Origin of the sequence: Intestinirhabdus alba (assembly GCF_009711095.1) — a bacterium.
GTDB classification, from domain to species: Bacteria; Pseudomonadota; Gammaproteobacteria; order Enterobacterales; family Enterobacteriaceae; genus Intestinirhabdus; species Intestinirhabdus alba.
In genome coordinates, this window is the sequence record NZ_WMJZ01000016.1 from 57,672 (window position 1) to 114,146 (window position 56,475).

Annotated in this window: 56 protein-coding genes, 1 tRNA gene and 2 pseudogenes (2 of these 59 running past the window's edge); 28 read left to right on the forward strand and 31 right to left on the reverse strand. The window is 55.5% G+C overall.

Going from position 1 to position 56,475, the window contains the following annotated elements; translation table 11 throughout:
• Positions 1–379, reverse strand: the 5' portion of a protein-coding gene (gene epmA, locus GJV78_RS12625; RefSeq protein WP_155108690.1) for an elongation factor P--(R)-beta-lysine ligase. 599 nt of this gene lie to the left of the window's left edge; the window shows 379 of its 978 coding nt (coding positions 1–379); it begins with the start codon at positions 377–379; its stop codon lies off the left edge, out of view.
• Between the two features lie 507 nt (positions 380–886).
• Here epmA and frdA point away from each other — a divergent pair.
• The 5 genes from frdA (at position 887) to GJV78_RS12650 (ending at position 4,815) form a co-directional block, all read left to right on the forward strand.
• Positions 887–2,677: a fumarate reductase (quinol) flavoprotein subunit gene (gene frdA / locus GJV78_RS12630; RefSeq protein ID WP_167519544.1), complete on the forward strand. Its 1,791-nt coding sequence runs from the start codon at positions 887–889 to the stop codon at positions 2,675–2,677.
• Positions 2,670–3,404 (forward strand): succinate dehydrogenase/fumarate reductase iron-sulfur subunit, encoded by a 735-nt coding sequence (locus GJV78_RS12635; protein WP_155108692.1) that lies wholly within the window; start codon positions 2,670–2,672, stop codon positions 3,402–3,404. The genes frdA and GJV78_RS12635 overlap by 8 nt, the downstream gene beginning before the upstream one ends.
• A 10-nt stretch (positions 3,405–3,414) precedes the next feature.
• Entirely contained in the window at positions 3,415–3,810 is a 396-nt protein-coding gene (gene frdC, locus GJV78_RS12640) for a fumarate reductase subunit FrdC (protein ID WP_155108693.1), read from the forward strand.
• Between the two features lie 10 nt (positions 3,811–3,820).
• On the forward strand, positions 3,821–4,180 hold the full coding sequence (frdD, locus tag GJV78_RS12645) for a fumarate reductase subunit FrdD (RefSeq protein WP_155108694.1): 360 nt from the start codon (positions 3,821–3,823) through the stop codon (positions 4,178–4,180).
• A 104-nt stretch (positions 4,181–4,284) separates the two neighbouring features.
• Positions 4,285–4,815, forward strand: a complete 531-nt coding sequence (locus GJV78_RS12650; RefSeq protein ID WP_155108695.1) for a lipocalin family protein — start codon at positions 4,285–4,287, stop codon at positions 4,813–4,815.
• On the opposite strand, the gene sugE is transcribed toward GJV78_RS12650, so the two are convergent.
• Positions 4,812–5,129: a quaternary ammonium compound efflux SMR transporter SugE gene (gene sugE, locus GJV78_RS12655; protein WP_155108696.1), complete on the reverse strand. Its 318-nt coding sequence runs from the start codon at positions 5,127–5,129 to the stop codon at positions 4,812–4,814. The genes GJV78_RS12650 and sugE overlap by 4 nt on opposite strands.
• A 257-nt stretch (positions 5,130–5,386) precedes the next feature.
• Between sugE and GJV78_RS12660 the strand changes: the two genes are divergently transcribed.
• The gene (locus tag GJV78_RS12660; RefSeq protein ID WP_155108697.1) at positions 5,387–5,974 is read left to right on the forward strand and encodes a response regulator transcription factor; all 588 of its coding nucleotides are present in this window, start codon (positions 5,387–5,389) and stop codon (positions 5,972–5,974) included.
• Between the two features lie 33 nt (positions 5,975–6,007).
• Here GJV78_RS12660 and ecnB read toward each other — a convergent pair whose 3' ends face one another.
• Together ecnB and efp are read right to left on the reverse strand one after the other, a co-directional pair.
• The gene (gene ecnB / locus GJV78_RS12665; protein ID WP_155108698.1) at positions 6,008–6,154 is read right to left on the reverse strand and encodes a lipoprotein toxin entericidin B; all 147 of its coding nucleotides are present in this window, start codon (positions 6,152–6,154) and stop codon (positions 6,008–6,010) included.
• A gap of 550 nt (positions 6,155–6,704) precedes the next feature.
• Positions 6,705–7,271, reverse strand: coding sequence for an elongation factor P (gene efp / locus GJV78_RS12670; RefSeq protein WP_155108699.1), 567 nt, complete (start codon positions 7,269–7,271; stop codon positions 6,705–6,707).
• Positions 7,272–7,312: 41 nt separating this feature from the next.
• Between efp and epmB the strand changes: the two genes are divergently transcribed.
• Both epmB and yjeJ read left to right on the forward strand, forming a co-directional pair.
• Positions 7,313–8,341, forward strand: coding sequence for an EF-P beta-lysylation protein EpmB (gene epmB, locus GJV78_RS12675; RefSeq protein ID WP_155108700.1), 1,029 nt, complete (start codon positions 7,313–7,315; stop codon positions 8,339–8,341).
• A gap of 456 nt (positions 8,342–8,797) precedes the next feature.
• Positions 8,798–9,655: a YjeJ family protein gene (gene yjeJ / locus GJV78_RS12680; protein ID WP_155108701.1), complete on the forward strand. Its 858-nt coding sequence runs from the start codon at positions 8,798–8,800 to the stop codon at positions 9,653–9,655.
• Positions 9,656–9,691: 36 nt separating this feature from the next.
• Here yjeJ and GJV78_RS12685 read toward each other — a convergent pair whose 3' ends face one another.
• The 3 genes from GJV78_RS12685 to GJV78_RS12695 all read right to left on the reverse strand — a co-directional run bounded on the left by GJV78_RS12685 (position 9,692) and on the right by GJV78_RS12695 (position 12,288).
• Positions 9,692–10,048 carry a DUF4156 domain-containing protein gene (locus GJV78_RS12685; RefSeq protein ID WP_155108702.1) on the reverse strand — a complete coding sequence of 119 codons (357 nt, stop codon included), beginning with the start codon at positions 10,046–10,048 and terminating at the stop codon, positions 9,692–9,694.
• A 255-nt stretch (positions 10,049–10,303) separates the two neighbouring features.
• Entirely contained in the window at positions 10,304–11,950 is a 1,647-nt protein-coding gene (gene groL / locus GJV78_RS12690) for a chaperonin GroEL (RefSeq protein WP_155108703.1), read from the reverse strand.
• A gap of 44 nt (positions 11,951–11,994) precedes the next feature.
• Positions 11,995–12,288, reverse strand: coding sequence for a co-chaperone GroES (locus tag GJV78_RS12695; RefSeq protein WP_155108704.1), 294 nt, complete (start codon positions 12,286–12,288; stop codon positions 11,995–11,997).
• A gap of 273 nt (positions 12,289–12,561) precedes the next feature.
• Between GJV78_RS12695 and yjeH the strand changes: the two genes are divergently transcribed.
• Positions 12,562–13,800: an L-methionine/branched-chain amino acid transporter gene (gene yjeH / locus GJV78_RS12700; RefSeq protein ID WP_155108705.1), complete on the forward strand. Its 1,239-nt coding sequence runs from the start codon at positions 12,562–12,564 to the stop codon at positions 13,798–13,800.
• A 31-nt stretch (positions 13,801–13,831) separates the two neighbouring features.
• Here the strand turns inward: yjeH and GJV78_RS12705 are convergent, their stop codons facing one another.
• Entirely contained in the window at positions 13,832–14,308 is a 477-nt protein-coding gene (locus GJV78_RS12705; protein ID WP_155108706.1) for an FxsA family protein, read from the reverse strand.
• Positions 14,309–14,644: 336 nt separating this feature from the next.
• Here GJV78_RS12705 and aspA point away from each other — a divergent pair, with 336 nt between their 5' ends.
• The 9 genes and pseudogenes from aspA to GJV78_RS23625 form a co-directional block, all read left to right on the forward strand.
• On the forward strand, positions 14,645–16,081 hold the full coding sequence (gene aspA, locus GJV78_RS12710; RefSeq protein WP_155108707.1) for an aspartate ammonia-lyase: 1,437 nt from the start codon (positions 14,645–14,647) through the stop codon (positions 16,079–16,081).
• Between the two features lie 113 nt (positions 16,082–16,194).
• Positions 16,195–17,496: an anaerobic C4-dicarboxylate transporter gene (locus GJV78_RS12715; protein ID WP_155108708.1), complete on the forward strand. Its 1,302-nt coding sequence runs from the start codon at positions 16,195–16,197 to the stop codon at positions 17,494–17,496.
• Between the two features lie 122 nt (positions 17,497–17,618).
• Positions 17,619–17,966: a divalent cation tolerance protein CutA gene (gene cutA / locus GJV78_RS12720; protein ID WP_155108709.1), complete on the forward strand. Its 348-nt coding sequence runs from the start codon at positions 17,619–17,621 to the stop codon at positions 17,964–17,966.
• A complete protein-coding gene (locus GJV78_RS12725) occupies positions 17,942–19,651 on the forward strand; it encodes a protein-disulfide reductase DsbD (RefSeq protein ID WP_155108710.1) in 1,710 nt (569 codons plus the stop codon). Before cutA ends, GJV78_RS12725 begins: the two co-directional genes overlap by 25 nt.
• Positions 19,652–19,687: 36 nt before the next feature.
• Entirely contained in the window at positions 19,688–20,263 is a 576-nt protein-coding gene (locus tag GJV78_RS12730; protein WP_167519545.1) for a transcriptional regulator, read from the forward strand.
• A gap of 67 nt (positions 20,264–20,330) precedes the next feature.
• Positions 20,331–22,379, forward strand: coding sequence for a DUF1176 domain-containing protein (locus GJV78_RS12735; RefSeq protein WP_155108712.1), 2,049 nt, complete (start codon positions 20,331–20,333; stop codon positions 22,377–22,379).
• Positions 22,380–22,482: 103 nt separating this feature from the next.
• Positions 22,483–22,558: transfer RNA gene (locus GJV78_RS12740), tRNA-Phe, on the forward strand.
• Positions 22,559–22,720: 162 nt separating this feature from the next.
• Positions 22,721–22,978 (forward strand): annotated as a pseudogene (locus GJV78_RS12745) (Arm DNA-binding domain-containing protein); the annotation flags it as partial.
• Position 22,979: 1 nt separating this feature from the next.
• Positions 22,980–23,330 (forward strand): annotated as a pseudogene (locus GJV78_RS23625) (nucleotidyl transferase AbiEii/AbiGii toxin family protein); the annotation flags it as partial.
• A 385-nt stretch (positions 23,331–23,715) separates the two neighbouring features.
• Here the strand turns inward: GJV78_RS23625 and GJV78_RS12750 are convergent.
• From GJV78_RS12750 to GJV78_RS12760, 3 genes are all read right to left on the reverse strand, one after another.
• Entirely contained in the window at positions 23,716–24,207 is a 492-nt protein-coding gene (locus tag GJV78_RS12750) for a GNAT family N-acetyltransferase (protein ID WP_167519546.1), read from the reverse strand.
• A complete protein-coding gene (locus GJV78_RS12755; RefSeq protein ID WP_079772475.1) occupies positions 24,204–24,497 on the reverse strand; it encodes a type II toxin-antitoxin system TacA family antitoxin in 294 nt (97 codons plus the stop codon). Before GJV78_RS12755 ends, GJV78_RS12750 begins: the two co-directional genes overlap by 4 nt.
• Positions 24,498–24,785: 288 nt before the next feature.
• Positions 24,786–24,932 (reverse strand): hypothetical protein, encoded by a 147-nt coding sequence (locus GJV78_RS12760; protein ID WP_155108713.1) that lies wholly within the window; start codon positions 24,930–24,932, stop codon positions 24,786–24,788.
• A gap of 926 nt (positions 24,933–25,858) precedes the next feature.
• Between GJV78_RS12760 and GJV78_RS12765 the strand changes: the two genes are divergently transcribed.
• The 4 genes from GJV78_RS12765 (at position 25,859) to GJV78_RS12780 (ending at position 30,430) form a co-directional block, all read left to right on the forward strand.
• Positions 25,859–26,563 (forward strand): fimbrial biogenesis chaperone, encoded by a 705-nt coding sequence (locus tag GJV78_RS12765; RefSeq protein WP_155108714.1) that lies wholly within the window; start codon positions 25,859–25,861, stop codon positions 26,561–26,563.
• Positions 26,564–26,609: 46 nt separating this feature from the next.
• Positions 26,610–27,140 (forward strand): fimbrial protein, encoded by a 531-nt coding sequence (locus GJV78_RS12770; RefSeq protein WP_230979133.1) that lies wholly within the window; start codon positions 26,610–26,612, stop codon positions 27,138–27,140.
• 90 nt (positions 27,141–27,230) lie between these two features.
• Positions 27,231–29,606: a fimbria/pilus outer membrane usher protein gene (locus GJV78_RS12775; protein WP_155108716.1), complete on the forward strand. Its 2,376-nt coding sequence runs from the start codon at positions 27,231–27,233 to the stop codon at positions 29,604–29,606.
• Between the two features lie 68 nt (positions 29,607–29,674).
• Positions 29,675–30,430, forward strand: a complete 756-nt coding sequence (locus GJV78_RS12780; RefSeq protein WP_167519548.1) for a fimbrial protein — start codon at positions 29,675–29,677, stop codon at positions 30,428–30,430.
• A gap of 32 nt (positions 30,431–30,462) precedes the next feature.
• On the opposite strand, the gene GJV78_RS12785 is transcribed toward GJV78_RS12780, so the two are convergent.
• A complete protein-coding gene (locus GJV78_RS12785) occupies positions 30,463–31,083 on the reverse strand; it encodes an NAD(P)H-dependent oxidoreductase (RefSeq protein WP_155108718.1) in 621 nt (206 codons plus the stop codon).
• Positions 31,084–31,200: 117 nt separating this feature from the next.
• Between GJV78_RS12785 and GJV78_RS12790 the strand changes: the two genes are divergently transcribed.
• Both GJV78_RS12790 and iraM read left to right on the forward strand, forming a co-directional pair.
• Positions 31,201–31,800 carry a TetR/AcrR family transcriptional regulator gene (locus tag GJV78_RS12790; protein WP_155108719.1) on the forward strand — a complete coding sequence of 200 codons (600 nt, stop codon included), beginning with the start codon at positions 31,201–31,203 and terminating at the stop codon, positions 31,798–31,800.
• A gap of 848 nt (positions 31,801–32,648) precedes the next feature.
• Positions 32,649–32,990, forward strand: coding sequence for an anti-adapter protein IraM (gene iraM / locus GJV78_RS12795; RefSeq protein WP_155108720.1), 342 nt, complete (start codon positions 32,649–32,651; stop codon positions 32,988–32,990).
• A 540-nt stretch (positions 32,991–33,530) separates the two neighbouring features.
• On the opposite strand, the gene GJV78_RS12800 is transcribed toward iraM, so the two are convergent.
• Positions 33,531–33,935 carry a FaeA/PapI family transcriptional regulator gene (locus tag GJV78_RS12800; RefSeq protein ID WP_155108721.1) on the reverse strand — a complete coding sequence of 135 codons (405 nt, stop codon included), beginning with the start codon at positions 33,933–33,935 and terminating at the stop codon, positions 33,531–33,533.
• 171 nt (positions 33,936–34,106) lie between these two features.
• Between GJV78_RS12800 and GJV78_RS12805 the strand changes: the two genes are divergently transcribed.
• Genes GJV78_RS12805 through GJV78_RS12815 form a run of 3 tightly spaced genes read left to right on the forward strand, consistent with a single transcriptional unit; the run spans position 34,107 to position 36,524 of the window.
• Positions 34,107–34,841: a winged helix-turn-helix domain-containing protein gene (locus GJV78_RS12805; protein WP_155108722.1), complete on the forward strand. Its 735-nt coding sequence runs from the start codon at positions 34,107–34,109 to the stop codon at positions 34,839–34,841.
• Entirely contained in the window at positions 34,834–35,301 is a 468-nt protein-coding gene (locus GJV78_RS12810) for a hypothetical protein (protein WP_155108723.1), read from the forward strand. The genes GJV78_RS12805 and GJV78_RS12810 overlap by 8 nt, the downstream gene beginning before the upstream one ends.
• A 50-nt stretch (positions 35,302–35,351) precedes the next feature.
• The gene (locus GJV78_RS12815; RefSeq protein WP_155108724.1) at positions 35,352–36,524 is read left to right on the forward strand and encodes an HD-GYP domain-containing protein; all 1,173 of its coding nucleotides are present in this window, start codon (positions 35,352–35,354) and stop codon (positions 36,522–36,524) included.
• Between the two features lie 31 nt (positions 36,525–36,555).
• Here the strand turns inward: GJV78_RS12815 and GJV78_RS12820 are convergent, their stop codons facing one another.
• From GJV78_RS12820 to GJV78_RS12905, 18 genes are all read right to left on the reverse strand, one after another.
• Positions 36,556–37,293 (reverse strand): SDR family NAD(P)-dependent oxidoreductase, encoded by a 738-nt coding sequence (locus GJV78_RS12820; RefSeq protein WP_155108725.1) that lies wholly within the window; start codon positions 37,291–37,293, stop codon positions 36,556–36,558.
• A 1-nt stretch (position 37,294) separates the two neighbouring features.
• Positions 37,295–37,546 (reverse strand): acyl carrier protein, encoded by a 252-nt coding sequence (locus tag GJV78_RS12825; RefSeq protein ID WP_167519549.1) that lies wholly within the window; start codon positions 37,544–37,546, stop codon positions 37,295–37,297.
• A gap of 18 nt (positions 37,547–37,564) precedes the next feature.
• The gene (locus tag GJV78_RS12830) at positions 37,565–38,344 is read right to left on the reverse strand and encodes a MaoC family dehydratase (RefSeq protein ID WP_155108726.1); all 780 of its coding nucleotides are present in this window, start codon (positions 38,342–38,344) and stop codon (positions 37,565–37,567) included.
• Positions 38,344–39,597 (reverse strand): beta-ketoacyl-[acyl-carrier-protein] synthase family protein, encoded by a 1,254-nt coding sequence (locus tag GJV78_RS12835; RefSeq protein ID WP_155108727.1) that lies wholly within the window; start codon positions 39,595–39,597, stop codon positions 38,344–38,346. The genes GJV78_RS12830 and GJV78_RS12835 overlap by 1 nt, the downstream gene beginning before the upstream one ends.
• Positions 39,581–40,978 carry a TolC family protein gene (locus GJV78_RS12840; RefSeq protein WP_155108728.1) on the reverse strand — a complete coding sequence of 466 codons (1,398 nt, stop codon included), beginning with the start codon at positions 40,976–40,978 and terminating at the stop codon, positions 39,581–39,583. The genes GJV78_RS12835 and GJV78_RS12840 overlap by 17 nt, the downstream gene beginning before the upstream one ends.
• Positions 40,975–42,912 carry an ABC transporter permease gene (locus GJV78_RS12845; RefSeq protein WP_155108729.1) on the reverse strand — a complete coding sequence of 646 codons (1,938 nt, stop codon included), beginning with the start codon at positions 42,910–42,912 and terminating at the stop codon, positions 40,975–40,977. The genes GJV78_RS12840 and GJV78_RS12845 overlap by 4 nt, the downstream gene beginning before the upstream one ends.
• 3 nt (positions 42,913–42,915) lie before the next feature.
• Positions 42,916–44,085, reverse strand: coding sequence for an efflux RND transporter periplasmic adaptor subunit (locus GJV78_RS12850; RefSeq protein WP_155108730.1), 1,170 nt, complete (start codon positions 44,083–44,085; stop codon positions 42,916–42,918).
• Entirely contained in the window at positions 44,082–46,214 is a 2,133-nt protein-coding gene (locus GJV78_RS12855; RefSeq protein WP_155108731.1) for a peptidase domain-containing ABC transporter, read from the reverse strand. Before GJV78_RS12855 ends, GJV78_RS12850 begins: the two co-directional genes overlap by 4 nt.
• Before the next feature lie 8 nt (positions 46,215–46,222).
• Positions 46,223–47,173, reverse strand: a complete 951-nt coding sequence (locus tag GJV78_RS12860; RefSeq protein WP_167519551.1) for a lysophospholipid acyltransferase family protein — start codon at positions 47,171–47,173, stop codon at positions 46,223–46,225.
• Positions 47,174–47,178: 5 nt separating this feature from the next.
• Positions 47,179–47,853, reverse strand: a complete 675-nt coding sequence (locus GJV78_RS12865; protein ID WP_155108732.1) for a DsbA family protein — start codon at positions 47,851–47,853, stop codon at positions 47,179–47,181.
• 512 nt (positions 47,854–48,365) lie between these two features.
• Entirely contained in the window at positions 48,366–48,563 is a 198-nt protein-coding gene (locus GJV78_RS12870; RefSeq protein ID WP_155108733.1) for a DUF4762 family protein, read from the reverse strand.
• A 321-nt stretch (positions 48,564–48,884) separates the two neighbouring features.
• Entirely contained in the window at positions 48,885–49,472 is a 588-nt protein-coding gene (locus GJV78_RS12875) for a DNA-binding response regulator (protein WP_230979129.1), read from the reverse strand.
• A gap of 93 nt (positions 49,473–49,565) precedes the next feature.
• On the reverse strand, positions 49,566–50,114 hold the full coding sequence (locus GJV78_RS12880; RefSeq protein ID WP_155108735.1) for a fimbrial protein: 549 nt from the start codon (positions 50,112–50,114) through the stop codon (positions 49,566–49,568).
• Between the two features lie 9 nt (positions 50,115–50,123).
• On the reverse strand, positions 50,124–51,176 hold the full coding sequence (locus tag GJV78_RS12885; RefSeq protein WP_155108736.1) for a fimbrial protein: 1,053 nt from the start codon (positions 51,174–51,176) through the stop codon (positions 50,124–50,126).
• A 107-nt stretch (positions 51,177–51,283) separates the two neighbouring features.
• Positions 51,284–52,027 (reverse strand): fimbrial biogenesis chaperone, encoded by a 744-nt coding sequence (locus tag GJV78_RS12890; protein ID WP_155108737.1) that lies wholly within the window; start codon positions 52,025–52,027, stop codon positions 51,284–51,286.
• A 46-nt stretch (positions 52,028–52,073) separates the two neighbouring features.
• Positions 52,074–54,548: a fimbria/pilus outer membrane usher protein gene (locus GJV78_RS12895; RefSeq protein ID WP_155108738.1), complete on the reverse strand. Its 2,475-nt coding sequence runs from the start codon at positions 54,546–54,548 to the stop codon at positions 52,074–52,076.
• A gap of 55 nt (positions 54,549–54,603) precedes the next feature.
• A complete protein-coding gene (locus GJV78_RS12900; protein WP_155108739.1) occupies positions 54,604–55,152 on the reverse strand; it encodes a fimbrial protein in 549 nt (182 codons plus the stop codon).
• A 73-nt stretch (positions 55,153–55,225) separates the two neighbouring features.
• Positions 55,226–55,756: a fimbrial protein gene (locus tag GJV78_RS12905; protein ID WP_155108740.1), complete on the reverse strand. Its 531-nt coding sequence runs from the start codon at positions 55,754–55,756 to the stop codon at positions 55,226–55,228.
• 707 nt (positions 55,757–56,463) lie between these two features.
• Here GJV78_RS12905 and GJV78_RS12910 point away from each other — a divergent pair.
• Positions 56,464–56,475 carry the 5' end (the start) of a sensor histidine kinase gene (locus GJV78_RS12910; protein WP_155108741.1) on the forward strand. 1,608 nt of this gene lie beyond the right edge of the window, so only the first 12 of its 1,620 coding nucleotides appear in the window; its start codon is at positions 56,464–56,466; the stop codon falls past the right edge of the window.

The following is a 56,475-nucleotide window of genomic DNA, read 5'->3' on the forward strand; positions in this document are numbered from 1 at the left end:
GCCGGTACATGTCATAGTGCGGGCGATACCACTCAAGCAGGGTAAATTCCGGATTGTGATGACGCCCCATCTCTTCATTGCGAAAGCTACGGCACAGCTGGAAGACCGGGCCGCAGCCCGCCGCCAGCAGGCGCTTCATATGATATTCCGGGCTGGTCATCAAATAGAGAGTCATCCCCTGAGAGTGGCCGGGGCCGACGAAACGTGTCTCAAACGGGAACAGATTGATGTCTGTAACCGTCGCCTGGCTCATGCAGGGCGTCTCAACCTCCAGCACGCCACGATCGCTAAAGAAACGGCGAATCTCCGTCATAATTGCCGCTCGTTTTAACAGGACAGGAATGGACGCGCTCGGCTGCCAGGTTGCCGTTTCGCTCATGGTGATTTCTCCGATTGCTAACAAGGGCACGAAGTCTACTCGCAACCTGGCGGCGAAACAAATTTTGCCCACCCGCTGATAAATGTGATCTGACGCATTAAAAAACTGCCAGGCGGTGGTTTAGTAATTAATTTAACCATAAACAGCGTAAATTCACGGCGTTAGCGCACCAAAAAAATCGAACACGTCAAATTTCATCTACCTCCCTCACACTATACTCATGTACCCATAAAGGAGCAGTGGAAACGCATTCGCGATCCGCACGTTTCAGGAATACCTGACCTAAATCATTCGAAGTGCATGAAGGCGGCAGGCGAGCACCTCCACGGGAGCGTAACGCACCCGGTGACCGGGGGAGCAATAAATCGGCCGAAAACCGATTTGCCCGTCGCCAGGCTATGATCCGTCAAGGCGAGTAACCCAAAGCCAACGTACATGCCGTTTGAAGTATGGCGGGTATAGCTGATTCTGCGCGATGGCGGAATAACAACTATCTGGAGGAATGTCGTGCAAACCTTTCAAGCCGATCTTGCCATTATTGGTGCCGGCGGCGCAGGATTACGTGCCGCAATAGCCGCCGCCCAGGCAAATCCGAACGCAAAAATCGCACTGATCTCAAAAGTGTACCCCATGCGTAGCCATACCGTGGCTGCCGAAGGCGGATCTGCCGCTGTCGCCCAGGATCATGACAGCTTCGACTATCATTTTCACGATACGGTCGCAGGTGGAGACTGGCTGTGCGAGCAGGATGTGGTCGACTATTTCGTGAAGCACTGTCCCACCGAGATGACCCAACTGGAGCAATGGGGCTGCCCCTGGAGCCGTCGTCCGGACGGCAGCGTGAACGTTCGCCGCTTCGGCGGTATGAAAATCGAGCGCACCTGGTTCGCCGCCGATAAGACCGGCTTCCATATGCTGCATACGCTGTTTCAGACCTCCCTGCAGTTCCCACAAATCCAACGCTTTGATGAACACTTCGTCCTCGATATCCTGGTCGACGACGGTCACGTCCGCGGGCTGGTCGCCATGAACATGATGGAAGGCCAGCTTATGCAGATTCGCGCCAACGCGGTGGTCATGGCCACCGGCGGCGCGGGTCGCGTGTACCGTTATAACACCAACGGCGGCATCGTCACCGGCGACGGCATGGGCATGGCGCTGAGCCACGGCGTACCGCTGCGCGATATGGAGTTCGTCCAGTATCACCCGACCGGCCTGCCCGGCTCCGGCATTCTGATGACCGAGGGCTGCCGCGGGGAAGGCGGTATTCTGGTTAATAAAAACGGCTACCGCTATCTGCAGGATTACGGCATGGGTCCGGAAACCCCGCTCGGCGAGCCGAAGAACAAATATATGGAGCTTGGCCCGCGCGACAAAGTCTCCCAGGCGTTCTGGCACGAATGGCGCAAAGGCAACACCATCTCTACGCCGCGCGGTGACGTGGTCCATCTTGATCTGCGCCACCTGGGCGAGAAAAAGCTGCTTGAGCGCCTGCCGTTCATCTGCGAGCTGGCGAAGGCCTACGTGGGCGTCGATCCGGTGAAAGAGCCGATTCCGGTACGTCCGACCGCGCACTACACCATGGGCGGTATCGAAACCGATCAGAGCTGCGAAACCCGCATCAGAGGGCTGTTCGCCGTCGGCGAATGCTCCTCGGTGGGCCTGCACGGGGCCAACCGCCTCGGCTCTAACTCGCTGGCCGAACTGGTGGTCTTTGGCCGCCTGGCGGGCGAACAGGCCTCGGCCCGCGCGGCGGAAGCTGGCGCAGGTAACAGCGCCGCGCTCGACGCGCAGGCGGCCGACGTCGAACGTCGCCTGAAGGATCTGGTGAACCAGGAAGGCAACGAGAACTGGTCGAAGATCCGCGACGAAATGGGTCTCTCTATGGAAGAGGGCTGCGGTATTTACCGTACGCCGGAGCTGATGCAGAAAACCGTGGAGAAGCTGGCCGAACTTCAGGAACGCTTCAGGCGTGTGCGCATTACCGACACCTCCAGCGTCTTTAATACCGACCTGCTCTATACCATCGAGCTGGGCCACGGCCTGAACGTCGCTGAATGTATGGCCCACTCCGCGCTGGCGCGTAAAGAGTCCCGCGGCGCGCACCAGCGCCTGGACGAAGGCTGCACCGAGCGTGACGACGTCAACTTCCTCAAACACACCCTCGCCTTCCGCGATGCCGATGGCGCAACGCGCCTGGAGTACAGCGACGTGAAAATCACGACCCTGCCGCCGGCAAAACGTGTTTACGGTGGCGAAGCGGAAGCAGCCGATAAGAAGGAGAAGGCGAATGGCTGAGATGAAAAACCTGAAAGTTGAGGTGGTGCGCTATAACCCGGAAACCGACAGCGCGCCGCACAGTGCTTTCTACGACGTGCCTTATGATGAAACAACGTCTCTGCTGGATGCGTTAAACTACATCAAAGATAACCTGGCACCGGATCTGAGCTACCGCTGGTCCTGCCGTATGGCCATCTGCGGCTCCTGCGGCATGATGGTCAACAACGTGCCGAAGCTGGCGTGCAAAACCTTTCTGCGCGACTACACCAGCGGTATGAAGGTTGAGGCGCTGGCGAACTTCCCGATTGAGCGCGACCTGGTCGTCGATATGACCCACTTTATCGAGAGCCTGGAAGCCATCAAGCCGTACATCATCGGCAACCCACGCACGCCGGACCAGGGTCCGAACAAGCAGACCCCGGCGCAAATGGCGAAGTACCACCAGTTCTCTGGTTGCATCAACTGTGGCCTGTGCTACGCCGCCTGCCCGCAGTTCGGCCTGAACCCTGAGTTTATCGGCCCGGCTGCGATTACCCTGGCGCATCGTTACAACGTAGACAACCGTGACCACGGTAAGAAAGAGCGTATGGCGCAGCTGAACGGTCCGAACGGCGTCTGGTCCTGTACTTTTGTGGGCTACTGCTCCGAAGTCTGTCCAAAACACGTCGATCCGGCCGCCGCCATTCAGCAGGGTAAAGTAGAAAGTGCGAAAGACTTTCTTATCGCCACCCTGAAACCACGCTAAGGAGTGCAACATGACGACTAAACGCAAACCCTATGTGCGGCCGATGACGTCCACCTGGTGGAAGAAACTGCCGTTCTATCGTTTCTACATGCTGCGCGAGGGCACAGCGGTTCTGGCGGTCTGGTTCAGCATCGAGCTGATTTTCGGCCTGTTCGCCCTCAAGCACGGCCCGGAATCCTGGGCTGGCTTCGTCGGTTTCCTGCAAAATCCGGTGGTGGTGATCCTGAATGCGATCGCCCTTGGGGCAGCGCTGCTGCATACCAAAACCTGGTTCGAGCTGGCACCGAAAGCGGCCAACATCATCGTGAAAGACGAAAAAATGGGACCAGAGCCAATGATCAAAGGCCTCTGGGTGGTTACTGCGGTTGTCACCGTGGTTATTTTGTACGTTGCCCTGTACTGGTAAGGAGTCCGGGATGATTAATCCAAATCCAAAACGCTCTGACGAACCCGTATTCTGGGGCCTGTTTGGCGCGGGCGGTATGTGGAGCGCGATCGTTGCACCCGCCGTGGTTCTGCTGATAGGGATTCTGCTGCCGCTGGGGCTGTTTCCGGGCGATGCCCTGAGCTATGAGCGCATCCTGGCGTTTACCCAGAGCTTTATCGGCCGCCTGTTCCTGTTCCTGACGATCGTTCTGCCCCTGTGGTGCGGTTTACACCGTATGCACCACGCCATGCATGATCTGAAGATCCACGTGCCGGCGGGCAAATGGGTCTTCTACGGCCTGGCAGCGATTCTGACCGTCGTTAGCGTAATCGGTATTCTCACCGTTTAAATATCCTGCCCTCTTCGAGCAGAAGAGGGCATTTTTCCCCCGCTCGCCGCCCATTTCACCGTCAGGTTCTACACTTAGGTAAAAAAACACCTGAGGATGAATCTATGCGTCTACTCCCCATCGTTGCCGTCGTTACCGCCGCATTTCTGGTTGTCGCCTGTAGTAACCCCACCCCGCCGAAGGGCGTCACCGTAGTCAATAACTTTGATGCCAAACGCTATCTCGGCACCTGGTATGAAATCGCCCGTCTGGATCACCGCTTCGAGCGCGGCCTTGAAAACGTGACCGCTACCTACAGCCTGCGGGACGACGGCGGCATCACCGTGATCAATAAAGGCTATAACCCGGATCGGGGGATGTGGCAGGAGACAGAAGGGAAAGCCTGGTTTACCGGCGACCCCGACCGCGCGGCGCTGAAGGTGTCGTTCTTTGGGCCTTTCTACGGCGGGTATAACATCATCGCGCTCGACAAAGCGTATAGCCATGCGCTGGTCTGCGGCCCGAATCGCGATTACCTGTGGATACTGTCACGCACGCCGACGATCTCCGAAGAGGTAAAACAGCAAATGCTGGCCGTCGCGATCCGGGAAGGGTTTGACGTTAATAAACTGATCTGGGTAAAGCAGACCCGTTAATGGGCGCTAAGCTTCAGGCCGATAATGCCCACCACAATTAGCGCGAGGCTCGCCAGGCGCATCGGCGCTGCCGATTCGCCAAGCAGCAGGATCCCGGCAATTGCGGCTCCGACTGCGCCGATCCCCGTCCAGACGGCGTAGGCGGTGCCCACGGGCAGGGTTTTCATCGCCCAGGCAAGCAGCGCCATACTGACAATCATCGCGGCGACGGTAATCGCGCTGGGTACCAGGCGGCTGAAGCCGTGGGTATATTTCAGACCAATGGCCCATACGACTTCCAGCAAACCGGCAATAAGTAAAACGATCCAGGACATAGCTGACTCCGGAGAAATGGGGTCGTCCCCGGTAAAAAGAAGCGTTTACGGGTCGTCCCGTAAAGCGAAGGATTGAGCCTCTATTTTGCTTATCACGACGAAAATTTCAATATTTTTGGTCAATATCGAGTAAAAGGCGGAATTAGCCCCGTTTCTCAGCGCACTTTGCGCCTTCAACATTCATTCGGCTTATTTATGATGGAACCGCTTTCTGTAAACAGGAAGCGATAATCCTCACCTCTGCATACGAAAGGTTTATGCTGAAAATATTAGTGATCGATCGCTGCCATTTTACCCGCACCGGGTTAAAGGCCTGGCTTAGCTATTCTGAGCTGTGCGGCTCAACCTTTCTGGTTTCAGAACTCAATAATCTGGCGCTGGCGAAAGAGCATATCCTGCAGTGGAAACCTCAGCTGATTATCGCTGATTTATCCGGTTTCCCGGGCAACGACGGCTCCGCTCAGTATGCGGCACCCTTTTTTGCCGCCTGCGGTACACGTCCGCTAATTTTATTACACGCGGACCATGCTAAAGAAGAGCAGCGCTACCCGGCCCATGCCCTGCTGTCCAAACGGATCCCGCTGCCGGAGCTGTCAAAACGTATTGTTGAGGTGCTGCGCGCCCGGCCTGCCGAAGAGTCGCCCGGCACCGCCGCGCCGCTGTTAACCCCTCAGGAAGCGCATGTGCTAACGATGTGGATGGAAGGGGTAAGCCATAGCGCTATCGCGCGTACGCTGGGGATTCGCGAGAAGACCGTCTATACCTATAAGCGCAATATTCGTATGAAGCTGCATATCGATAACCGCTTCTCGCCCTTTCTGGCGCAGGCCAGAGAGAGAAATTAACGGCACGACAGAAGCGCCGTACCGTTTTGAGCCTTACTGTTGTGCTCTGGTCGCTGCGCCTGAAATTGCGCTACCGCCGTCAGAGATATCCTCACCGACGCCGCGCGTGGTATTACATGCGGTCAGCACCGAGGAAAGTACCAAAACAGAAAAGATCGCTGCAATTGTTTTCTTAACCATAACGTCTTCCTTTTCCAGCCAATGTTATTTAAGTAGCAACTTAATCATAGACAAGATCTTAAAAAATGACGGGGCATTGAAAATTTTTAGGACGACGAGAAGATGCCGGCCGGCGGCGTGAGAAATGGCGTTGCCAGAACGGCGGTTGTTCCCCTCTCTTTGCACAAAGAGTTACGCCCGAACGGTGACGCGGCGAAGAGAAAAATTAGTGCGGCAGAATAAAGAAAATGCTCCCCGTTTTCGTCCGGCACGCGCATGTCGCTGCCGGGCTTCTGAAGCGCGCACATCGCAGGATTAACGTTGAAAAACGACGTCAAGCCGCCGGATTGTCTTAGGCAGCCAGCGCGCGGCTAATTTGTTAGCCGAACCGCCGCAGGCTGTCTTCGAAGAGAGACGGGAGCGCCCCGTTGCTCTCACCGGCGCGTCGCGAACGACGTAACCGGAGAATCCGTCAAACGGAGTTGAATGCGTCAAGCGGCGATCCGTAAGGGCAGGACCCAGGGCTGCCCCTGAGCAATCTGCCGCCTGAAGCCTGACGGCTATCGCAGGTTTATTTTACGCGGGATACATATTCGCCGGAGCGGGTATCAACCTTGATCACTTCGCCAATCTGGACGAATAGCGGTACTTTAACCACGGCACCGGTAGACAGCGTTGCCGGCTTGCCGCCCGTCCCTGCGGTATCGCCTTTCAGACCCGGATCGGTATCGACGATTTCCAGCTCAACAAAGTTCGGCGGGGTCACGGAGATCGGCTGGCCGTTCCACAGGGTCACGATGCACTCGGCCTGATCCAGCAGCCATTTGGCGCTGTCGCCAATGGCTTTCGCGTCTGCAGAGAGCTGTTCAAAGGTTTCGTTGTTCATGAAGTGCCAGAACTCACCGTCGGTGTACAGGTAGGTCAGGTTCATATCGACAACGTCAGCGCCTTCAGCGGAGTCGGTGGATTTGAAGGTTTTCTCAACGCGGGTGCCGGTCAGCAGACGACGCAGCTTAACGCGCGCAAACGCCTGGCCTTTGCCCGGCTTTACGAACTCGCTGGATTCAACCGCATAAGGTTCGCCGTCCAACATGATTTTAAGACCGGAACGGAAATCGTTGCTATAGTAAGTCGCCATAAGGCCCTCTGAAAATTGTTAACTGGTAGCTAAGCCACAAAATGGCGCATATTGTAACCCTAAATCCCCCATCCAGAGAAGATTGGTTAGCGCAACTTGCCGATGTTGTGACCGATCCCAACGAACTCCTGCAAATTCTCAATATAGACGCAGATGAAAAACTCCTCGCCGGGCGCGACGCAAAGCGCCTGTTTGCCCTGCGCGTGCCGCGCGCGTTTATCGCGCGCATGGAAAAAGGGAACCCCGACGATCCCTTGCTGCGCCAGGTGCTGACCTCCCGGGATGAATTTATCGCCGCCCCCGGATTTTCCACCGACCCGCTGGACGAGCAGCAAAGCGTCGTACCGGGGCTGCTGCACAAATACCACAACCGGGCGCTGCTGCTGGTGAAGGGCGGCTGCGCGGTCAACTGCCGCTACTGCTTCCGCCGCCACTTCCCCTATGCGGAAAACCAGGGCAACAAGCGTAACTGGCAGCAGGCGCTGAGCTATATCGCCGCCCATCCGGAACTGGACGAAATTATTTTTTCCGGCGGCGATCCGCTTATGGCCAAAGATCGCGAACTGGAGTGGCTGATGACGCAGCTGGAGGCGATTCCCCACGTTAAGCGGCTGCGTATTCACAGCCGTCTGCCGATCGTCATTCCCGCGCGGATCACCGACGATCTGGCGGCGCGCTTTGCGCGATCCTCCCTGCAGATCCTGCTGGTCAACCATATTAACCACGCCAGGGAGATCGATAACTCGTTTCGCCAGGCAATGGCGAAGCTGCGTCAGGCAGGGGTAACCCTTCTGAATCAGAGCGTACTGCTGCGCGGCGTTAACGATAACGCGCAAACGCTGGCAGACCTGAGCAATGCGCTATTTGACGCCGGGGTGATGCCCTATTATCTGCACGTTCTGGACCGGGTGCAGGGCGCTGCGCACTTTATGGTCGGGGACGATGAAGCACGGCGGATTGTCAGCGAACTGCTGGGCCTGGTGTCGGGCTACCTGGTACCTCGTCTGGCGCGTGAGATTGGCGGAGAGCCGAGCAAGACGCCCCTCGATTTAGGCTTAAAGCAGCGCTAGCCAACGGCCTGCGTGCGTAGCCAGCCCGAACTGGCTGCGCATCTGCCCCGCTATGCTCATTTATTTTGCAGGCTTCTGCTTGACTGCGGCGCGCCTGGCGCTATGCCGGGCGCTGGCGGTCCAAAACTATGCGGATAAAGATTGATAAATTTTATATAACTTACGATTTTATTCTTTCAATAAATTACTCCGCACATCTGTCCGAAAACGGACTTCCTGTTTTTTGGTGCCGCAACGACACTATGTTAACGTCATCGGCTCTGGCTATACCCGTCATACTTCAAGCTGCAGGACAACATGCAGAGCGTGTTGATCAGCCCCAGCGCAGGCCCCGAAGGGGTGAGACCCTGTGGCCAAATAAAGCCAACGCACATGCAGCCCGACGTAGGCCGGGTATCAACTTCCGGTTATAAACTCGCTATACACAGCAATTAAGCATGGTTATGGAGAACCTGAATGTCATTAAAAATAAAAGGTGTTAACACGGGCGTCATTCGTAAAAAAGACCAGTTTATCGCGCTGGCGCTGAAAGTCCGCCAGCCGCGCAATAAAGAGTCCCTGTTCTTCTTCCCGCTTCTCGCGTTGAAAGACCTGCTAATTTGTATTGAAAGCCGCTTTAGCCTCCACAACCAACTTGATGAGAAATCAAAAGAAAAGATCAACAAAGCGGGGGAAGCTGCAGGTAAGAAAATGCGCGCAGAAATCCCCGCTTTTTCTGAAGATGAGTTGAAAAACGCGGACGTGGGGCTGCGGGTCAACGCGGTGTCGTTGCAGGAAGAGACAGAAAAAGGCCTGTCCGTCACCCTGACGCTGGAGAAAGGCGAAAGCGTTACGATGAATATTGACGACGCCCAGCTCACGCTTATCGTGCAGGCAATCATTCAGGCTCTTAATAATGCAGAAATGTCCGGCATTATTGAAAGCGTCTCTTCCATTCTCGACTTTTTACCGCTATACGACGCCGACTGCCTGCGGGATGGCAACCTGGAATTTGATACTTATCAGCACCCGCAGTGGAAATATGGCTTATTCAACCATTATTTAGCGGTTATTTATAAGTATAAGGATGAACAGGGGAAAGAGCAGACCTGCGGTAGCGTGATCAAAACCCGGACGCCGTCCGATACAGAGCAGGCGCAAAGTATTTCACAGCGTCTGCTGCGCTTCAGCCCGCGGCTGCGTAAGCTGCAAAAGCAGTCCTGTCAGGTTTTTATCAGAACGTTGACGACGGATAAAGCCACGTCTCTTACGCAGGAACAGTGCCTGCGGGTGCTGCACCAGCTGCGCGTTCAATCCGTCGCGCCGCAGGCGTAACGAAAAGAACCCCTGGCGGGGTTCACTTTACTATTATCAGTTCGGGCATTTATAAACCTGGCCAATGATTTCACTGTCCGTGGGGATAAAGCTGGATAACAGACTTTGTGTCGGGCTGCTGGCACCGTAGATCACATTGCCGCCCATGGCCGCCGCCCGGTTACGCAGATCGTTCGCCGCACCGCGCATGGAGCCACCCTCTTCGCCATGCTGGCCCGCAAGCCAGTTGCTCTGCCTGCCGGAGACGGTGCCGAGCAGCTGGCACTCTGCGCCGGGTTTTTCCTGCATAAAACGCACTCCCTGTCCACCCGCCGTCAGCTCATTGCTGGAGCTACACCCCGCCATGAGCAGCGTGGTGCCGACAACCATCCCTGCCAGATATTTCACGTGCATGTTATTCCCCATTATCAATGCGCTGGACGAACATACGTCCGCGTGAGGATCTTATACTAAAAAGAGAACCAAAAGAAAAACCCCCGGCGATTTCTGCCCGGGGGTTTCTCAATTCTGGGAGATAAACACCCAAATCATTCTGGTTGCAGGAAGGCGGCAAGGTTGTTAATCCCCAGGAGCTTACTCAAGTAAGTGACTGGGGTTAGCAAACGCAGCCAACGCATCTGCAGCCTGAAGGATGCAGGGTGTGGGCAATTACATCATGCCGCCCATGCCGCCCATACCACCCATACCGCCGGCAGCACCTAAGTCAGGCGCATCGCTTTTCGGCAGATCGGTCACCATGCACTCGGTGGTGATCATCAGACCGGCAACGGAGGCCGCGTACTGCAGAGCAGAACGGGTCACTTTGGTCGGATCCAGGATACCCATATCGATCATGTTGCCGTACTCTTCGGTCGCCGCGTTATAGCCGTAGTTGCCGTCGCCGCCTTTAACGGTGTTCGCGACCACGGACGGCTCTTCGCCGCAGTTCAGGACGATCTGACGCAGCGGTGCTTCCATCGCGCGCAGCGCAACTTTAATACCCACGTTCTGGTCTTCGTTCTGACCTTTCAGTTCAGAAAGTTTGCTTGCCACGCGGATCAGCGCTACGCCGCCGCCGGCAACCACGCCCTCTTCAACCGCTGCGCGGGTGGCGTGCAGAGCATCTTCAACGCGCGCTTTTTTCTCTTTCATTTCAACTTCGGTAGCCGCACCGACTTTGATTACCGCTACGCCGCCTGCCAGTTTTGCTACGCGCTCCTGCAGTTTTTCACGATCGTAGTCAGAGGTTGCTTCTTCGATCTGCTGACGAATCTGCGTTACACGACCCTGAATTGCCGCTTCTTCGCCCACGCCGTCAATGATGGTGGTGGTATCTTTGTTGATAACCACACGCTTCGCCTGACCCAGGTCTTCCAGGGTCGCTTTTTCCAGCTCCATACCGATCTCTTCAGAGATAACGGTACCGGCGGTCAGGGTAGCGATATCCTGCAGCATCGCTTTACGGCGATCGCCAAAGCCCGGCGCTTTAACCGCAGCAACTTTCACGATGCCGCGCATGGTGTTAACCACCAGGGTCGCCAGCGCTTCGCCTTCAACATCTTCAGCGATGATCAGCAGCGGTTTGCCTGCTTTCGCAACGGCTTCCAGAACCGGCAGCATTTCACGAATGTTGGAGATTTTCTTATCAGCCAGCAGGATGAACGGGCTTTCCAGCTCAACGGCACCGGTTTCCGGCTTGTTGATGAAGTACGGAGAGAGGTAGCCACGGTCGAACTGCATACCTTCAACCACGTCCAGCTCGTCCTGCAGGCCGGTGCCGTCTTCAACGGTGATAACGCCTTCTTTACCGACTTTATCCATCGCTTCCGCGATCAGTTTACCTACGGTTTCGTCGGAGTTAGCGGAGATGGTGCCGACCTGAGCAATCGCTTTGGAGTCGGAGCACGGGACGGACAGCGCTTTCAGCTCTTCAACCGCCGCAGCCACGGCTTTGTCGATACCACGCTTCAGATCCATCGGATTCATGCCCGCCGCAACGGCTTTCAGGCCTTCGGTAATGATGGACTGGGCCAGCACGGTGGCGGTGGTGGTGCCGTCGCCCGCCGCGTCGTTCGCTTTGGAGGCCACTTCTTTCACCATCTGTGCGCCCATGTTTTCGAACTTATCTTCCAGCTCGATTTCACGCGCTACGGAAACACCATCTTTAGTGATGGTCGGTGCACCGAAAGATTTATCCAGAACCACGTTACGACCTTTCGGGCCGAGGGTAACTTTCACTGCATCTGCCAGTACGTTTACGCCGCGCAGCATTTTCACACGAGCGTCGTTACCGAATTTTACGTCTTTAGCTGCCATTTTCTCTTTCCCTTAAATTCGTATGTTTCAGTGTCGTTCGCGGATTACGCTTCAACGATAGCCAGAATGTCGCTTTCGGACATGATCAACACTTCTTCATTGTCGATCTTCTCAGACTTCACGCCGTAGCCATCGTTGAAAATAACAGTGTCGCCGACCTTCACGTCCAGCGGCTGAACGGTCCCATTTTCCAGGATGCGGCCCTTACCGACAGCGATGATTTCGCCACGAGTTGACTTACCCGCTGCGGAGCCGGTCAATACGATGCCGCCAGCAGATTTGGATTCAACTTCTTTACGTTTGACGATCACACGATCATGTAACGGACGAATGCTCATTGATAGCTCTCCTTTAAGAAGGTCTTTATCAGTTATGGGTGACGCCGGCCCGTTAACGGTTTCCCGGCTGGTGACCTGAGAAATGGGGATGGGGTTTTCCCCCTTCAAGGGGAGATACGAAAAAAAATTCACTTTGGGGTAAAAACGTACAAAAACGTTACTTACATCACATTTTTTCCCCTTTCAGAGGGCGGACTGCCTCGCCGATGGGTTGTGATACCATCAGAAAATCGCGCAATGGCCTGCCGTTCAGGCGTCAATGGATAACAACTTATGAGTGGACTAAAACAAGAGCTGGGGCTGGCTCAGGGCATTGGCCTGTTGTCGACCTCGTTACTGGGAACCGGGGTCTTCGCCGTTCCGGCGTTGGCCGCCCTCGTGGCCGGCAACAACAGCCTGTGGGCATGGCCGGTGCTGATTGTTTTAGTTTTTCCCGTGGCGATTGTTTTTGCGCTGTTAGGCCGACACTATCCCAGCGCCGGCGGCGTGGCGCATTTTGTCGGTCTGGCCTTCGGCCCGCGTCTGGAACGGGTCACCGGCTGGCTGTTTTTGTCGGTGATCCCCGTGGGGCTCCCCGCCGCGCTGCATATCGCCGCCGGATTTGGCCAGGCCATGTTTGGCTGGCACGACGGGCAACTGCTGCTGGCGGAGCTGAGCACCCTGGCGCTGGTGTGGTATATCGGCTTGCGCGATGCCCGCTCCAGCGCCAACCTGCAGACCCTGATTGCCGGATTCATCGTCGCGCTGATTGTCGCTATCTGGTGGGCGGGCGGCCTTAAGCCCGCGCAGATCCCCTTCCCTGCACCGGGCGACGTTGAGGTCTCCCGGCTGTTCTCCGCGCTATCGGTGATGTTCTGGTGCTTTGTTGGCCTGGAGGCTTTCGCGCACCTGGCCTCGGAGTTCAGGCAACCCGAACGTGATTTTCCCCGGGCGCTGATCGTTGGCCTGCTGCTGGCGGGAGCCGTGTACTGGGGCTGCACCGTGGCGGTGCTGCATTTTGAAGCGTACGGTGAAAGGATGGCGGCGGCGGCCTCGCTGCCGGAAATCGTGGTGCGCCTGTTCGGGCCAGGCGCGCTGTGGGTCGCCTGCACGATCGGTTATCTGGCCTGCTTTGCCAGCCTCAACATCTATATACAGAGCTTCGCCCGTCTGGTCTGGTCCCAGGCGCAGCTCCGGCCGGATGGTTATCTGGCGCGGCTGTCCGCACGCCACGTTCCCCGCAACGCATTGCACGCCGTGCTGGCCTGCTGCGTCATCAGCTCGCTGGGCGTTTATGCGCTGAAGATCAATCTGGATGCGCTGATCGTCTACGCCAACGGTATCTTTATTATGATCTATCTGCTGTGCATGCTGGCGGGATGCCGTCTGCTGCAGGGGCGTTACCGGGCGCTGGCGGCGCTCGGCGGGGTGCTGTGCCTGCTGCTGCTGGCGATGGTCGGCTGGAAGAGCCTGTACGCCATTATGATGCTGGGGGCGCTATGGCTGCTGTTACCCGGACGCCGGACGCGCTAGCGTTTCCGGCCCGGCGAAGGGGGCGTCGGGGTTAATCCCGACGGTCGTCCTTATGTTCAATACGATCGCGATCGTCTTCCTTGCGCTGGAATTCGCCGTCAAAGGTTTCGCCGCCGCCGGTTCCGGCGCTGAAACCACCGCCCGGCATCCGGGAAAAACGCAGATGCGGCAGCAGCTTCAGGGTCAGATGCTTCTGCACCGGCGGCAGTAGAAGCAGCAGTCCGAGGAGGTCGGTAAGAAAGCCGGGCAGCAGCAGTAGCAGGCCGGCGATGATCAACGACACGCTTTTCACCATCTCCGCCGCCGGGCTCTCACCCGCCGCCATTTTCTGCTGCATCAGCAGGAAGTTCTTAAATCCCTGGTTGCGCACCAGCGACATGCCGATAACCGAGGTAAAGATCACCAGAATCAGGGTCATCAGGACGCCGAGCACGTGGGCAACCTGAATAAAGATAGAAATCTCCACGTAAACATAGAGAAAGACAGCAAGTAACGGTATCCAGCGCAAAGGATCCTCCTGTAAACGACCGCCGCATCATCCGCCGCGGTCTGCATAGTGTGCAATTAGCATCTAACGGATATTGCGCTGATTAGCAAAATTTCAAGCTGTTTGTACACTTACTGGCGCGAATAATTCTGAAGCAGTGACCAGATTCACAAAATAACAATTAAGAGGTATTGACTGGCATTTTCAGTGATCCAGATTACGGCAGAAAATCTCCTACAGAATATCATCTCGCTCAACAGGCTAAATCACGGGGTAATCGTCGGCCACAAAACGTTCAACGCCACATATATCCTGTGTTTTAGTCCGGTCATTAGCAGCTTAAAAAAGAAGGTTCACATGTTAAATAACATTCGTATCGAAGAAGATTTGTTGGGCACCAGGGAAGTTCCGGCCGATGCCTATTACGGTGTTCATACTCTGAGAGCGATTGAAAACTTCTACATCAGCAACAGCAAAATCAGCGATATTCCTGAGTTTGTACGCGGTATGGTTATGGTGAAGAAGGCCGCTGCTCTGGCCAACAGGGAGCTGCGGACCATTCCTAAAAACGTAGCGAATGCCATTATTGCCGCCTGTGATGAAGTTCTGAATAACGGCAAGTGCATGGACCAGTTCCCGGTAGACGTTTACCAGGGCGGCGCGGGCACCTCCGTTAACATGAACACCAACGAAGTGCTGGCCAATATCGGGCTGGAGCTGATGGGCCACCAGAAAGGCGAATATCAGTACCTGAACCCGAACGACCATGTGAATAAGTGCCAGTCCACCAATGACGCCTACCCGACCGGTTTCCGCATCGCGGTTTACGCCTCCATCGTTAAGCTGATTGACGCCATCAACCAGCTGCGCGAAGGCTTTGAGCGCAAGGCCACTGAATTCCAGGACATCCTGAAAATGGGCCGTACCCAGCTGCAGGATGCGGTGCCGATGACCCTGGGCCAGGAGTTCCGCGCTTTCGCTATTCTGCTGAAAGAAGAAGTGAAGAACATTGAGCGTACCGCAGATCTGCTGCTGGAGGTTAACCTCGGCGCGACGGCGATCGGCACCGGTCTGAACACGCCGAAAGAGTATTCTCCGCTGGCGGTACAGAAGCTGGCTGAAGTGACCGGCTTTGCCTGCGTCCCGGCCGAAGACCTGATTGAAGCGACCTCCGATTGCGGCGCTTACGTTATGGTACACAGCGCGCTGAAGCGTCTGGCCGTGAAGATGTCTAAAATCTGTAACGACCTGCGCCTGCTCTCCTCCGGTCCGCGCGCCGGCCTGAACGAAATCAACCTGCCGGAACTGCAGGCGGGTTCCTCCATCATGCCGGCAAAAGTGAACCCGGTTGTGCCGGAAGTGGTCAACCAGGTGTGCTTCAAGGTCATCGGTAACGACACCACCGTTACCATGGCGGCGGAAGCCGGTCAGCTGCAGCTGAACGTGATGGAGCCGGTAATTGGTCAGGCGATGTTTGAATCCATTCATATCCTGAGCAACGCCTGCTACAACCTGCTGGAAAAATGCGTTAACGGCATTACCGCCAATAAAGAGGTGTGCGAAGGTTATGTTTATAACTCTATCGGCATCGTTACCTACCTCAACCCGTTCATCGGCCACCACAACGGCGACATCGTTGGTAAGATCTGCGCCGAAACCGGTAAGAGCGTGCGTGAGGTCGTGCTGGAACGCGGCCTGTTGACGGAAGCCGAGCTGGACGATATTTTCTCCGTTCAGAACCTGATGCACCCGGCTTATAAAGCTAAACGCTATACTGATGAAAGCGAACAGTAACCGTACAGGTTAGACCCACAGAAGGCACGTCAGATGACGTGCCTTTTTTCTTATAACAAGTTACCAAATAACAACAAATTAATATCAACTGCTAAACAACAGAGAAGGCGAATATGATAGTTGTCGAACTTATCATTGTTTTGTTGGCGATCTTTTTAGGCGCCAGGCTTGGAGGCATAGGGATTGGATTCGCGGGCGGGCTGGGCGTTCTGGTACTTGCCGCTATCGGTGTCAAACCCGGTACTATCCCGTTCGATGTGATCTCCATCATCATGGCGGTCATCGCGGCGATCTCCGCCATGCAGATCGCAGGCGGTCTGGACTACCTGGTTAGCCAGGCGGAAAAACTGCTGCGCCGGAACCCGAAATACATCACCATCCTCGCACCGATCGTCACTTATTTTCTGACCATCTTTGCGGGCACCGGCAACATCTCGCTGGCCACCCTGCCGGTTATCGCTGAAGTGGCGAAAGAGCAAGGCATCAAGCCCTGCCGCCCGCTCTCCACGGCGGTGGTTTCCGCGCAGATCGCCATTACCGCCTCGCCGATCTCTGCGGCGGTGGTCTATATGTCGTCAGTGATGGAAGGCCACGGCATCAGCTATATCCACCTGCTTTCGGTGGTGATCCCGTCCACGCTGCTGGCGGTGCTGGTAATGTCCTTCCTGGTCACCATGCTGTTCAACTCCAGACTGTCTGACGATCCGGTTTACCGCAAGCGCCTTGAAGAGGGCCTGGTTTCCCTGCGCGGGGAAAAGCAGATTGAAGTTAAACCGATGGCCAAAACCTCCGTCTGGCTATTTCTGCTGGGCGTGGTCTGCGTGGTGGTTTACGCCATTATCAACAGCCCGAGCCTCGGCCTGGTCGCTAAGCCGCTGATGAACACCACCAACGCGATTCTGATCATCATGCTGAGCGTCGCCACCCTGACCACCATTATTTGCAAGGTAGAAACTGACGCCATCCTTAACTCCAGCACCTTTAAGGCGGGCATGAGCGCCTGTATCTGTATTCTGGGCGTGGCATGGCTGGGGGACACCTTCGTTTCCGCCAACATCGACTGGATCAAAGAGACAGCGGGCAGCGTCGTTCAGGGCCATCCGTGGCTGCTGGCGGTGATCTTCTTCTTCGCCTCCGCGCTGCTCTACTCCCAGGCGGCAACCGCCAAGGCGCTGATGCCGATGGCGCTGGCGCTGAACGTCTCTCCGCTGACGGCGGTGGCCTCCTTCGCCGCGGTTTCCGGCCTGTTTATTCTGCCAACCTACCCGACGCTGGTCGCGGCGGTGCAGATGGATGACACCGGCACCACCCGAATCGGCAAGTTCGTCTTTAACCATCCGTTCTTTATTCCGGGCACCCTGGCGGTTGTTCTCGCCGTCTGCTTCGGCTTCCTGCTGGGCAGCTTTATGCTGTAAGCGCTTTTGCGGGGCGCTGCTGCGTCCCGCCTCTCCGCCCTCCGCTTCGACTAACGTATCCCCTCCCTTCCGTTGTATAGTGACCCCTCTTTTCAGGGTTAATTTTTTCTTTCGAGGTGTTTATGCTTGATGTAAAGAGTCAGGATATGCTCACCCCCGATACCGTGGTGGTGCTCTGCACCGCGCCGGATGAAGCCACGGCCCAGGAGCTGGCGGCCAAAGCGCTGGCGGAAAAACTGGCCGCCTGCGCCACGCTTCTGCCCGGCGCGACGTCGCTCTACTACTGGGAAGGCAGGCTGGAGCAGGAGTACGAAGTACAGATGATTTTAAAAACATCCTCCGCGCACCAGCAGGCGCTGCTCGACTGCCTGAAAGCCCACCATCCGTACCAAACACCTGAACTTTTAGTCCTACCCGCCACTCACGGAGACACTGATTACCTCTCATGGCTCAACGCATCCTTACGCTGATCCTGCTGCTGTGCAGCACCACCGCCGCGGCCGGATTATTTGACGCCCCCGGCCGTTCGACGTTTGTCCCGGCCGACCAGGCGTTTACCTTCGACTTTCAGCAGCATCAGCAGCAGCTCAACCTCATCTGGCAGGTCAAGGACGGCTATTACCTGTACCGCAAACAGATCCGCATCACGCCGGCCCACGCAGCCATAGCCGAAGTACAGCTGCCGGCAGGCGAACCGCATGAAGATGAATTTTACGGCAAGAGCGAGATCTATCGCGGCCGCCTTAGCGTTCCGGTTACCGTTAGCCAGGCCGCCGCTGGCGCAACGCTGACGGTGACGTACCAGGGCTGCGCCGACGCCGGCTTTTGCTATCCGCCGGAGAGCAAAACCGTGCCGCTGAGTGCGGTGGTCGCCGGCGAGGCGGCGCAGGCCGCGGCAACGCCTGACGCCGCGCCGTCGCAGGAGACGTCGCGCCCCGCCCCGGCCCTGCCCTTCTCCGCGCTGTGGGCGCTGCTGATTGGCATCGGCATTGCTTTCACCCCCTGCGTGCTGCCGATGTATCCGCTGATTTCCGGGATCGTGCTGGGGGGCAGACAGCGCCTCTCTACCGGCCGGGCGCTGCTGCTGGCCTTTATTTATGTACAGGGGATGGCGCTTACCTATACCGCACTTGGGCTGGTGGTGGCCGCGGCCGGAATGCAGTTCCAGGCCGCCCTGCAGCATCCGTACGTGCTCATTGGGCTGGCGGCCGCGTTTACCCTGCTGGCCCTGTCAATGTTTGGCCTGTTCACCCTGCAGCTCCCTTCGGCCCTGCAGACGCGCCTGACCCTGATAAGCAACCGCCAGCAGGGCGGCTCTTCCGGCGGCGTATTCGCTATGGGAGCCATTGCCGGGCTTATCTGCTCACCGTGCACCACCGCGCCGCTGAGCGCCATTTTGCTGTACATCGCCCAGAGTGGAAATCTGTGGCTGGGCGGCGGTACGCTCTATCTTTATGCGCTGGGCATGGGCCTGCCGCTGATTCTGGTGGCCGTCTTCGGCAACCGCCTGCTGCCGAAAAGCGGCCCGTGGATGGCGCACGTTAAAACGGCGTTCGGCTTTGTCATCCTTGCGCTGCCGGTGTTCCTGCTGGAGCGGGTGACGGGAGAGACGTGGGGACTGCGCCTGTGGTCACTGCTCGGCGTCGCCTTCTTTAGCTGGGGATTTATCATCAGCCTGCAGGCCAGGCGCGCGTGGCTGCGTATTGTGCAGATCGCTCTGCTGACGGCGGCGCTGGTCAGCGTCCGGCCGCTGCAGGAGTGGGCCTTCGGTGCTCCGGCCGCCCAGACCAGGGCGCAGCTCAGCTTTACGCCGGTGGCCACGGTTGAACAGCTTCAGCAGGCGCTGGCGCAGGCCAACGGCAGGCCGGTGATGCTGGATCTCTACGCCGACTGGTGCGTGGCCTGTAAAGAATTTGAGAAGTATACCTTCAGCGATCCGCAGGTGCGCGCAGCGCTGGGCAACACGGTGCTGCTGCAGGCCAACGTCACCGCCAACAGCGCGCAGGACGTGGCGCTGCTGCAGCATCTGCAGGTGCTGGGTCTGCCAACTATTCTGTTCTTCGACGCACAGGGAAAGGAGCATCCGCAGGCGCGGGTAACGGGATTTATGGACGCCGCGGCCTTCAGCGCTCATTTGCGCGATCGTCAGCCGTGAGCGACACTGTCAGGGGAAAAGACGGAGGAAAACAGCGTGCAACGTGAAGATGTTCTGGAAGAAGCTCTGAAACTATTAGAAATTCAAGGGATTGCCAACACAACCCTTGAGGCCGTGGCCGAGCGCGTGGCTTTTCCGCTCGACGAGCTGCAGCGCTTCTGGCCGGATAAAGAGGCGATCCTCTACGACGTGCTGCGCTATCTGAGCCAGCAGGTAGAGATCTGGCGGCGTCAACTCCTGCTCAACGACGCCCTGACCACCGAACAGAAGCTGCTGGCGCGCTACGGCGCGCTGGCGGAGTGCGTCAATAATCATCGCTATCCCGGCTGCCTGTTCGTGGCGGCCTGCACCTTTTATCCCGAGCCTGACCACCCTATCCATCAGTTGGCCGATCGGCAAAAGCGCGCTGCCCACGATTTTACGCATGAGCTGCTGACCACCCTTGAGATTGACGATCCGGCGATGGTCGCCAGGCAGATGGAGCTGGTGCTGGAAGGCTGCCTGAGCCGAATGCTGGTCAACCGCAGCCTGGACGACGTCGAGACCGCCCAGCGGCTGGCGGAAGATATTCTGCGCTTTGCCCTGTGTCGTAAAGCCGGGGCGCTGTCCTGATTCAGATATCGTTCCCCCCATTAACCGCATATAATTTCGCCAACACCGGCCCGATAAAAGGAATTATATGCGTCTTCTTCCCTGCGCCTTAGCGGCGATTTTTTTCTCCGCTCCGCTTTTTGCGGCCCCCTTAAGCGGTTTTTCATTTGCCCATAAAGACTGGGAGGTTGTCTGTGACAATACGGGAACCTGCCGGGCTGCGGGATATGGAACGCATACAGGGGAAGTTAGCGTTCTGCTGACCCGTCGGGCGGGGCCTGGGCAGGAAGTGAAGGGCGTCGTGACGTTTGCCCAAACGCAGGCTCCGCTTCAGAACGGTGCCAGGGTAGAGTTATTTATCGACGATCGGAGCAATAAAACGTTAACCGCAAAGGATGCAGAACACTTCCGTTTTGACCACAGGCAGCTTTCCGCCTTAATCCAGGCGCTGACGCACGATCGGAAAATTGAAATTTCCCTTAACGGGGAACGTAAAACCCTCTCCAGCGCAGGTGCCAACGCCGTTTTTTTGAAAATCGATGAATATCAGCAGCGTATCGGGACGCGAAACGCGCTATTGCGCAAAGGGGAAGCAGGAGATGAGCATGTCCTGCAAGCGTCTCCTGCTCCGGTCATCTTGACCGCGCCGGTTATTCTTTCAGCCGACGAGTCTCCCCTGACGCCGGAACAGCGGCAAAAAATAGCGCCCAAAATCGCGGCACAGAGCGCTGAGTGTGAGGATCTGGAAAATCCGCCTCAGCTTACGCTAACCAGACTGGACAAAACCCATTCACTGCTTAAAGGCATGTGCTGGCGCGCCGCCTACAATATGGGATACGCCCTATGGCTCGTTGATAACGGGCTCAGCGCCACGCCGCAGCTGGTGACCACCGACGCCATCCATTATGCCGACGGCAAGATAACCTTTTATAACAAGGGGCGCGGTATGGCCGATTGCGTCAGCGGAGAGGAGTGGGTATGGGACGGCAAATCGTTTGTTCGTAGCCTGGCATACCGCACGGGCGATTGTCGGGAAATTACGTCGGGTGGCACCTGGATGCTGCCAGAATTTGTCAGCCGGACGGAGCCTCGTAACGCAAAAGAGACGGACGCCACCGCATTAAAACTGTTGCAATACGCCATTACCGAACAGCAAAAAACCACTCCTCAACTCGATCTCCACAAAATCATCGAGCAGTTTCCGCTAACTGGCCAGATAACGGCTTTCGACCTCTCTTACGCTGAAGGCTCCCCTCAACCTGCAACAAAACCCTCTGATGATATTAGCAACGACGAATGGCTGGCGTTTTCCCAATCAGCCATCAGCGCTGAATCAGAGCATGGTCAGGTGAGCTTTGTGTTGGTTGATCTGGATAATGACGGTAAACGCGATCTGATTATTAACAGCTATGCTGGCGGCACGGGACTCTTCAGCTATACCGGCGTGCTCAGGCGCAGCGGGGGCAAATTTTTGCCCGTTGTTGAAGATAACGACGACTTCGGCGTCACCGGGGCGCTATTTTCAGAAAACGGGCGCGGTGCTAATCAATGGGGGCAATGGGTACGGATTAACGGACAGGTTTACGCCCTCTGGTTCAACGGCGTATTTGGCGAAGATAATGTGTATCTGCTGCGTCCGTTCAGCGCGGACGACAAGGTGCCGGTGATAACCATCCGTTATCGTTATGCGTTTAATACCATTGATACCGCGCAAGAGGAATACGCAGCCCTCCCCGCGCTGAACGAAAAGGACAAATCTGCTTTATTAAAGACGCTGGAGACAATGCAGGACCGTCTGCTTAAGGATCTACCGCCAGACCAGCCTGCTACCGCCATCTGTCCGATTCCAAAGGGCACTTCAGCAGAAGAAGCGGAAAGATACTATAGCGGCGTCGCCGGCCATTACACGATTGAGACCGTTGCCTTGATTCCCGTCTGGTTGCATGAACAGTGCTATATTGGCACCGTATTCAGCCATTACGGCTTTTATAGTGCCGGTGTGGATGCAACAGTTGTCCTCAAATCCCCCAGAGAAGAGGAGGATATCATCGGCAGCTATGCGATCTCTGGTTTACGCTATGTGTCCTCGATAAAAAGCAGCCGGGCGTACCGGGAAGGCGACAATGGCGTCATGTGATCGCCGGATTGCGCCTGAATCGCCGTAAAGTTAAGCAACCGGACGATAAAACGAGAAATTTGGTTGACGGGAGGGGGCAGATTACGGTTTAATGCGCCCCGTTGCCCGGATAGCTCAGTCGGTAGAGCAGCGGATTGAAAATCCGCGTGTCCCTGGTTCGATTCCGGGTCCGGGCACCAAAATTTAGTTTCATGGCGTTCTTATAAGTCCTGAAACGGCAGAAAATCAGTAAGTTAAAGAAACCTGATGGTACTAAAAAGTTCCGTCAGGTTTTTTGACATCCAGAGTTTTTGGGGCTTAATTGGGGGCCCGTTGGTTCGATAAACTCTGGAGTCCCCGCTATGCCACTCACCGATACCGCCATCCGCAATGCAAAGCCGCTCGATGAACTATATAAACAGGGCTTATACCTGCTGATAAAACCCAACGGCTCTAAACTCTGGCAACTTAAGTACCGCTTTGGCGGCAAGGAGAAGAAGCTGGCGTTAGGCGCTTACCCGACCGTTACGCTGGCGAATGCGCGTAAGCTGCGTGAAGAGGCTCGCGCCGTACTCAGCGCAGGCGGCGATCCGGGGGTGAAAAAGCAGCAGGAAAAGCAGCCCCATTGCCGAGCTGCTGGCACCAAACTGGGATACAGCACGGATCGCTACCCTGTACGCACAGGAATTTTCAGGCATGACACAGCAGGAAACAGCGCTGTGCTCCCTTTTATCAGTAACGACTTTGCTACCGCAGGCGTTGAAGTCGCACCTTACGGATCGGGATCGCCAGTTTTTGCTCAGCTATAAGCAAAATACCCCTGACTGGTCGCTGTATCGCTATACTGAAATTCAACACCTACCTGCTATTCGCTGGAAGCTGCGTAATCTGGCGGTACTGAAGGATAAGAATCCGGCCAAATATGCAGCGGCGGTAAGCAAATTAGAGGGGGTTCTGGCGCAGTATTTTTAGCTCTGGTTCTGAGGGATTGAATTGAACCATGATGTTTGGTTGTCTCAACGGCCTCATGGCTATATCTCAAAAACTGATGAAAATATTTATGTAATTCAATAAATAATGATCAACACTGTCAAATATTATCTCAAAAGTGCCTAATCCGGCATATCAACTTACAGCTCAGTGCAGGGGTAACGAATCAATGACCTTCCCCCTGCAAACACTACTCATATGCCCATACCAAGTATCTTCTTATAACAGACCGCACCTGGATGTTAATTTCCCATAAAATCATAGAGAAAGTTTATACCCCCTATGTAAGGAATCTTACATCAACATACTTAGCTTTTGAGGGTTAAGTGGTGTTTTTGTTGTTATAGTATTACTAAATGACCGTTTTTCAGATAGCACTTCCCACTAAATTCCCCAATGTTACCATCAGCATCATCGGATCCATCGGCGACGGTTCAAACCCCACACGCAGGTAAAACTCCCGCGCCTCATCCGACAGGGCGTGAACCAGCATCCCGCGAATGCCGATAGTCTCCGCCACCTGAATTACCCGCAGCCCAGCGTCGCGCACCAGTGCTCGGCCAACGCCCTGCCCATGCAGTGATTGATCTACCGCCAGGCGGCCCAACACCACAACAGGGATCGGATCGGGCATATTACGGCGAAAACGGCCGGGCGCAGTATTTGTCGTCACTGCACTGGATGCTAGCGAGTAGTACGCCACCACCTTAGCATCGTCACAGCAGACAAATGTACGGGACGCACCAGTAACCTGATTTTTCATCGCCCGCTGTTTCAGCCAGTTATCCATCGAATCCACGCCACAGCAGAATGGAGTAAGAATATGCCCGGCGTGAAGCGGTTCTGGTGCGGAGATCACTTTTCCTGCTCCCACGGCGCAGGAGTCTGCATAGTTTTACGCAATGCGGCATTGGGCGCAGGAGCCTGATCCAGACGAGCGAGAAATTCCTGATAAGCCTGCGGATCGGCCATAATGATGCGTTGCTCGATCAGCGCTTCCTCTGCGGCAGCGCGGGCGGCCTCCAGCACAAAGTCAGTGCGGTTTTTCCCTCTGGCTTTCGCCGCCCGATCGATAAGATCGCGCTCGGTGGGTTTGATGCGCAAGTTCAGGGTTTCACGTTTCATCGCCATACTGTTTGCGGCTGGCATGGTGTTGTCCTCTTGTATTTCTGTGGATATTAAGTATACAACATGCGTAACGCAGATGTCATTACGATAAATTTAGAAGGAATCGAACCGAGGTATCGAACCAAACGGTTTTCTACTCCTGTTAATTCACCATCATGATTTACAAGAAGAAATGAGGGTCGACCTCTGGGTCTTGACAATGGATAGCAGAAGAATTTATGATGAAAATCAAATTGGTAAGTAACTGAATGTTCCCGGGTCCGGGCACCACTTATTCAGAACCCTCGCTTCGGCGGGGGTTTTCGCTTTTCAGCTACGGCTGATTCTGGTCGTTACCTTCCCCTCTGAAAAAAACGCATCAATGGCCCGCAGCTTTGTATCCTGGATCTCTTTAATTACCGCAAGGTTGCTTAAGACAAAATCGAGAGTATCTTGATTAACAGGTGACGATGGCATGAGGCTCTCCAGATGTAAAATAAATTCGCGAAGCAGCAGGAGCCATTTATTCACAGGCTGTGAAATAAAGCGTTAACGCCGACCAGTATCTTCATCTCCAGCGGTTCTTACATAACCCCCTACGTTATCCAACCACTTTCCCTTGCGCCGTTCGTCGGCCTTTATTGATTCCCGTTACGCGGGTAGCCTGGAACTTTCAGAAAACAGGGCGATAAAACGATAAGTTTTCCTCTATGATTTCCTTAGGTCATTATTTTAAAATATCCATATTACATACAGATATTAATTCATTCATTTATTAAAAATTTTTATATGTATTATATTTCAGGCGATTCATCTTAATTACGAAGATCCCTCTGACGGACTACGTCCCGACGGCGTTTATATTGATTCCCGACAGCGCTGTCTCTTCCGGTTACAGAGGTTCACTGTCCGCCGGAGATAAAATACGGGCATCCCCCCCCCCCAGGCCGCCAGCGGCGGCACATATGCCTGCCTGGAGGCCCGTTCTCCGCGTAATTAGACCGCATAACCCCCGCCTCCGGACACGCTTTACGGCGGTTCAAAACGCTTTATGCTTTATCATATTACTCGAATTATTTACGAGATAATTACAGAAAAAAACAGTGCAAATTTTTCACTTATTTCCCAACCCTTTTATGAAACAGAGCTGCCCATAATAAAAGAAGGCACATTAAAAGCGACACAGCGCAGCGCCGACTTAAATCTAATGCCAAAAATAATAATTCATCATATCGAGCACATTACATTGACAGTTTCAAATGGAAGTGTGAAAATATATTTCGACATATGTTTTGATATGTCTACATGTTCTCTTGATATTAAGGCAAGTGTTATCAACATAAATACGCGCTCCCGTTTCAGCCGCGAATTTAAGTGCAGTATTGTTTTAAGGTTTAAATCACATGCCGATAATAAAGACATCTGTCGTTTATTTATCCTGCTGCGCTGCGCCGTTGTTTTTTATCGGTTCGGCCAGCGCCTCGCTAATCCTGGATCAAAACCGGGTAGTGTTTTCTGCCGCGGCTTCTCAGGTTGCGGTGGTAAAGGTTGAAAACCCGACCAGTAACGATTTTCTGATGCAAAGCTGGGTTGAAGACAAAAACGGCAACCCGCAGGAAGACATCTTTGTTGACCCGCCGCTGGCTAAAATCAAAGCACAGCGTAAAGTAGCCCTGCGTCTGACGGCCATAAATCCCCGGCTGGCCGACGGAAACGAAGAAAAATTATACTGGCTTAACGTAAAGGAAATTCCCAGGCTGGTCGCCGCCGAGGGCAGCCCACGATTAGAGATCGTCGTTCGCACCCGCATCAAGCTATTGTACCGCCCGAAGTCCGTACCTCCACGCCTGGATAAGCACTATAGCCAGCTTAAATGGCGTCGTTCGGCTAACGGCATTATGATTCATAACCCGACGCCTTATTACATAACGTTTAATAAAATATGGTCAGGGAGTAATGAACAAAATAACTTTGCCGTCGATATGATTGCTCCCTATAGCGATCTCGAAATAAAAGACAGCAGAGCGCTGGCAGCCTCCCGGATTAATTTTAATGTTATTAATGATTTCGGTGATACTACCGACACAGTTACCGCAAAGGTAAATTAAGTAATACCTCTAATTGTTTTGAATGGAAGGTAGTAAAATGAAAAAGATGCCTAAGTTAATATTGGCGTTATTTATCACCAGCGTATCTGCTACAGCAGCCGCAGAAAATAATGATTCGGTCACGGTACATTTTAACGGAACGGTAACCCAACCAACCTGTGGTTTTAACACAAGCAATCAGCAGGTGACGCTGGAACCGATTAAAGCTTCTGACATCGAGAAAGTCTCTATTGGCCGGGCGGCGGACACCAGCAGCAAAAACTTTCAGTTAAAAATGAATTGTTCAAGCCGGGCGGAAGCTGAGCATATTGCCATTATGTTAACTGCAGACGCCGACGCCGTCAGCACGAATGCGATTACTAACGCCGCGTCTAAAAACGGCGTCGGGCTTGAGCTGTTTACAGAAAGCGGCAACGTGCTGGCGCTTAATAAAGAGATCCCACAAAGCTCCTATCTGGATCGCCTTAATCAGGGCGACGACAACCTGAACTACGTCGTCAAATATACCCGCCTGCAGAATACGGTTAGCGGCGGCGAAGTGGCGGGCGACGCCGTCTTTGTTGTCAGCTACAAATAACCGCTATGCCACCTCTTTACGAGGTGGCTTACTACTTTTACTGCCGGGATACTTGCCCGTATCTGAGGAGCTGATTCTCCAATAACTATTATGCGAAATGCCTTAAAACCGTGCATATTTGTGCTACCGGCGCTGGGCTTCAGCGCGGATGCCGAAGATAAATTCAATCTTACCTTACTGGAAAAAAACCGCGGGATAAGCCATATCGATGCCAGCGCATTTAATTCAGGAAACGATTTGCTGCCCGGTGAGTATACGCTGAAGGTCATCATTAACGGCGAACCGGTTGGTAACGCGCAGATTGAGGTCAAGCCCTATCAGGATAAAATTCAGCCGCTGTTTACCTGCTCCCGCCTCGCTTCGTGGGGGCTCGCCGTACACCACTGCCGAAAAAAAGCGCAGCCGTTGGCTAATTATATCCCGCAGTCCAGCATCGACATTGACCAGGGCGATAACGTTCTGAACGTAACGGTGCCGCAAAAATACTTCTCGCTCCCCACCGCCTACGACGTTGCAAGCGCAGAAGACTGGGATAATGGTATTAATGCCGCATTCACCAACTACTCGCTTCAGTACGAATACCAGACGGGAGCCGCCTCCCCCGGACAGACGCTCTACGGCACCCTTAGTAATGGCATTAATCTGGCCGGCTTTCAGCTGCGCAACAACGGCTTTCTGCGCTGGACAAATAAAGAAAAAAGTCATTACGTCAGCAGCGCGAGTTTTATTCAACACGATGTGGATAGCCTGCGGGGCACGCTGACCGGTGGAGATTTTTATACTGCCGGCCTCTTTTTTACCGGCCTCTCGCTTCGCGGGGCCTCGCTGACCTCCAACACCAGCATGTTTTCTTCCGCCGAGCGCAATTATGTGCCCATTATCGTCGGGGTTGCCAACAGCAATGCAACGGTCATTATTAAACAAAATGGCTTTGTTCTTGCGACCCGTAATGTGACGCCCGGTCCTTTTACCCTTAAGGATATTCCTGCCTCCGCCAGCGCCGGGGATATGGAAGTCACGGTACATGAAACCAGCGGCGCTAAGCGAACGTTTTATCAGCCCTATAACAGCACCGACATGCTGGTCCCCGCCGGGGTCCTTAAATATTACCTTTATACGGGCAAAAGCCGTCAGGAAGAGAGAAGCGGATCGTCCCTGGTGGAGGGGGACGCGCTCTATGGTCTGAACAGTACGTTTACCCTGTTGGGGGGCGTGCAATATACGGACGACTACCGCAACGTCGCCGTCGGTACGGGCGCAAATATTCGTCATCTGGGGGGGATTTACGCGCTGTTAAACAGCAGCCAGCGCCGGGCTGAGCAGCATGGTCAGAAAATCAAGCTGGGTTACAGCAAATATATTACCCGGACCAACAGCTATCTGTTTGCCACGCTGGAACATAAAAGAACGCCGGGCTATGAAGAATTTAACAGCGTACATCACAGCACAGCGGGTGCATCGATGGACATGTTCCGCAACAGATACTCCCTGCAGCTCAGCCAGCATATTGGCCCCGGCAATGCGGTCCTTAACTACTCCCGCCAGGAGGAGTGGAACGGCAGCGCCAGCGTCACCCTGCGCGGCAACGTGAATTTCACCTTCTCCGGCTGGTCGGCCATCACCAGCGTGGGGCGGCAGAGAATCCGCGGCGGCGTTAGTGAGAATATGTTTTCCATTAATATTTCTGTCCCGTTTGGTAAAGAGCGCAACCATTACCTCACCCTGAACCACAGCGAAAGCAATGGCTCCAGAACGGAGCAGGCGGCCGTTTCCGGCACGCTGTTGGATGAGCAGCAGGTGAGCTATAACCTTAACGCCACAAAGGATAAAAAAAACTATGAAGTTGACGCCTCTGCGGCCTGGCTGGGCAGCCGCGGGCTGATTTCCGGCACCGTAAGGCAGGGGACTGAAGGTCAGCATTACTCCCTGGGGCTTGAAGGCGCGGCGATTATGCATCACCACGGCATCACCTTTGGACAACCCCTTGGCAACAGCGCAGCGCTTATCCATACCGATAAAGTGCCGGGGCTGAAGCTTGAAAATCATCAAAATATTCAGACGGATGCAGCAGGAAACGCTATTGCGCCAAACCTGGTGCCCTACCACTACAATGAAGGCTCGCTCTATAGCGACCATAGCGATCAAAACCTTGATGTCTCCAGCGACATCGTCTTAGCCGCACCGCGTAAGGGCGCTATCGTTGAGATGAGCTTCGCCGCCCGCTATCAGCAGCGGCAGTTTATCCGCGTTATCGACGCCAACCGCCAGCCCCTCGCCTTCGGCACCGTACTTTATGACGCGCAGAACAGAAACGTCGGTACGGTTTCACAAAACGGTATTGCGTTAATTAATAACAACGATGACGGCTGGCCATTACATGCGAATGACGCAGAGATGCGGACACGGTGCGTTATTGAAAATAATTTAAAGCAGAATTCCACCCTATGGAGATTGCAGTGCAACTAAAGCCCTTTTGCCCGCTTTTATACCTGTTTTTTTTTACAACTTCCTCCGCCGGGGCGGCGGTAAACGTGATGATGATTAACGGAGGCGTCATCCGCACCTCGAATGAGGTGCCCAATCATACGCTGCTGAAAACGCTGCCGGTATATTTTCCCACCGCCAGCACTCTCCCCGGCGACTATAAAATTATTGCCTCCCCGGCGCTATCGGATAGCCGACGAGGCGTTTACCGCTCCGGCATTCCAGGAATTGGCTTTAGCCTGTGTCAGGACGAAGGCGAAAACTGCCTGATCCCCCGGGAGGGCAAGATAGCGATCGGCGCGGGATATAAGCTACGGCTTTATAAGATCGGCGATCTGAAGGGCGGCGTCTACTCGCCGGGCGCGCTGATTATGCTCGCCAACGGCAGCCATAAGCTAAGGCTCCATCTGGCTCGCCTGACGATACATAATATGGCCTGCGTGATGACCAGGAATAATATCGAGGTGCATTTTCCCACCACCACGCTGTCCAATAAAAAGGTGAAGCTGGCTGAGGTTCCTTTCACCCTGCCAATAAGCTGTCACGATCGGAACGACTACCATAACGTCATGCTGACCTTTAACTATCGCGGCCAACATTATGACGAAACAACCATGGAAACCAATCTCTCCGGGCTGGGGATCCGCCTGCGGGACGCCTCCGGAAAACAGGTAAATATCGAGAAGAAGCAGCCTGAATCCTACAGGGACAGGCACTTTATCGCCAGCCTGGTACGTCTTCCCGGAAGGCGGGCCGAAGCCGGAAACTTTAATATCAGCGCCACGGTGACCATCAGTATGCGCTGAGGGCCGCGACGCCGGAGTTAAGTCGGTATCGCTTAATGGTGTCTGAGCGACGCCGCGCCGCTGGCCTGATTAAAAACGGCGCGCCCGATATGGCGCGCGGCCTCAAGGCAGGCCTCCGGCGTTTTCAGTTCCGGCATCAGCAGAACGTCTGAGGTCACCACCGTCGCACCGCAGTAATCAAAAATGCCGTGGGCGATCTGCGTTTTAAACGCCTCGCTAAAGCCGTGCCGCTCCCAGGTGCCCTGGCCGGCCGCAGCGAGAGCCAGCAGATGCACAGGCAGATGACCCAGCTTCTTGACGGTCTTACCGTCCTCAGATTCCTCATAGGCCCAGCCGTTTATAAAGACACGATCGATCCAGCCTTTCAGCAGCGCGGGCATCGTCCACCAGTAAACCGGAAATACCAGCACCAGCGCATCGGCGCGCGCGATACGGGCCTGCTCCGCCGCCACGTCGGGTGGGATCTCCCCGATCCGCTGAAACGCCGCGATATCGGCCGCAGTAAATACCGGATCAAATCCCTCCCGCGTCAGATCGACGATTTCAGCGGTATGGGCCGGGTTTGATTCAGCAATTCCTTGCGCAACGGCTGCCGCCGCGCCGTGGGTCAGAGAGGACCCCAGTGGATGAGAAACAACGATGAGTGCATGCATGACGAACGCTCCTTATTGCCATAGGCCAGTATTGGACGTAGGCTAATATACCTGTAGTAACCTACCATCAGTAAGTTACCTTTGGTATATAAGCATGTCAACAGGAGATCGTCAGCCATGCCCGAACCACTGGCACGACAACGTTTATCACGGGAAGCGCGCCATACGCAGCTGGTAGAAGCCGCATGGCGGATTATTCGCGAAGAGGGCACAGAGGCTCTGGCGCTCGGCTATCTGGCAAAGCGGGCGGGCGTCACCAAACCCGTGGTTTACGATCACTTCACCAGCCGGGCGGGGCTTCTCGCCACGCTTTATAAAGAGTTTGACCAGCGTCAGACGGCGCTAATGGATGAGGTCATCCGCAGCACGACGCCGACGCCGGAGAACCTGGCGGCGGTTATCGCCGCTTCCTATATTGACTGCGTGCTGCTGCAGGGACGGGAGATGCCCAGCGTAATGGCGGCGCTTGCCGGCACGCCTGAACTGGAGCAAATCAGACGCGATTACGCCGCCGAATTTACCGACAAATGCCGCCGGTGGTTTGCCCCGTTCTGTGCAGAGCCGTTAAGCGATGCGGCGCTGCGGGCCATGCTCGGCGCAGCCGAAGGGCTATCCTGGGCGGTGATTAACGGCGTTATAACGGAACGCCAGGCAAAGGATGAGCTGTTTCAGGTCATTATCGCCATGGTAAAGCGAAGCGGCGCGGAGACGCCCTGAGCACCGGCACCGCGCGCCTGCCAGAGCCGACTAAGGGGGCCATCCCCGACGATGGTGCTTATCATGCTCAATAATCGGGCTGACCGGCCCCTTTCGCGGCGTAGATTCCTTATCGGAGCGGTTCCCTGGCTCATAAGCCCGGCGGCATGATTCTCCGATAGGCCTGTGTCCTAAAATCTGTCCGATAACTATTCGTCCGGCGGTTCGCTTATTTTTACTGGCGTAATGTTCCTGCAATAAATCTGCGACATAATTCAGCCCGTAGCCATTATACTTCAGGCTACAGGTGCGTTAGCTTTTGGTAGACAGGTTCATCCCGGCGGATCATATAATCCGGCGACGCTGAAACAGAGTTATCGTTTGCCCGGCGGCGGCATTAGCTATACCTTCAGAGAGAAAATAAAGCATACTCTTGTTCCTCACCACGAACAGACTGGGTTGTATAACTTTATTGCTAACGAATTTACGGCTCATATGTCGGGTGGTCTGGCCTTAACGTTCCCGCCTCGGGAGCCAGCCTGGCGGCGTTTCGCAACCCTTTGCATTTTGGCATGTCGCCCAAATTATTTAGCGCATATATCCTGTTGTGTTAGTAAAAAGAGAGTGAGTCAGCGAAACCGCCACCGGCTAATTATTGAACAGCCGCTGCGCTTGCCAAAAATATATTTATATAATTTTTTACGGCCAGGATACAATTACCCTTATGAAAATAAAGGGTTTTAGGTAAGTAATGCGAAAAATCTGATCTCCATGCATTGTTTGGCTACGTTGATGAAACATAAAGTGCATGCTATCTATATTTGAAGGTATAACTTTATTTTCTTTAAATTATTCTCGAGATAAACGCTATGGTATGGAAAGTACTGGGTACAATATTATGTCCAAATACTGGTATTGCGTATTCAGGTCTGAAGGGACTAAGGCACTTAAAGCTTATCATCTGGTATGAAGCGGATATTTACATGGCACCTGACGATGTAATTACGCCCTTCAGCTCTGGCGTTCTGATAAATGATACTTATCACGACATTACGGTATACAACGTAACGCCCTATAGCGATAGCTTCTGGGAAGAGCTTAAAGAAAAACTGGCCTGCCCTTTTAACAAGGATCGGGGGCGGGAGATATGCAATTACAACCTGCACTGCCAGGTAAAATGCTGCCCGTACGGTTTTTCAGCGGCCCTGTAAAGGGATCTCTCCGGCACGTTAATTTGGCTTTTCCCCGCCGCGGCAACGCTTGCACTCATTCCGTCTGGCACCGCATACGCTTTTACCCCCCCCCCTCACCGCCTGGCGCGGTGGGGCGACCTGAACGTCGCTGTAGGCATCAGAACCGGTGCAGGCACGTTCACCGGAACCTTTACACCGCCCCGCAGACAAGCGGTCCGGCCTGGCGATAACCCAGCCGGTCCGGAAACGCATCTTCCTTTATTATCACTTTTTTGGCTGCACCAGCACGGCTTCGCGACAGGCAGGCAATCGCCATAGCGGCCCGGCGGCAGTAAAAGATAAGCTGAGTTAATAATAACCTTACGAAATTTATCGCTGCATCATGGAGAGAAGTTAGCCATCTTCGGCGCTGAGATGAACGAGCAGGAAAGGATTGCTGTGTGTCGTATACAAACAACTAATGAAAATATAAGAATATGTTTTAACGTTTTTTTATAACGATAGTTTAATTATTAAGATTTTTCCGAGTTATTGGCGAGATAATAATTAACTCTATTTTTAAAATTTAAGGTTATGCTCTTGTCTTAGTTTGCTTTCTTGCAAACAATAATTCCCCTTGTTAGAATGCGCAGCAATTTCCGTAGAGCCTTTAGATAGAAACCATTGATGGTGCTTTTGCATTTTGTCCCTGCTAACCTGGCCATATTTTTCCAGAGGAAGAAGTAAATGTCTTACTTTATAAATTGAAATACCGCACAGATCGGCAATTTCCCTGGTAGACAGACCTTCAGTTGTATGATCTTTTAATAGATCAAGAATAAATACTTGTTCCGGAACCCGAACTGTTGCAATGCTGCTTATTCCTATTTTTTCTGCTGCTAACATCTGCAGATTGTCGAGAGATGCACTGGAACTTTGATGATGTAACGCACCTGAGTTGTAAGAACACAGCGAGAGTTTCATTTCGCAGACTCCTGGGTTTTAAAGGAGCTATTATTATGATCCGTTACCGGACTTGCTAGCAACATTAGCTGAAAAAGATCGCGAAAACAGAACTTTAACCTGAAATTTATTTTAATTTATGTGAATGGATCTGTTGGTTAGCATATAGTAAAGTTTAGTATGGAGAAGAACATGAGGTTCGATATCGAGGGATTTATTACATTTGACACTGAGGATGCCTCACTCGTTAACTTGTTGACCGGGGACTGCATTGAATTATCCCAGACGTCAACACGTTTGCTGGCGGAACTGCTCAATCATCGCGGAGACATCCTGTCACGCAGTGAAATTTTCCAGTCCGTTTTTGACAAATACGGTGCCCGTGCTTCAAATAGTAATCTGAATCAATATGTCTCATCCCTGCGCAGAAATTTGTCCGAACTCGGCGTAGAAAAGGAAATCATCGTTACGGTACCGCGGATTGGCTTCAAAATCGCTGACGATGCCAACATAAATAACGATCGCGAGTATCGAACGCCATTTATTGAAGAAAGCGTACCGGAGCAGCCAGGCGAGACGCCGCGCCCCCGTCACGGCTCCCTGATAATCAGGGTCGTTATTCTTATTGCCGCTATCGCGGTGCTTTTGCTCACCCCCGAAGATTTCACCGTTCGCGGCGATGCAAACAAACTTGTCCATCAGTCCTGTGTTATATTTGGCCCCGCAGCTATCTCCCTGCAGAATGTCACTGATAATTATCGCTCAATCTCACAACCTTTCGATTGCTCCCATGACAAAACAATCTATACTCAACGGCAAAAAATAAACGGTACCTTAGGCACCATGATGCAATTATTAATTGTCGAGTGCGAAAAAGGAAATGAACACTGTGTAAGTTTTTACCTCAGAGAAAAGAACAATGCCTAACCGAATCGCCATCGTGGTCATTCTTATAGTGATAATGCTGATCGGCTCATTCTTACATTATCTACACCAGCCGCAATTTAAATGTGAGTCACAATTCACTATCGCTCAGCAGATCAATCAGGATCGGATCTTATCTGAAGGGATAATAAGTATGAGCATGACTGACAAGAACCTGCTGATCGGCATCGATGGCTTAGTAACACACAACAATGAAAAATATATTATATCGCGAACATTAAAAGCGAAGTATAAAAAATATGATGCGGGCAGCCATCTTTACAAACTCCTTTACATCAATATCATCCGCGATGATACTGATAATATTAATGATAAGATTGCCAATAATTTACTGTTTACAGAAGACACTGATAACAGAATAATTTTCATCAAAGAAAGTGAGCATGGCATTATACTTTTTGGCAATCATAACTTTCCTCAGTATGGTTGCAGAAAAAAATAAACCTCCGCTTTTACACACAGCATAATAATAAGTTAACTTTCTAATACACCATGAATATAAACTTTATAGAAACCCTGGCTTGTATCTCAAAAATAATTGACATGATTAACCCAAAGCTTAATTTACATCATGTCAGAACCGCATTTATTGCCTGGCAACTGGCAAACGCGGCCGATTTTACCCCGGCGCAATGTCGTAAAACGCTGCTGGCGGGTCTGCTTCACGACACCGGAGGTTTAAACGAAGAGGCTCGGCTTCAGCCGCTGGCCTTTGATGATACTGAACATAATGACCACGCGGCAATTGGCGGTGAACTGCTGGCCAGCGTTCCGCTGCTGTCACCGCTAAGCGACATTGTACGTTACCATCATACCCGCTGGGATCACGGTCGCGGCGCGTGGATTAACGGGAAAAAGGTGCCGGAAGAGAGCCATATTATTTATCTTGCCGACCGTATTGATGTGCTGATTGCCGGCGATAACAAGCAGCAGCTGTTACAGGCAAAAGAAAAAATAAGCGCTACGATCCTTAACGGCGGCAATTCGCTGTTCAAGCCAGAATATATCTCCGCGTTTCATAAATTTTTTCACGTCGACGGCAGCTGGCAGCGATTACAGTCAACCGATTTCAACGACTACATTAAAGAAATACCCCGGATCCATAACGACTATATCTCCCTGCATAATTTTCGCGATATCGCCGCCATGTTGGCGTTCCATATCGACGGTTTCAGCCAGCACGGCGTCCAGTACTCTTTGGCGACCGGGCGAATATCCGGCTACCTGGCCAGAGCGTTGGGAATTGCCCCCACTCAATGCCTGAAAATTGAAACGGGAGGCTTTCTGCACAATCTCTCGCAGCTTTCCCGTGCGATTCCCGGAGATGGCGAAGAGGGCCTCAGCCCGGCCTGGGCGACGCTCTCTCCCATTACGGAAATTCAGGACATTGCCAGCTGGTGTCAGGCCCTGGATAAAAAGGACACGCATTCCATCTCCCGGCTGGAAGTGCGTATACTCAGGGCCGGCGTGTTTATCACTTCGCTGCTTCAGGATATTACCACGCAGACGGAATTTTTCGCCCGCATGGCCCAGACCGGGGAAATTGCGCCTGAGCTGGCGTATATCGTCCAGAATCACCACAGGGCCATTATGCAAATTTACCAGGATTCAGTCAGAGAACGGCGCAGGCTGGTTGAGCGAATCAACCGGCTCGCTCCGCGCTGAATCCCGAAGACTGGCCGCCGGACTGGCACGTTCAGGCGGACAGTCCACCGTCCAGAATCAGGGTTTGTCCGGTTATATAGCCACTCCCCTCACCGATCAGGAACGCTGCCGCCTGGGCGACCTCCTGTGCCTGGCCGAGCCGCCGCAGCGGAATATTCTGGCGCATCACCTTCAGCTTTGACTCTGGTATCGCCTGCACCATCTCGCCATGAATAAGCCCCGGTGCCAGGCAATTCACACGAAGCCCAAAACGGCCAACCTCCCGCGCCAGCGAACGCGCCATCCCCATCATTGCCGCCTTGCTGGCGGCATAGGCGGTCTGCCCGGGATTGCCTTTTATCGCGCTCACTGAAGACATCAGGAGCACAGCGCCTCGCCCTTCGGTCATCATCGCGGGGAGCAGCGTCTGATGCCAGTTGACGATGGCCACCAGGTTGTTATCAAGCAGGCTGCGCCAGATCTGCGCGTCCTGGTGGATCTGCAGCGCATCCACGGTCATTCCCGCGTTATGAATCACGGCGGCCGGTGCGCCAAACGCCTCAATCAGCTCTCCGCCCAGCCGGGTTACCAGCGCCTCGTCGCAGCCGTCGCAGCGTATGCCTTTAACCCAGCCGGAGGGGGAGAGATTCTGCACCAGCGCCAGCGTCTGCTTAATTCCCTCTTCACGACGCCCGGTAAAGACAACATTCCATTCCGGCAGCAGGTGCGTTACCAGCGCCCGCCCTATGCCCCGACTTCCGCCGGTAATCAGTACCCATTTTCGCGCCATATCAGCCCGCCATCTCCTGCTCAATCAGCTGGCACAGCTCGCTGAGGGTCATAAAAGGCCGGGACAGAAACATTCCGGTCTCCAGCGTGACGTTAAACTCACGCTTTGCCAGCACCATCAGCTCAACGTAGTCGAGGCTATCCAGCGCCAGGTCAGGCAGGGTCATTTCCGGCGACAGAGAGCCAGGCTCCCTGTCTTTCGCCTCACAAAGCGTTTCGCTCACTTTTTCATAGATGGTTTCATAATGACTCACGGGTTGCTCCTTATGTTATCAGGCGGCGACGGGGCCGACCTTGAGAGTAATGGCGCTGCCGATCGGTAAATTCTGCCAGCGGGTGGCGGCGGCAATACGCACAATCATGCCCTGCTGCAAATCCCCTACCGTCAATGCGGTCAGCGTGTCGATAGTCAGCGCCTGCGGCGACGCATCCGGCTGCCAGGGAGCCAGCAGGCGGCTGTCAAAGAGAAGCTCCTGATGGGTCTGCACCACGGGATAGCGCTGAAACAGCGCGCCCGGCGTGGCGCACGGCGGCAGGAGCGCGGCAATGCTCTGCTGGCGCAGCAGCGTCGTATCCTGTATCAGATGACGAAACAGCAGCGCATCGAGAAAATGCCAGCGCCGGGCATCCGCAAGCAGCGATGCGAACAGCGCCTGCAGCGTCGCCAGCTCATCGCTCTCCAGCACGTGCTGGCTCTCCGTCGCGGGCAGCGTCAGCTTCGACGCCGGCACCAGCTGACAGGCGAGGCAGGGCAGTTCATCCGCGGCTGCGGTAACTGTCGCCGCGGCGTTTTTCTTCCCGGCACGCCACAGGATATAGTCGGCATCACGCCACAGCGGCCTGCGCAGCCGGGCGGTAAACTTCAGATAAGGCGTCCCGGCTGACTGGGGGCTGATAAAGTGCTTCACATCCAGCAGCGCCCGCATCCCGTGTACGCTGAGCGCGCTGCCCCCCTGCGCTTTCACCCACGCTTTATCAAAATGCACGGGATTATAGTCACCGGAAAACGCCGCCCAGCGCCGGGCATCGTGCCGGGTATAGCGCAGCGGCATCACGGGTGCTTCTCCAGGATCAACGCCGCGTTGGCACCGCCAAAGCCAAAGCTCAGGTTCAGCGTCCGGCGAATGTCGCCCTCGCGGTGCCCCTCGGTGATGTAGTCAAGATCGCACTGCGGGTCGGCCTCACGGTAGTTCGCCGTGGCGGGCATAACGCCCTGGGCGATGGCCTGCAGGCAGACAATGCTTTCAAAGCTGCCCGCCGCCGAAATCAGGTGTCCGGAGTAAGATTTGGTGCTGGAGACCGGGATCGCGTACGCCGCGTCGCCCAGCGCCATCTTCAGCGACCGGGTTTCGTTAATGTCGTTCAGCGGCGTGGAGGTGCCGTGGGCGTTGATATAGTCCAGCTGCGATGGCTCCAGCCCGGCCTGTCGCAGCGCCTGGCCGATGGCCTGAACCCGGGCCAGGCAATCCTCGGCCGGCGAGGTAAAATCCCAGCCGTCGGAGTAGTTCGCGTAGCCGGTCACCTCGCCGAGGATCGTCGCCCCTCTCGCCAGCGCCCGCTCCCGCTCTTCCAGACAGAGCACGGCGGCCCCTTCGGAAAGAACAAAGCCGTTGCGCCGGGCGCTGAACGGACAGCTTGCCCGCTGTGGGTCCTCCGTCTCCTTGCTCAGCGCGCCCAGCACATCAATATTCCAGATCGCGCAGCGGCTGGTGAGGGATTCCCCGGCCCCGGCCAGCATCATCTGCGCTTTACCGCTGCGGATGGCGTCAAACGCCTCGCCGATGGCGATGGTGCCGGTGGCGCAGGCGGCAACCACGGTATTCTGGTAGCCGTTCAGCCCCCAGAGCTGGCTGCAGGCGGCGGTGGTCACGCTGGGCATGGTAAAGAAACAGCTAAACGGCGAGGCGACGCCGTTCTGGCGAAATGCCTCGCCCGACTCATAGCTTTCGTCCAGCCCGGCCCAGCCTGTGCCCATGATGACGCCGCACTCCAGCGAGTGATAAAAGGTCTGGGGCGTCTGTTCGCCGAAGGCCATCGTCATCGCCTGGCGCGCCGCCCCCAGCGTCAGGCGGGCAAAGCGCGGCAGACGCCGTCGGATGGCGGCAGGCACCTCTCTCAGGTTCGGCTCGATGTTCACCAGCCCAAGAAAACGGGTTTTAATCGTGTGCATACCGCTGTCCACGTAGCGGTAGCCCAGCCGTTTTTCCATTATCGCCTGCCAGCTTTCGTCCGCCGTTGCGCCAAGCGGGGTGACCGCGCCATATCCGGTAACGACGACGCGCTTAATGTCATGTGTCTGTTTCATCAGCAATTATCCTGTATTGCGTTTCACCACCTCCCTGCGCCAACCATAGCTGCAGCGTGGCATAGAGGTAGTCGTATTGGGTCTGGGCAAGGGTATTTTCCGTGGTCAGCAGGTCGTCCTGCGCGTCAAGCAGCGTCTGAAAATCCACCGCGCCCGCGCGGTAGCGGCTTTCAGTCAGCGCCAGACGCTGCTGGCTGAGGGCCAGCGACCGCTGAAGGCGGGCGCGCTGCTCCTCTGCGCTCTGCCGCCGCTCCATAGCGTTATCCACCTCCGCCAGCGCGGAGTAAGCGGTGCTACGAAACGTTACTGCGGCCTGTTTGACCTGCAGGCTGGCCTGCTGCACGGTAAGCTGCACGGTGTTCCACTGAATAAACGGCAGCGTCAGCGCGCTGCCGACGGTGCGGATGGGATCGCTGAACCAGCGGCTGAAAAGCTGGCTGCCCGCGTTGAGCGAGGCGTCCAGCGTCAGCGACGGGTAAAAGCCCAGCCGCGAAGCATCATAGCCGGCAAGCGCCGCCCGCAGCCGCGCTTCCGCCGCCTGAATATCGGGGCGGCGGGCGATCACGTTCAGCGGCGTTCTCGCCCGAACCGGCACCTGCTGGCTCACGTCCAGGAAGAGACGTTCATCCGCGTGCTGCTCCGCCGGGCGGTTCAGCAATAGCGCCAGCGCGTTGCGATCGCTCTCCCGCTGCTGCTCCAGCGTGCGCAGCTGATTACGACGACTGAGCAGCGTCTGATGCGCCTGTAGCACGTCAAGCTGCCCTACCTTTCCGGCGTTAAAGCGCGACTCAACCTGCGCCACCGTCTGTTCCGCAATGGCAATTCCGGCCTTCTGATTGCGGATCTGCTGGTTATAGAGCGCAATATTCCAGTAGAGGCGGGCGGTGGTGCCAATGGTTGACAGCACCGTCGCATCATAATCACCGGCGCTGGCGATGGCCTGCCACTCGCTCTGTTCCCGGGTGCGCGCCAGCTTGCCCCAGAGATCCAGCTCATAGCTGAGCGTCAGGGAACTGCTGTAGCTCTCCTGGGGCGGCGTGCCGTAGCGCAAATTTTTACTGTTGCTGGCGGAACCGCTCACCGCCACGTCCGGCGTCAGATTGGTATTGCTCAGTCCGGCGGTCACCCGCGCCTGCTGCAGGGTAATGGCCGCCGTGGCCAGATCGTTATTGCTGACTAACACCTGCTCGATGGTTCTGGACAGGCGGGGATCGCCGAAGCGCTGCCACCAGTTGGCGTAGCGCACCTCCCCGGCCTCCCCCACGGCGGGGGGCTGCCAGCGCGTGGGGAGCGAGAGCATGGGCCGCTGGTAATCGCTGCGGGTGAAATGCCCGCAGCCGCTCAGCAGCACAATCAGCATAAGCAGAGAGGAAATTTTCATTCGCGGGCCAGCGCCTCCGTCGGATCGAGGCGTGCCGCTCTGCGCGCCGGGAAATAGCCAAAGGTCAGGCCAATAACCGCGGAAAAACCGCAGGCCATCATTACCGGAAGGGCGGTAAACACCATGGAGAAGGCGTCGGTGAGCCGGGAAAAAACCACCCCGGCAAGCCCGGCGCAGGCCACGCCGATCAGCCCGCCAAGGGCGCAGATCAGCACCGCCTCAATCAGAAATTGATTCATGATATCGGCAGGCCGGGCACCAACCGACAGGCGAATGCCGATCTCATGGGTACGCTCCGTCACCGAGACCAGCATAATGTTCATCACCCCCACGCCCCCAACCAGCAGCGAGATCGCCGCAATGGCGGTAATCAACAGCGACATCGAGTCGGCGGTTTTCTGCATGGCGTTGGCTATCTGATCGTCGGTCTGGGTGAAGAAATCCTTTTTGCCGTGCTCGCGGATAAGGTGCCGCTCGACGCTTCGCGTCGCCTCCTGTGGCGACAGGCTCTCCTGAAAACGCAGGGTAATGGCTTCCAGCGGTTTTTCGCCGGTGACCCGCTGCTGCAGAGCGCTCCAGGGAACCCAGGCGGCCATAAACCCGCCCACAACTTTAGGACCAGGCTTCGCCGCCACGCCCACCACCCGCCACGGCGCACCGGCGATCTGCACAATTTTCCCCAGCGGATCTTCCCCATCAGGAAAAAGTGCATCGCGCCCGGCCTCGTCGAGGATCAGCACCGGCTCGCCGTCGACGACGTCGCGGGCGGTGAAACCATTGCCCGCCAGAAAGCGCACCCCCTGCAGGGCGAAGTAGTCCTGCGAAACGCCGGAGAGCATCATCGACGTCTCCCCGCCTTTGCGGATCGCGGTGGTCGTGCTGCTGACCACCGGCGAGACGCCCAGCACCCACGACAGCTTTTGCAGGCTTTTCACATCCTCCAGCGTCAGCGCACGCTCCATCTCCGGACGCAGGTTTCCCCAGCCGGTGCCGGGGCGTATTTCCAGCGTCGTGCTGCCAAGCTTGCCGATCTCACTCATGATCGTCCGCCGCGCCCCTTCACCAACGGCCATTGACGACACCACCGAGGAGATGCCGATAATGATCCCCAGCATCGACAGAAAGGCGCGCATCCGATGCCCAAGCAGCGAACGCCAGGCCATGCGCAGAGACTGATACACGCCGCGCCCCAGCGAGGCGCGACCATTATCCTGCGCGGGCAGCGCGGCGGCGGCAGGCGCATCCGCCTTTGCATAGCGCTCATCGCGAATAATCTGCCCGTCGCCAATCTCCACAATCCGCTGGGCCTGGCGGGCCACGCCGGGATCGTGGGTAACGATAATCACCGTATGTCCGGCGAGGTGGAGCTGACGCAGCACCGCCATCAGCGCCCTGCCGTTCACGCTGTCGAGGGCCCCGGTCGGTTCATCGGCAAGGATCACCTGCGCGCCGTTGATCAGCGCGCGACAGATGCTCACCCGCTGCTGTTGGCCCCCGGAAAGCTGCGCCGGCCGGTGGTTCAGCCGCGTTTCCAGCCCCAGGCTGCGTGCCAGCGAGCGGGTGCGCGCCTGCCGCGCCTCCTCCGGCATAGCGGTGTAGAGCGCCGGAATGGCGATATTCTCCTCCGCCGTCAGCCAGGGCAGCAGATGGTAGCGCTGGAAAATAAAGCCCAGATAGCGGCTACGCAGCTCGGCCAGCCGCAGGCTGTCGGCCTGGTGCACCGGCGTACCGTTGATGAACACCTCGCCCGAGGTCGGCTTATCCAGACAGCCGATAATATTCATCAGAGTGGATTTCCCCGAACCGGAGGCCCCCATAATCGCCACCATCTCCCCGGCGCTGACGGTAAGCGAAATGTCGTTGAGCACCGGAACGGTTTGCGTACCGGCGGTAAAGCTCCGGCAGACGTGGCGTAAAATAATAATCGGCTCCATGATCTATTCCTGCGTCGTCTCCTGAGGCAGCACCACGCGATCCCCTTCCTGTAGCCCTTCCAGCACTTCGGCATAGCGGCGATCGTTAATGCCGACGCGGACGATGCGGGTTTCGGTACGGCCCTGGTCGAAAAGGGTGACGTAATAGCGTTCAGCGTCCAGCGCCTGGCCGAGGGCGGCAACCGGTACGCGCAAAACGCCCTTCGCCTCGGCAATACGAATAAATACCTGCGCCGTCATTGCCGTTTTCAGCTCGCGCTGGTCGTTTGCCACCGCAAAGGTGCCGTTGTAATAAACCGCCGTGGGCTGCTGGCCGCCGCTCCTGCCGCCCATATTTTGCTCTTCCAGCATCTCCTGCGGCGCGGGCTGTACAAAACCCATCTGGCTGGTATAGCGCTTCTCCGGGTTGGCGATCGCGTAGAACCACAGCGGCTGGCCGGGCCGGATCTTCTGGACATCGGCCTCGGAAATGCGCGTTTGTACCTGCATGGTATCGAGATCCGCCAGCACCAGGATCGTTGGAGCCATTTGCGAGGAGACGATGGTCTGCCCTTCCCGGGTGACGATACCCAGTACCTCACCGTCGATAGGCGCAAGAATGCGGGTATAGCCGAGGTTGGCGACGGCGGTTTTCACCGTCATCTCCGCCTGTACAATCTGCGCATCATTGACCGCAATCTGCTGAACCTGCGCGTCATAATCCGCCTGCGCCTGCTCGTAGTCGCTGCGCACGCCCGCGCCGTCGCGCATCATCGCCTTCTGGCGCTCCAGCTCCCGGCGGTAGCGCCACAGCGTCGCCTCCGCGGAGCGCTTCTGCGCCCTGGCGCTGGCAAGCTGCGCCCGGGCGTTATTCAGTTCGGATTCCTGAAGCGTCGGGTCAATTTCAGCCAGCAGCTGCCCCTTTTTCACCCTGTCGCCCTGGCGAACGTACAGCCTGCGCAGCTGACCGTTAACCTGCGCCCCGACGTTGACCTGCACCGCCGGCTTCAGGGTGCCCGTCGCCAGCACCACCTTTTCGATATCGCCGCTGCCGATAGTTTCAAGCCGCTGGCTCTCCGGCGCTGAAGATGACGCCGTCTGCACGATAAGGGCGCAGGCCAGCGCAACGAGCGCCAGCCCTCCCCCCACCGCCAGCCAGCGGGCCGGTCGAGATAATCTGCGCCACTGCTTCATGCGTTCATCTCCAGCGCCGTCGGCCGCGCCTCCTCGGCGGAAACCAGCCGTCCGTCGATAAGTTGATAAACCCGCTGGAATCCCGCCAGCACCTGCTCGCTGTGGGTAACCACAATCAGCGACCTGCCGGTGCGGCGGCAGTGAGCGTGCACCGCCGCCATAACCACGGCGGCGGTTTCGTCGTCCAGATTGGCGGTGGGTTCATCAAGCAGCAGCACCGGTCGCGGGCTGTACAGCGCCCGCGCCAGCAGCAGGCGCTGGCGCTGGCCGAGAGAGAGCGCGGCGTGGCTTTCGCGAATCAGCGCGTCAATGCCGCCGGGCAGCCCCTGGATCACCTCATCCAGCGCCAGCGACGCCAGCAGCGCCTCAATGCGTCCACGGTCGCTCTCGCGATAGTGGGTGTCAAACAGAGTAATATTTTCACGTACGGAGGCATTGAACAGGATGTCCTCCTGGCTTTGCAGGTAGACGAACTGCGCCAGCTGCTGGCGCAGAAGCAGCGTATCACCGGCGTAGCACGCGCCGCTCTGGGGGGAGAACAGGCCGGCAATCAGCCGCAGCAGCGTGCTTTTTCCCGCCCCCGACTCGCCGACGATAGCGATCTGTTCACCCGCCGCCAGCGAGAAAGAGAGCGAATCAAGAATCAGCGTCTGCGGATCGTAGCGGTAGCACAGCTCTTCAAAGCAGAGATCCGGCACGCTGTCCGCGGGCGGCTGTCCAAACAGGTCGGGGACGCTTTCCTTGTCCTCCGATACGAACAGGCTATGCGCCCGGCTGTCCAGAATATGCAGCTGTGATTTCTGGATAATAGAAAAAAAGATTCTGGTGACGTAGGAAGTAAAGATCTGACGCAGAAAGCTGTAGGCAAAAAAATCCCCCAGTGAGATAAGCTTGCCGTGCACCATCGGCAGCACCACCAGCATAAAAATCACCATCTCCAGGCTGCCGGTCAACTGGTAAAGCCCCTCTTTGATCTGCTGATAAATCTTCTGCCGCTGCAGACAGGTGAAGAGATCGTAGCTGAACCAGGCGAACAGCGACTGTCGCTGGCTCTCCAGCCCGGCGGTTTTAACGGTCAGGATCCCCTGCAGCGTCTCCATAAAAAAATCATTCAGGGCGGCCCCCTTCAGCTGCAGCTGCTGGGTATACCAGCGATCGCGGATCACCGCCCAGATGCTGATAATTCCCATAACGGTAACGCCTGCCGCTGAAATTGCCGCCAGCACCGGCGCAATCCAGAACATCACCGCAAGCGCGATGGCACAGATCACCCAGTCGGTCCGCAGGCCGTTATCCAGCTCGATTTTATCCAGCAGGCCCTCCTGCCAGGCGGTAAAGCGGCTGTATATCTCCCCCGGCGCGCGCTTTTCGAAAAAACGCAGCGGGTTACTGAGCAGGCGGGAAAATCCCAGCCCGCTGTTAATCAGCACAAAGCGTTTGATATAGCGCTCGCTGAGGATCCTGACGCCCAGCGCCAACAGCGTTGAGACCACAAAGGCCACGATAAACCAGCCGTACGGAAACGCGCCGCTTTCGGCGCTGGAGAAGGCCTGGTTAATGGCATTGCTAACCATAACGGGCATCAGAAAAAGGGTCAGCGACACCAGGAAGGTCAGCATCATCAGGCGGTAGATACCCGGCACCACGGCGGTTTCCCGCAGGCTCATGGCGCGCGGCGCGGCCCTCTCCCGGCTCTCCCTGGGCAGGGCCGGATCCGCCGTCAGCTGTCGATCCGGTTCAACGATCAGCGCATAGCCGCTGATCTCCTGCTTCAGGGCGGCAAAGGGCAGCCACTGCTCGCCGACCGCCGGATTCATCACGCAAACATGGTTACCCTTCCGCCAGGCCAGCAGCACGTAGTGGCTGGCGCCGTAGTGCAAAATAGCCGGCAGCGGCAGCTGGCTTAGCTCATGGGGTTCAAAGAGCACCGGCGCGGTGGCGATCCCCAGCCGCGCGAGGATCTGCTCCAGCGTATCGAGGGAGGAGCCGTGATCGGAGGCGGGAAACGTTTCACGCAGGGTTTCCAGCGAAACAGGACGTCCCTGTGTTTGCGCCAGCATTGCCACGCAGGCCAGCCCGCACTCGTTAGTTTCTTCCTGAAAAATAAGATCGGGTATCGTGGTTTTCATTTTGCGGTCTAATGATTAATAAAATAGAGGGAGTGGCTGTGCCAGAGCAGCCACTCCTGCGGATACTGGCGCAGCGTCTGCTCAATGACCCCTGGCAGGGCCGCAGCCGACTGTTTCGCCGCCACCGGCGGATGAATATGGATACGCAGCCCGCGCCGGTAGCTAAGGTGGTAAAAGATAACCTGCGCGGAAATGACGCCGGCAAGACGCACCACGCCACTGTGCAATCGCGCCGGGCGGCCAAACAGACGACACGGTAATTTTGCGACCAGCGCCCCTTCGGCCTGCTGGGTGTAGTCCGGCGTAATATCGGGAAAGATAATCATGTTTCGCTCGCCGACGGCCACGTCGGTAATCAGCGACGCCAGCTCCGAGGCCAGGAAATTACTGTGCTGATGAATGGAACACCAGGAGAGCCGCTCACCATACAGGGCGCGCGCCTCCGCGGTATAACGCTCCGCGCTCGAGGAGATCACCACCCCCGCGCTCCCCGGCGTGACCCGGGCACCAACCATGCCGGCGAGCACGTCAGAAACCGTGTGCAGCGGAGCCAGAATATAGGGGGTTCTGGCCTGGTGAAGCGGCGCGACAACGGCGTCAAGCTGCCGGGCGCAGCGCCGGATCTCCCGCCGTAGCCGCCTATTTTTCCCCCGGGTCGCCGCCTCTTCCAGCAGACGACGGCGTACGGCGATCCAGACGGCATTAATACGCCCTTTGTCGCCCGTCAGACAGCGGTAGTTAGCGGTTGCCACCGCGTTCTGCCGGCGGACGTCGCGCCCGGCCAGCCCCAGCGCGCAGAGCGCCCGCGCGATAATCAGCAGCGTCGGCAGATGGCCGTAGCGCAAAATTTTGCGCAGCACAAAGCTGCCGCTGCGGGAGAAAACGCGGCGTAGCGCGTAAAGTTTATCGACGCAGTCTTTCGCACTAAATACGCTCCAGACAATAAGGAATCTGACCACGATGGTTATTTTTCCTCGCTGAGCAGCTGGCGCAGACGCCGGGCGAACTCAGGGAAATCACTATCCTGGGCGACGACATAGCGTTTATTAATGATAAATACCGGCGTGGCGTCGATCGCATAATGGCGGGTGATGTCCTTCATATATTTCAGGCGCGCGTTTACCGCATCGCTACGGCGTACGGAGCGGAAGGTCTCCACGTCGATATCGTTTTTATTCAGCCAGTCGGTGAGCGCCTCTTCATCAGCCAGATTAATATTACGGGCCAGCACCGCATTCCATGCGCTGTCGCGGAACCGATCCTCAATACCCATCTCTTCCAGGGTGGCGAACAGCGAGGCCCAGGCCGCCAGCCCGTCATTATTGTCACTGGCGATATGGATGGTTTTAAAGGTGCTTCCCGACGGCAGGGTACGGGCGAACTCCAGCATATTACTTTCTATTTCCGCGCAATAATGGCAGCCGTAGGAGAGGACTTCGATAATACTGTTCGTTTCCGTAATCGGGCTGGTCGCCACCTGCTCTGCCGTTACCTCACGCAGCGCCTGAGTTCGATCGTCTGCGGCAGCAAAGGTATTAAAAACAAAAATATGATAAAACAGGATCGTTAACAGCGAAGACATAATAACCAGAAGCAATGAATAGCCGATAATATTGATGCGCTTAAACTGAGTAACCATATTATTCTCGTGACGAATCAGTGAAAGTGTTATACCCTGGATTTGCAAACCGCACCGGCGTTAGCGACATACCTTCCCGAATCCTTTAATATCGCTAAGCTCATTATGCCGTCATAAGACAGCTTAAAAATCCGTGGGCTATATCCCCGTCATGTGCCAGGCGCTTAGTTGCGCGTCAAAACGCAGCGCGTTTTGAACAGCCCCCGGGCTGGCCCCGAAGGGGTGAGGCCCTCAGGCCGAATCACGCGGCAACCCAGTGACAAATTCGTCAGGAACGAATTTGAACAGCCGCAGGATGTCTCTCATTAATCCCCGGAAGCTTACTGGAGTAAGTGACCGGGGTGAGCGACAAATCTGCCCGGAGCAGATTTGAACGCCGCGCAGCGGCGGCCCGTCAGGGTGAGTCTCATGGATGAGACGAGTAACCCGAAGCCAGCGCACATGCAACTTGAAGTATGACGGGCATAGAGGGAGAAACTCCCTCTATATAAAGTTCAGGCAGTGCCTGATAATTAACGGTTCGGAACGCCGCCGCAGTTAGCGGCTGCGGTAGGTTTAATATAAACCCGTTTGCCAAACTTATCCCGGCAGGTGGTTACCTGACGGCAGGCGGTAACGCCGCCGATAGTCACAGTTTTATAATTGGTATAGCAAACCCGGCAAGTTCCGCCAATGACACCAGCAGCTTCAACAGCAGTAATCTTTTTCATCTCTATTCCTTGTTTCAGTTAAACGTATTTATACCCGTCATACTTCAAGTTGCATGTGCGTTGGCTTTCCTCGCTCACCCCAGTCACTTACTCCAGTAAGCTCCTGGGGATTCACTGCGTCGCCGCCTTCCTGCAACTCGAATTATTTAGGGTATATCCCCGTAATATTTCAGGCCACGCCGGCGCCGGGGTTATCCCGTTTTCGGGATGCACGTCGACACCGTTCAAAAATGCGCAATGTATTTTCTCTACGGCTGAAATAATTTAGGGATTACCTGCACTACCATATCGGGGTATTTCTACTCCGATAAACCTAAAACCTTAGGGAAAAATGCCTTTGAAAGCGTCAAAAAGCGCAATATTATTGCGAATATTCAATCGCTTCATCAGGTGACGTTTGATATAACTGAGTCGACGCACATCCACATTAACTTCACAGGATATTTGTGAGAGCGACTTCCCTTTCAGTATTTCTTCCATTAACCACCACTCGTTGCCAGAGAGCGTGTAATTCACCTGGCCGTTACGTAACTTATGCCGGGCATAATCCACCAGCGAATGGCTAAAGCAACTGATATTATGCCCGGTGCTGAGAAGCTGTTTTAAGAATGGTTGAATATTTTCCACATCCTCGGTCTTCAGCAGCCAGTGGGCGTTGGGCAACAGCGAGTAAAGCGCAAAAAAGAGTGGCATATTATGTTCGCTAAGTAGCATAATCAGCTTTTTATGCTCATAGCGATAAAACTCTTTCATCAAATGCAGCGCGCGAAAACGTTCGCGCGGCAGGCTGTCGACATCGCAAAATATCCAGATATTTTTCTCTTCACTGGCGTTTTTTTGCAGGATATCAATCAGCTTGTAATAGTCATCCGTCAAGGTAAATGAGATATCAGGGTTATCCGCAAACATATTCGAGATAACCATCTTTATCCCCTGGGAAAAAAATACATTTTTATCGTACAGGAAGCACTGATCCATCATGACGTGTATCCCCCGGGCCGGTTACTGATAATGCAATGTATAATTTGTCGCTGCGGTAAATGCGCCGGTGGTGGCGGTGCCGTTGGCAATAGCATCCGGCTCTGCCTCCACAAACGCCTGAAAATCCAGCTGCATGGTGGTGCTGCTGATCGTTGTCGGCCGGGTGGCAACTCCCAGCTTCACGGGCGTATCGTCAGCTTCCAGCAGACCGATCCCTATGCCACTCGCGTTTCCAGGCATTTTGGCGACGATGGCCAGGCGATCGGCCATTTGCGCATTCTGCACCCCGTCAAACGTCACGGTGACGGAATCAAACACGTCTGGCGAGCAGTCCACCAGCTTGATGCTGAAAGGAATTGGCGTCGTTTTTCCGCTGGCGAACAGTGACTGAATCGATATCTCGCCAAAATCCACCGGCACCCGTTCAGACTCCGGCGCTATGCTGCACGGATACGCCACCACCACACCCTTAAAGGTAAGGTCGCCGCCGCTCAGCTCCCCTGCCGCCAGAGCAGGCTGCGGGATCAGGAATGCCAGCGCAAGGAGCATCATTGCCCTCGTTCGGTTCATATATCCTCCTTACTGGAATTCGGCCACCACCGTGGCGGAAGCGCGAAATTCCCCTGCCGGAATAACGGACGTCGCGCTTTTTGCTATCGGCGCGGCGATCAGATTCCAGTCCCCTTCGTTATTGGCAAATCCGGGAACGTTATAAAAAACGTTCGGCGTGACCGGCCCGGCGCTGTCCTTCAGGGCAATGCCCAACTCTGAACGATCTACCGAACCGGTGGTGCTCAGATATTTGCCATCGTCAAAGGCCGGATTCGCCTGCTGGATACCCAGCTTGATATTAAGCGCCCCCTGGGAGAAGCTTCCGCCCTCGCACTTCACGTGAATCGGTACGCTTTTGCTGAAGTTAATCCCGTTAAGCTTGCTGCCGCTGCCCGGAATAGTGCCGAAGTCGACGACGATCGGCGTTCCCTGGTTCACAACGCATTTATCCGGAACGGTAATCACGCCGGAGGCAATCGTGACCCGGGAGAGCGCCGTTTGCCCCATCGCGCCCGGCCCCAGACGGCCGAAAAGCCGGGCAATCTCCGTGCCCTGTAAATTCACGCCATTGATGATGGGTTTGGTAATCATAAAGGTCACCTTCCCCTTCGCGCCGGAGGCAAACTGGTTATCCAGCACCGTGCTGGGCGGGGTGCAGTAGTTCTGATTGGCCTTATTGGAGACAGCTTCAAACGGCACCGTTCTGTACTCCCGCAGGTAGCCGCCGATATAGATCTCGATTTTGACGTCCATGTAGTCGTTCAGCCGCAGATAGCCGGGGCTGTTTCCGGACTGGGTCAGCGTCGCCTGCGACGAAAAGTAGACCGGCTGGGCGCTCATCGGCTGGGCGCAGTACGCCCGACCGGGAAAATGGCTGGAAAGGTCAAACTCATCGGTAATCAGCGTGCCCGCCTGGTTAGAGGTAATATCCTGGTTGCTCAGCGTCACCAGATAATCATAGGTTCCGTTAACCGGAACAATTTCGCCATCGACAGTCGACCACGCCACACCGGGCAGCAGCAGCGCGCCAATCGTCCAGCACAGACGCTTTCGCCAGGTAAACCATCCTGTTAAACGCATCGCAGGTCCTCCCTTTTTAAACCTATCCGACCATCACTCTTACCCGCGCCCGCCGTCTGCGGGCCTGGTATCCAGACCGCGGACAAGAGGGGTCCGGCACCTTGTCATTAACCCTGCTGCGCAGGCGGCAGCGCCTTACAGGTATTTCCTTCGCAGCGGTATTTCAGCTCCGGATGACCACCGTAGTCGTTCACGTACATCATGGAGAACTGGCTCACTCCCGCCTCGGTTATCGCAAACTGCAGGCTGGACTTCGGCGCAATCATGATCCCTGGAAAGCGGGTAATTTTTTGCCCCGACGCATTTGTCAGGCCAATGATGGTGACGTAGTAAGGCGTCGGATTCTGCGCCGTCATCTGCGTACCGCTCTTTTGAAACACCACCTGGTTTTGCCAGATTTCGCTTTTCGTTTTCGGGATCACCGCCGCCGGCCGGTAGAACAGCTTGATGCGCGATTGCATCGCCAGCTGCAGCACGTTCGGCTTATCCGGCTTCGGCGGGATCTCCCTGACGTTCAGATAAAACAGGCTTTCCCGGTCGGTGGGCAGCTTATCTATGCCGTCGGTTTTCGTGACGCGGGCAATCCCCTTCTGTCCACCATTGATGCGCTGAAGCGGAGGCAGCACAACCAGTGGCGAGGTGATTTTGTTGCCCTTTTCATCCTCCACCCACGACTGCGCAAGAAAGGGAATATCCGGACTGGTGTTCGACAAGTTTGCGCTTGCCGAGGTATCTTTTTCGGTAAGAATGACGCGGGTGCGATCCAGTGAAACGCCCGCCTGCGCGCCGCTGCCTAATGCCCATAAGGCAGCGGCCGCGATCCAGTATCCGTAATGTTTTTTCATGCTCATTTTTGGCCTTTTATTACAGGGTAATATCACGCTTTACCGACAACGTTCAGCGACAGGGAAGCAGCGCGGTCCCGCTCTGCTCCGTTGTCCCGGAAGGTATCGAAATCTGACACTGCTGCTTGCCGCCCCACATTACGTTTAGCGTTTCACCAGGGTTAACCCCGGCCAGCCACGCCTTACCATCTTCCAGCACCATCGCTACGCTGACGCCGTCGGCGTTCAGCACCTCTGCCCCAAACGGCGGCTCGCTGTTATCCGCCAGGCGCAGCGTTCCCATCAGCTTCAGCCCTTTCGCCATGCCAAAGGCCTGGTAGCCAATGGCACCTTCAGTCAGGGTGGTGGTATTGATGGCTTTCGCCGGTTCGATATCGCTGTCCATAGCGTCAACGTCAATGCGCGTGTCAAAGCTGTAGTAGCTCACCACGTCCGGCACGACGGCGATGCCGAAAAGATTGGTCTTCGCCGTCTGCCCGTTCAGCGGTACGCCGCTGATGCCGTTGGTATCAACCATCATGCGCGCGGTGTTTAACGTCGCGCCGCTGTTATGTAGCGCCGCGCCGTGGCGGGTGGCGGTAAAGCCGCCGCGCAGGGTGGTGCTCAGCGCCAGATAGCGATGCTGCTGATAGCTGGCGGTGGTATTGATCTCAGCCAGCTGCGAACGATGCTGATAATAGCCGTCAACGCTGGCGTCGCCGTCCCGACTGGCCCCGGCGCGAATACGCCACAGATTGTTGTAATCGCTGTTGTCGGTGTAGGACAGCATCGGGCTGGTTTTCCCGTTGTTGGTCTGGGTATCAAGCCCCGCCCAGCGGTTATCGCCGATCGGCACCGAAATGGAGAAAGAGATGGAGTCATCTTTCTTGCCTTCATAATCCGTCCGCCAGGCCGACAGGCTGGTGCTGATACCGCTAATATCGCCGATACGGAAGGTGCGCCCGATGGACGCGCCGTAGCGATCCTGGCTATGCCTGTTCCAGTAGTTCTGATGGGTATAGGACAAAAACAGCGTCGTGGCTTTCCCGGCTTCGTCAGCCCAGAAGGTCTTATTGGCGGTAATGGTGTACAGCTCTTTTTCCCGCCCGGTGTTTTTATAGTCGTGATAGCGCTCGTTAAGATACTGCGCCATCGAGCGGAACTCTTTCTGCGAAAAACGATAGCCCGCGAAGGTAATCGAGCTGTGGTACTCGTCAAAGGTCTTGGCGTAGCTCAGCTTATAGGAGGTGCCCTTCAGGCGATCGCCATCGGGCTTCCGGCTCCAGGACTCGGTGGCATCCACGGAAAGCGCCCCCAGCAGGCTCAGGTCGCGCCCGATACCCGCCGAGGCGGCGGTATACTCTTCGCCCGCCGACTGCAGGCCGCCGTAAAGCGACCAGGCATTGCTGATCCCCCACGAGAAATCGCCGGACAGGAAGAACGGCCCCTGAACCTTGTGGTTAATGCGCGAGGGCGCACCGCCTGCGAGGTTATAGCGCACATAGCCCGGCCGGGTGAGGTAGGGAATGTTGGCCGTGTTAACCTGGAAAGTGGAAACCGAACCATCCTGCTCCTCTACGCGCACGTCCAGCGTACCGCGCACCGAGTTGCGCAGGTCCTGAATATTGAACGGTCCCGCCGGGACGGTGGTTTCATAGACGATTCGCCCACTCTGGCTGACGGTAACCTTCGCGCTGGTGCGGGCGATACCGCGGATCTCCGGAGCGTAACCCTGCAGGGCCGGCGGCAGCATCCGCTCATCGCTGGAGAGGTTCATCCCGGTAAAGCGCACGGTGTCAAACACCTCTGAATCCAGATAGATTTCACCCAGCGTTAGCTTCGCCGCCATCATCGGCAGCGGGCGATAGGCGTAAATCTGGTTCCAGTCGAAGTCGTACCGATGGTCGCTGCTGTAATAGCTGGTCTGATACTCACCGCGCAGACGCCAGGCACCGAGGTTGAACCCCGCCTGGCCGTAGCCTGACAGCGAATGATAGTCGTCGCTGTCGTCCAGCTGGCGGGTCACCTGCCCGTTGAGGCTGTAATCGAAGATAAAGCCCGCGACCCCGGCATCCCAGCGTTCAGGCGGCGTCCAGCTGGGATCGTTATATTTCATCCACGCCTGCGGCACGACGATATCGAGCACGCCCGCGTAGTTGGTTAATTTCGCGCCGGGCAAACTTTCCAGGGAGTAACAGTTCTCGTAGACCTGCTTCACCATCAGCCGGGCCTCTTCCTTCAGGGCCAGCTTCTCCAGCAGATCGCCGGGAATACAGGGCAGAGAACGCTTGCCATCCGGAGCCGCAACGTAGCTAATCTTTTGCTGGCTGACGTCCTGGCCGTTGATGCGAATATCCAACAGATAGTCGCCGGGAGTGATATAGTTTTCCGTTGAAAAGCGAGACAAGTCGATGCGGGTTCGATCCGTCGCATCCAGTACATCGGTATTAAATTCAACGTTATCTTCTGCGCAGACAGATCCGACATAGCAGATGCTTATTATCTGTAAGGCTGCTATCGTCATCTTTGTTTTCAACATTACCGACATGATTTTTCGTCCCGAATAAATCTATTAAAATCGCTAAGCTTTTCGTCTTTATTTTTTAGTTGTAATCCATGAAAAATTGGGCGTTGGCGTAGAAGCTACCGGCTTTAATATCTTGCTCAATAGGCACCAAAGTGGCAGAAAATTGCAGAATGTTGTTCTTATCGCTTAATTCATATTCAGCGGAGGGCTTGCCCAACGATAAAACAGAGCCATTGCGATCGCGCAAGCGAATACCAAAACCGCTGGCCTCACCGACCGGCAGCAGAGTATTAGGATCGGAGGCCGTCGCGTTGCCGGTAAACATAATCGTGGCATAAGGATAACGGCTGGCGGAATTGTCTCGTCTGATAAAGGAACAGCCGACAAGGCGCACGGTAAACGGGCGGGTCACGTTATTGACATCATTATTGGCGATCGCCGTAGCGGAAATGTCGCCGAATCGGACTTCGATATCGCGGCTGGTAGGATCGATGCTGCAGGCGGCTTCAATAATTTCACCGGTCATAATTAACTCGCCCGGCGTATAAGTAGGGGTGGCGGCATGAACAGTGCTCAGCAGCAGGCATGAACAGACCGCCATCAGCACTTTTTTGCTTATTTTCATCGTGGCCTCCCTGGCGCTGGTTTAGCACATTGAAAAGTGCGGGAACATTCCCGCACTTCAGTTACCGGTAAAATTACTGGTAAGCGATCTGGAAGTTGATCGTGGACTGGAATGCGCCCGCAGTTACGTTGCTGGCAGCGTTGTCCGCTTTCAGATAGGCTACGAAAGGAATGTTGTTAGTACCGTCAACCAGCGTCACAGCCGTAGTCGGCTGGCCCCAGACAACGTCCTGGCTGGCGCTGTCGCGCAGGCCGATACCCGCGCCAGACGCGGTGCCGGAAGTGAAGGCAGCCAGCGTGGTGTCAGCCGGGTTCAGGCTGGTCGGGGTGTATGAAACCACAGCGCTGGTAGCAACGGTGGTGTCGCAGTGCTGCAGTTCAATGTTTTTCTGAACGTTACCAGCGCGGGCACCATTAGCCAGAGCAGATACCGGAACCTGACCGAAGTCAACGCTTACCGGGCTGGAGCTAGGTGCCAGACCGCATGCGGTATTTACCAGTTCACCCTGAAATTCAATCGTGCCGTTAGTGTTGGCAGCGAGAACAGATGTAGAGCCCAGTGCAGCCGTAAAAGCGACAGCCATAGCGACTTTATTCAATTTCATAACGTTATCCTGTTTGTACTAATATCCTGAGAGAAATTAAGAGTTATCACATTGCGTTTTTGTTCGCTCCGTTAGTTCCTAACTCTTAGTTTTGCTTTTGCAACATCCATTTAATAATTAACGCTAATATCCTCCAGCGTTAATTAGCGGCACTTCCTTGAACTGCCCGGAATGTTACCAAATGCAAATTCACGCACAAAGCACTTCAGACGCCGCTAAAGACATACGCATTTATAACTCGCAGTTTACTTTAACAGTGATTTATATCTCGCGGCAGTTAGCGAACATTCTCAAATAACGTTTTTTCAGGAGTTTTCGATTAATAATCTCTGGCTTATCAGAGATAACAATCAAATAAACAACAGGGGGATTAGAGGATATGCATTTTAGCAAAATACTTAGCCAAAACAATAATTGCCGCCCGATGTGTCAATAATTGTAGAAATAATGTTTATAGATGGTTATACAAAACAAAAATGTAGCATAAACAACGAACAGTTAAAAAACAATTTTTAAACAAATCCAGTTCCGGCGACGCGGGCGGATAGATCTGCCCCAGCGGCCAGGCGTGGAGAGCGGCATGGAGAAGCCGAATTACGCCCCGGTCACAGCATAAGAGCGTCGCTGTGGGCCAACGTTTCCACCGCCTTTGAATTACGCATCCCATCAGAGATAATACCCGCACGACGGGTAATATCAGGACCACGATGAAACGCTCC

What these genes read in the sequence shown, in the direction of transcription:
- GJV78_RS12635 (WP_155108692.1), top strand. Translation starts at nt 2,670, where the DNA reads ATGGCTGAGATGAAAAACCTGAAAGTTGAGGTGGTGCGCTATAACCCG.
- frdC (WP_155108693.1), top strand. Translation starts at nt 3,415, where the DNA reads ATGACGACTAAACGCAAACCCTATGTGCGGCCGATGACGTCCACCTGG.
- frdD (WP_155108694.1), top strand. Translation starts at nt 3,821, where the DNA reads ATGATTAATCCAAATCCAAAACGCTCTGACGAACCCGTATTCTGGGGC.
- GJV78_RS12650 (WP_155108695.1), top strand. Translation starts at nt 4,285, where the DNA reads ATGCGTCTACTCCCCATCGTTGCCGTCGTTACCGCCGCATTTCTGGTT.
- sugE (WP_155108696.1), bottom strand. Translation starts at nt 5,129, where the DNA reads ATGTCCTGGATCGTTTTACTTATTGCCGGTTTGCTGGAAGTCGTATGG.
- GJV78_RS12660 (WP_155108697.1), top strand. Translation starts at nt 5,387, where the DNA reads ATGCTGAAAATATTAGTGATCGATCGCTGCCATTTTACCCGCACCGGG.
- ecnB (WP_155108698.1), bottom strand. Translation starts at nt 6,154, where the DNA reads ATGGTTAAGAAAACAATTGCAGCGATCTTTTCTGTTTTGGTACTTTCC.
- efp (WP_155108699.1), bottom strand. Translation starts at nt 7,271, where the DNA reads ATGGCGACTTACTATAGCAACGATTTCCGTTCCGGTCTTAAAATCATG.
- epmB (WP_155108700.1), top strand. Translation starts at nt 7,313, where the DNA reads ATGGCGCATATTGTAACCCTAAATCCCCCATCCAGAGAAGATTGGTTA.
- yjeJ (WP_155108701.1), top strand. Translation starts at nt 8,798, where the DNA reads ATGTCATTAAAAATAAAAGGTGTTAACACGGGCGTCATTCGTAAAAAA.
- GJV78_RS12685 (WP_155108702.1), bottom strand. Translation starts at nt 10,048, where the DNA reads ATGCACGTGAAATATCTGGCAGGGATGGTTGTCGGCACCACGCTGCTC.
- groL (WP_155108703.1), bottom strand. Translation starts at nt 11,950, where the DNA reads ATGGCAGCTAAAGACGTAAAATTCGGTAACGACGCTCGTGTGAAAATG.
- GJV78_RS12695 (WP_155108704.1), bottom strand. Translation starts at nt 12,288, where the DNA reads ATGAGCATTCGTCCGTTACATGATCGTGTGATCGTCAAACGTAAAGAA.
- yjeH (WP_155108705.1), top strand. Translation starts at nt 12,562, where the DNA reads ATGAGTGGACTAAAACAAGAGCTGGGGCTGGCTCAGGGCATTGGCCTG.
- aspA (WP_155108707.1), top strand. Translation starts at nt 14,645, where the DNA reads ATGTTAAATAACATTCGTATCGAAGAAGATTTGTTGGGCACCAGGGAA.
- GJV78_RS12715 (WP_155108708.1), top strand. Translation starts at nt 16,195, where the DNA reads ATGATAGTTGTCGAACTTATCATTGTTTTGTTGGCGATCTTTTTAGGC.
- cutA (WP_155108709.1), top strand. Translation starts at nt 17,619, where the DNA reads ATGCTTGATGTAAAGAGTCAGGATATGCTCACCCCCGATACCGTGGTG.
- GJV78_RS12725 (WP_155108710.1), top strand. Translation starts at nt 17,942, where the DNA reads ATGGCTCAACGCATCCTTACGCTGATCCTGCTGCTGTGCAGCACCACC.
- GJV78_RS12735 (WP_155108712.1), top strand. Translation starts at nt 20,331, where the DNA reads ATGCGTCTTCTTCCCTGCGCCTTAGCGGCGATTTTTTTCTCCGCTCCG.
- GJV78_RS12755 (WP_079772475.1), bottom strand. Translation starts at nt 24,497, where the DNA reads ATGCCAGCCGCAAACAGTATGGCGATGAAACGTGAAACCCTGAACTTG.
- GJV78_RS12760 (WP_155108713.1), bottom strand. Translation starts at nt 24,932, where the DNA reads ATGCCATCGTCACCTGTTAATCAAGATACTCTCGATTTTGTCTTAAGC.
- GJV78_RS12765 (WP_155108714.1), top strand. Translation starts at nt 25,859, where the DNA reads ATGCCGATAATAAAGACATCTGTCGTTTATTTATCCTGCTGCGCTGCG.
- GJV78_RS12770 (WP_230979133.1), top strand. Translation starts at nt 26,610, where the DNA reads ATGCCTAAGTTAATATTGGCGTTATTTATCACCAGCGTATCTGCTACA.
- GJV78_RS12775 (WP_155108716.1), top strand. Translation starts at nt 27,231, where the DNA reads ATGCGAAATGCCTTAAAACCGTGCATATTTGTGCTACCGGCGCTGGGC.
- GJV78_RS12780 (WP_167519548.1), top strand. Translation starts at nt 29,675, where the DNA reads ATGATGATTAACGGAGGCGTCATCCGCACCTCGAATGAGGTGCCCAAT.
- GJV78_RS12785 (WP_155108718.1), bottom strand. Translation starts at nt 31,083, where the DNA reads ATGCATGCACTCATCGTTGTTTCTCATCCACTGGGGTCCTCTCTGACC.
- GJV78_RS12790 (WP_155108719.1), top strand. Translation starts at nt 31,201, where the DNA reads ATGCCCGAACCACTGGCACGACAACGTTTATCACGGGAAGCGCGCCAT.
- iraM (WP_155108720.1), top strand. Translation starts at nt 32,649, where the DNA reads ATGGTATGGAAAGTACTGGGTACAATATTATGTCCAAATACTGGTATT.
- GJV78_RS12800 (WP_155108721.1), bottom strand. Translation starts at nt 33,935, where the DNA reads ATGAAACTCTCGCTGTGTTCTTACAACTCAGGTGCGTTACATCATCAA.
- GJV78_RS12805 (WP_155108722.1), top strand. Translation starts at nt 34,107, where the DNA reads ATGAGGTTCGATATCGAGGGATTTATTACATTTGACACTGAGGATGCC.
- GJV78_RS12810 (WP_155108723.1), top strand. Translation starts at nt 34,834, where the DNA reads ATGCCTAACCGAATCGCCATCGTGGTCATTCTTATAGTGATAATGCTG.
- GJV78_RS12815 (WP_155108724.1), top strand. Translation starts at nt 35,352, where the DNA reads ATGAATATAAACTTTATAGAAACCCTGGCTTGTATCTCAAAAATAATT.
- GJV78_RS12820 (WP_155108725.1), bottom strand. Translation starts at nt 37,293, where the DNA reads ATGGCGCGAAAATGGGTACTGATTACCGGCGGAAGTCGGGGCATAGGG.
- GJV78_RS12830 (WP_155108726.1), bottom strand. Translation starts at nt 38,344, where the DNA reads ATGCCGCTGCGCTATACCCGGCACGATGCCCGGCGCTGGGCGGCGTTT.
- GJV78_RS12835 (WP_155108727.1), bottom strand. Translation starts at nt 39,597, where the DNA reads ATGAAACAGACACATGACATTAAGCGCGTCGTCGTTACCGGATATGGC.
- GJV78_RS12840 (WP_155108728.1), bottom strand. Translation starts at nt 40,978, where the DNA reads ATGAAAATTTCCTCTCTGCTTATGCTGATTGTGCTGCTGAGCGGCTGC.
- GJV78_RS12845 (WP_155108729.1), bottom strand. Translation starts at nt 42,912, where the DNA reads ATGGAGCCGATTATTATTTTACGCCACGTCTGCCGGAGCTTTACCGCC.
- GJV78_RS12850 (WP_155108730.1), bottom strand. Translation starts at nt 44,085, where the DNA reads ATGAAGCAGTGGCGCAGATTATCTCGACCGGCCCGCTGGCTGGCGGTG.
- GJV78_RS12855 (WP_155108731.1), bottom strand. Translation starts at nt 46,214, where the DNA reads ATGAAAACCACGATACCCGATCTTATTTTTCAGGAAGAAACTAACGAG.
- GJV78_RS12865 (WP_155108732.1), bottom strand. Translation starts at nt 47,853, where the DNA reads ATGGTTACTCAGTTTAAGCGCATCAATATTATCGGCTATTCATTGCTT.
- GJV78_RS12870 (WP_155108733.1), bottom strand. Translation starts at nt 48,563, where the DNA reads ATGAAAAAGATTACTGCTGTTGAAGCTGCTGGTGTCATTGGCGGAACT.
- GJV78_RS12875 (WP_230979129.1), bottom strand. Translation starts at nt 49,472, where the DNA reads ATGTTTGCGGATAACCCTGATATCTCATTTACCTTGACGGATGACTAT.
- GJV78_RS12880 (WP_155108735.1), bottom strand. Translation starts at nt 50,114, where the DNA reads ATGAACCGAACGAGGGCAATGATGCTCCTTGCGCTGGCATTCCTGATC.
- GJV78_RS12885 (WP_155108736.1), bottom strand. Translation starts at nt 51,176, where the DNA reads ATGCGTTTAACAGGATGGTTTACCTGGCGAAAGCGTCTGTGCTGGACG.
- GJV78_RS12890 (WP_155108737.1), bottom strand. Translation starts at nt 52,027, where the DNA reads ATGAGCATGAAAAAACATTACGGATACTGGATCGCGGCCGCTGCCTTA.
- GJV78_RS12895 (WP_155108738.1), bottom strand. Translation starts at nt 54,548, where the DNA reads ATGTCGGTAATGTTGAAAACAAAGATGACGATAGCAGCCTTACAGATA.
- GJV78_RS12900 (WP_155108739.1), bottom strand. Translation starts at nt 55,152, where the DNA reads ATGAAAATAAGCAAAAAAGTGCTGATGGCGGTCTGTTCATGCCTGCTG.
- GJV78_RS12905 (WP_155108740.1), bottom strand. Translation starts at nt 55,756, where the DNA reads ATGAAATTGAATAAAGTCGCTATGGCTGTCGCTTTTACGGCTGCACTG.